The sequence below is a fragment of the Tenacibaculum larymnensis genome, assembly GCF_028829235.1.
Lineage (GTDB): Bacteria > Bacteroidota > Bacteroidia > Flavobacteriales > Flavobacteriaceae > Polaribacter > Polaribacter larymnensis.
The window spans coordinates 115,344-173,014 of the sequence record NZ_JAIWJY010000004.1 but is presented as its reverse complement, the minus strand read 5'-3'; the positions used below and the strand labels follow the sequence as shown (position 1 = coordinate 173,014).

The 57,671-nt window shown below is 31.2% G+C and carries 56 protein-coding genes (1 of these 56 only partly in view); 22 read left to right on the top strand and 34 right to left on the bottom strand.

From position 1 onward, the window contains the following. Positions 1–391, top strand: the 3' portion of a protein-coding gene (locus LCI24_RS07685) for an RsmB/NOP family class I SAM-dependent RNA methyltransferase (RefSeq protein ID WP_274639852.1). It extends 821 nt beyond the left edge of the window; the window shows 391 of its 1,212 coding nt (coding positions 822–1,212); its start codon lies beyond the left edge, outside the window; it ends in the stop codon at positions 389–391. Positions 392–687: 296 nt separating this feature from the next. Next, positions 688–1,119, top strand: a complete 432-nt coding sequence (locus LCI24_RS07680) for a hypothetical protein (protein WP_274639851.1) — start codon at positions 688–690, stop codon at positions 1,117–1,119. 51 nt (positions 1,120–1,170) lie between these two features. Here LCI24_RS07680 and LCI24_RS07675 read toward each other — a convergent pair whose 3' ends face one another. The 4 genes from LCI24_RS07675 to LCI24_RS07660 are packed head-to-tail and all read right to left on the bottom strand — an operon-like array spanning position 1,171 to position 3,800. Next, positions 1,171–1,632, bottom strand: coding sequence for a MaoC family dehydratase (locus tag LCI24_RS07675; RefSeq protein WP_274639850.1), 462 nt, complete (start codon positions 1,630–1,632; stop codon positions 1,171–1,173). A gap of 6 nt (positions 1,633–1,638) precedes the next feature. Continuing rightward, a complete protein-coding gene (locus tag LCI24_RS07670; protein ID WP_274639849.1) occupies positions 1,639–2,259 on the bottom strand; it encodes a trimeric intracellular cation channel family protein in 621 nt (206 codons plus the stop codon). Further along, positions 2,260–3,378 (bottom strand): DEAD/DEAH box helicase, encoded by a 1,119-nt coding sequence (locus LCI24_RS07665; protein WP_274639848.1) that lies wholly within the window; start codon positions 3,376–3,378, stop codon positions 2,260–2,262. 35 nt (positions 3,379–3,413) lie between these two features. Then, a complete protein-coding gene (locus LCI24_RS07660) occupies positions 3,414–3,800 on the bottom strand; it encodes an acyl-CoA thioesterase (protein WP_121146808.1) in 387 nt (128 codons plus the stop codon). A gap of 89 nt (positions 3,801–3,889) precedes the next feature. Between LCI24_RS07660 and LCI24_RS07655 the strand changes: the two genes are divergently transcribed. After that, positions 3,890–5,227 carry an MATE family efflux transporter gene (locus tag LCI24_RS07655; RefSeq protein WP_274639847.1) on the top strand — a complete coding sequence of 446 codons (1,338 nt, stop codon included), beginning with the start codon at positions 3,890–3,892 and terminating at the stop codon, positions 5,225–5,227. Here the strand turns inward: LCI24_RS07655 and LCI24_RS07650 are convergent. Together LCI24_RS07650 and ychF are read right to left on the bottom strand one after the other, a co-directional pair. Beyond that, positions 5,224–5,898: a DUF2461 domain-containing protein gene (locus LCI24_RS07650; RefSeq protein ID WP_274639846.1), complete on the bottom strand. Its 675-nt coding sequence runs from the start codon at positions 5,896–5,898 to the stop codon at positions 5,224–5,226. The genes LCI24_RS07655 and LCI24_RS07650 overlap by 4 nt on opposite strands. A gap of 80 nt (positions 5,899–5,978) precedes the next feature. Continuing rightward, the gene (gene ychF, locus LCI24_RS07645; protein WP_274639845.1) at positions 5,979–7,070 is read right to left on the bottom strand and encodes a redox-regulated ATPase YchF; all 1,092 of its coding nucleotides are present in this window, start codon (positions 7,068–7,070) and stop codon (positions 5,979–5,981) included. Between the two features lie 179 nt (positions 7,071–7,249). Between ychF and LCI24_RS07640 the strand changes: the two genes are divergently transcribed. After that, the gene (locus LCI24_RS07640) at positions 7,250–9,937 is read left to right on the top strand and encodes a TonB-dependent receptor (RefSeq protein WP_274639844.1); all 2,688 of its coding nucleotides are present in this window, start codon (positions 7,250–7,252) and stop codon (positions 9,935–9,937) included. 80 nt (positions 9,938–10,017) lie between these two features. Here the strand turns inward: LCI24_RS07640 and LCI24_RS07635 are convergent, their stop codons facing one another. After that, entirely contained in the window at positions 10,018–10,368 is a 351-nt protein-coding gene (locus tag LCI24_RS07635) for a 4Fe-4S dicluster domain-containing protein (RefSeq protein ID WP_047788857.1), read from the bottom strand. 70 nt (positions 10,369–10,438) lie between these two features. On the opposite strand from LCI24_RS07635, the gene LCI24_RS07630 reads away from it, so the two are divergent. From LCI24_RS07630 to LCI24_RS07580, 11 genes are read left to right on the top strand one after another with little or no spacing between them, the layout of a single operon-like run. Then, positions 10,439–11,500 (top strand): acyl-CoA reductase, encoded by a 1,062-nt coding sequence (locus LCI24_RS07630; RefSeq protein WP_274639843.1) that lies wholly within the window; start codon positions 10,439–10,441, stop codon positions 11,498–11,500. Positions 11,501–11,552: 52 nt separating this feature from the next. Further along, the gene (gene serC, locus LCI24_RS07625; RefSeq protein ID WP_274639842.1) at positions 11,553–12,617 is read left to right on the top strand and encodes a 3-phosphoserine/phosphohydroxythreonine transaminase; all 1,065 of its coding nucleotides are present in this window, start codon (positions 11,553–11,555) and stop codon (positions 12,615–12,617) included. Positions 12,618–12,662: 45 nt separating this feature from the next. Then, positions 12,663–13,616 (top strand): D-2-hydroxyacid dehydrogenase, encoded by a 954-nt coding sequence (locus LCI24_RS07620; protein WP_274639841.1) that lies wholly within the window; start codon positions 12,663–12,665, stop codon positions 13,614–13,616. An 8-nt stretch (positions 13,617–13,624) separates the two neighbouring features. Then, a complete protein-coding gene (locus LCI24_RS07615) occupies positions 13,625–14,863 on the top strand; it encodes a DUF1015 domain-containing protein (RefSeq protein ID WP_274639840.1) in 1,239 nt (412 codons plus the stop codon). 24 nt (positions 14,864–14,887) lie between these two features. Continuing rightward, entirely contained in the window at positions 14,888–15,556 is a 669-nt protein-coding gene (locus LCI24_RS07610; protein ID WP_274639839.1) for a YggS family pyridoxal phosphate-dependent enzyme, read from the top strand. Between the two features lie 33 nt (positions 15,557–15,589). Beyond that, positions 15,590–16,687 carry an exonuclease domain-containing protein gene (locus tag LCI24_RS07605; protein WP_274639838.1) on the top strand — a complete coding sequence of 366 codons (1,098 nt, stop codon included), beginning with the start codon at positions 15,590–15,592 and terminating at the stop codon, positions 16,685–16,687. A gap of 33 nt (positions 16,688–16,720) precedes the next feature. Continuing rightward, entirely contained in the window at positions 16,721–17,536 is an 816-nt protein-coding gene (locus LCI24_RS07600; protein ID WP_274639837.1) for an ion transporter, read from the top strand. Beyond that, positions 17,537–18,445 carry a tRNA (adenosine(37)-N6)-dimethylallyltransferase MiaA gene (miaA, locus tag LCI24_RS07595; protein WP_274639836.1) on the top strand — a complete coding sequence of 303 codons (909 nt, stop codon included), beginning with the start codon at positions 17,537–17,539 and terminating at the stop codon, positions 18,443–18,445. 57 nt (positions 18,446–18,502) lie between these two features. Next, a complete protein-coding gene (locus LCI24_RS07590; protein WP_274639835.1) occupies positions 18,503–19,006 on the top strand; it encodes an OmpH/Skp family outer membrane protein in 504 nt (167 codons plus the stop codon). A gap of 7 nt (positions 19,007–19,013) precedes the next feature. Then, complete coding sequence (locus LCI24_RS07585; protein ID WP_274639834.1) at positions 19,014–19,835, top strand: DUF1853 family protein; 822 nt, start codon at positions 19,014–19,016, stop codon at positions 19,833–19,835. A 41-nt stretch (positions 19,836–19,876) separates the two neighbouring features. Then, positions 19,877–20,275, top strand: a complete 399-nt coding sequence (locus LCI24_RS07580) for a hypothetical protein (RefSeq protein WP_274639833.1) — start codon at positions 19,877–19,879, stop codon at positions 20,273–20,275. A gap of 42 nt (positions 20,276–20,317) precedes the next feature. Here the strand turns inward: LCI24_RS07580 and LCI24_RS07575 are convergent, their stop codons facing one another. The 4 genes from LCI24_RS07575 to LCI24_RS07560 all read right to left on the bottom strand — a co-directional run bounded on the left by LCI24_RS07575 (position 20,318) and on the right by LCI24_RS07560 (position 23,849). Then, entirely contained in the window at positions 20,318–21,241 is a 924-nt protein-coding gene (locus LCI24_RS07575) for an EamA family transporter (protein ID WP_120186699.1), read from the bottom strand. Positions 21,242–21,362: 121 nt separating this feature from the next. After that, the gene (locus tag LCI24_RS07570; RefSeq protein WP_274639832.1) at positions 21,363–22,037 is read right to left on the bottom strand and encodes a type 1 glutamine amidotransferase domain-containing protein; all 675 of its coding nucleotides are present in this window, start codon (positions 22,035–22,037) and stop codon (positions 21,363–21,365) included. 77 nt (positions 22,038–22,114) lie between these two features. Further along, positions 22,115–22,684 (bottom strand): Crp/Fnr family transcriptional regulator, encoded by a 570-nt coding sequence (locus LCI24_RS07565; RefSeq protein WP_274639831.1) that lies wholly within the window; start codon positions 22,682–22,684, stop codon positions 22,115–22,117. A gap of 10 nt (positions 22,685–22,694) precedes the next feature. Next, positions 22,695–23,849, bottom strand: a complete 1,155-nt coding sequence (locus LCI24_RS07560) for a class I SAM-dependent methyltransferase (RefSeq protein ID WP_274639830.1) — start codon at positions 23,847–23,849, stop codon at positions 22,695–22,697. A 94-nt stretch (positions 23,850–23,943) separates the two neighbouring features. Here LCI24_RS07560 and LCI24_RS07555 point away from each other — a divergent pair, with 94 nt between their 5' ends. Then, positions 23,944–25,365, top strand: a complete 1,422-nt coding sequence (locus LCI24_RS07555) for an amidohydrolase family protein (protein WP_274639829.1) — start codon at positions 23,944–23,946, stop codon at positions 25,363–25,365. Positions 25,366–25,452: 87 nt separating this feature from the next. On the opposite strand, the gene hisIE is transcribed toward LCI24_RS07555, so the two are convergent. From hisIE to LCI24_RS07500, 11 genes are all read right to left on the bottom strand, one after another. Next, positions 25,453–26,037, bottom strand: a complete 585-nt coding sequence (hisIE, locus tag LCI24_RS07550) for a bifunctional phosphoribosyl-AMP cyclohydrolase/phosphoribosyl-ATP diphosphatase HisIE (protein ID WP_274639828.1) — start codon at positions 26,035–26,037, stop codon at positions 25,453–25,455. After that, positions 26,034–26,786 (bottom strand): imidazole glycerol phosphate synthase subunit HisF, encoded by a 753-nt coding sequence (hisF, locus tag LCI24_RS07545; RefSeq protein WP_274639827.1) that lies wholly within the window; start codon positions 26,784–26,786, stop codon positions 26,034–26,036. The genes hisIE and hisF overlap by 4 nt, the downstream gene beginning before the upstream one ends. A 3-nt stretch (positions 26,787–26,789) precedes the next feature. Further along, positions 26,790–27,506, bottom strand: coding sequence for a 1-(5-phosphoribosyl)-5-[(5-phosphoribosylamino)methylideneamino]imidazole-4-carboxamide isomerase (hisA, locus tag LCI24_RS07540; protein ID WP_274639826.1), 717 nt, complete (start codon positions 27,504–27,506; stop codon positions 26,790–26,792). A gap of 13 nt (positions 27,507–27,519) precedes the next feature. Then, complete coding sequence (gene hisH, locus LCI24_RS07535) at positions 27,520–28,101, bottom strand: imidazole glycerol phosphate synthase subunit HisH (protein ID WP_274639825.1); 582 nt, start codon at positions 28,099–28,101, stop codon at positions 27,520–27,522. Positions 28,102–28,185: 84 nt separating this feature from the next. Next, positions 28,186–29,319: a bifunctional histidinol-phosphatase/imidazoleglycerol-phosphate dehydratase HisB gene (hisB, locus tag LCI24_RS07530; protein WP_274639824.1), complete on the bottom strand. Its 1,134-nt coding sequence runs from the start codon at positions 29,317–29,319 to the stop codon at positions 28,186–28,188. A 14-nt stretch (positions 29,320–29,333) separates the two neighbouring features. Further along, positions 29,334–30,392, bottom strand: coding sequence for a histidinol-phosphate transaminase (gene hisC, locus LCI24_RS07525; protein ID WP_274639823.1), 1,059 nt, complete (start codon positions 30,390–30,392; stop codon positions 29,334–29,336). Continuing rightward, positions 30,385–31,674 (bottom strand): histidinol dehydrogenase, encoded by a 1,290-nt coding sequence (hisD, locus tag LCI24_RS07520; RefSeq protein ID WP_274639822.1) that lies wholly within the window; start codon positions 31,672–31,674, stop codon positions 30,385–30,387. The genes hisC and hisD overlap by 8 nt, the downstream gene beginning before the upstream one ends. Positions 31,675–31,764: 90 nt before the next feature. Continuing rightward, positions 31,765–32,622, bottom strand: a complete 858-nt coding sequence (gene hisG, locus LCI24_RS07515; protein WP_274639821.1) for an ATP phosphoribosyltransferase — start codon at positions 32,620–32,622, stop codon at positions 31,765–31,767. A gap of 309 nt (positions 32,623–32,931) precedes the next feature. Further along, on the bottom strand, positions 32,932–34,704 hold the full coding sequence (typA, locus tag LCI24_RS07510) for a translational GTPase TypA (protein WP_274639820.1): 1,773 nt from the start codon (positions 34,702–34,704) through the stop codon (positions 32,932–32,934). Between the two features lie 192 nt (positions 34,705–34,896). Further along, complete coding sequence (locus tag LCI24_RS07505) at positions 34,897–35,205, bottom strand: LETM1 domain-containing protein (RefSeq protein ID WP_274639819.1); 309 nt, start codon at positions 35,203–35,205, stop codon at positions 34,897–34,899. Next, positions 35,205–36,368 (bottom strand): proline dehydrogenase family protein, encoded by a 1,164-nt coding sequence (locus tag LCI24_RS07500; protein WP_274639818.1) that lies wholly within the window; start codon positions 36,366–36,368, stop codon positions 35,205–35,207. Before LCI24_RS07500 ends, LCI24_RS07505 begins: the two co-directional genes overlap by 1 nt. 105 nt (positions 36,369–36,473) lie before the next feature. Here LCI24_RS07500 and aroB point away from each other — a divergent pair, with 105 nt between their 5' ends. Continuing rightward, a complete protein-coding gene (aroB, locus tag LCI24_RS07495) occupies positions 36,474–37,532 on the top strand; it encodes a 3-dehydroquinate synthase (RefSeq protein WP_274639817.1) in 1,059 nt (352 codons plus the stop codon). Positions 37,533–37,549: 17 nt separating this feature from the next. Here aroB and LCI24_RS07490 read toward each other — a convergent pair whose 3' ends face one another. The 3 genes from LCI24_RS07490 to LCI24_RS07480 form a co-directional block, all read right to left on the bottom strand. Continuing rightward, positions 37,550–38,344 (bottom strand): patatin-like phospholipase family protein, encoded by a 795-nt coding sequence (locus tag LCI24_RS07490; RefSeq protein ID WP_121146782.1) that lies wholly within the window; start codon positions 38,342–38,344, stop codon positions 37,550–37,552. Between the two features lie 48 nt (positions 38,345–38,392). After that, entirely contained in the window at positions 38,393–39,520 is a 1,128-nt protein-coding gene (bshA, locus tag LCI24_RS07485; protein ID WP_274639816.1) for an N-acetyl-alpha-D-glucosaminyl L-malate synthase BshA, read from the bottom strand. A gap of 141 nt (positions 39,521–39,661) precedes the next feature. Beyond that, complete coding sequence (locus tag LCI24_RS07480; RefSeq protein WP_274639815.1) at positions 39,662–40,507, bottom strand: transketolase; 846 nt, start codon at positions 40,505–40,507, stop codon at positions 39,662–39,664. A 320-nt stretch (positions 40,508–40,827) separates the two neighbouring features. Between LCI24_RS07480 and LCI24_RS07475 the strand changes: the two genes are divergently transcribed. Next, on the top strand, positions 40,828–42,513 hold the full coding sequence (locus LCI24_RS07475) for an AraC family transcriptional regulator (protein WP_274639814.1): 1,686 nt from the start codon (positions 40,828–40,830) through the stop codon (positions 42,511–42,513). Here LCI24_RS07475 and LCI24_RS07470 read toward each other — a convergent pair. Both LCI24_RS07470 and dnaB read right to left on the bottom strand, forming a co-directional pair. Next, complete coding sequence (locus LCI24_RS07470) at positions 42,510–43,694, bottom strand: asparagine synthetase B (protein ID WP_274639813.1); 1,185 nt, start codon at positions 43,692–43,694, stop codon at positions 42,510–42,512. The two genes, LCI24_RS07475 and LCI24_RS07470, sit on opposite strands and share 4 nt — an antisense overlap. Positions 43,695–43,841: 147 nt before the next feature. Then, entirely contained in the window at positions 43,842–45,356 is a 1,515-nt protein-coding gene (gene dnaB, locus LCI24_RS07465) for a replicative DNA helicase (RefSeq protein ID WP_047788883.1), read from the bottom strand. A gap of 127 nt (positions 45,357–45,483) precedes the next feature. Between dnaB and LCI24_RS07460 the strand changes: the two genes are divergently transcribed. The 3 genes from LCI24_RS07460 (at position 45,484) to lysA (ending at position 49,354) form a co-directional block, all read left to right on the top strand. Further along, positions 45,484–46,557, top strand: a complete 1,074-nt coding sequence (locus LCI24_RS07460) for a DUF3810 domain-containing protein (protein WP_274639812.1) — start codon at positions 45,484–45,486, stop codon at positions 46,555–46,557. 70 nt (positions 46,558–46,627) lie between these two features. After that, a complete protein-coding gene (pepT, locus tag LCI24_RS07455; RefSeq protein ID WP_274639811.1) occupies positions 46,628–47,866 on the top strand; it encodes a peptidase T in 1,239 nt (412 codons plus the stop codon). Between the two features lie 282 nt (positions 47,867–48,148). Further along, entirely contained in the window at positions 48,149–49,354 is a 1,206-nt protein-coding gene (gene lysA / locus LCI24_RS07450; protein ID WP_274639810.1) for a diaminopimelate decarboxylase, read from the top strand. Between the two features lie 244 nt (positions 49,355–49,598). On the opposite strand, the gene LCI24_RS07445 is transcribed toward lysA, so the two are convergent. The 4 genes from LCI24_RS07445 to rpsF form a co-directional block, all read right to left on the bottom strand. Continuing rightward, on the bottom strand, positions 49,599–52,796 hold the full coding sequence (locus LCI24_RS07445) for a TonB-dependent receptor (RefSeq protein ID WP_274639809.1): 3,198 nt from the start codon (positions 52,794–52,796) through the stop codon (positions 49,599–49,601). 106 nt (positions 52,797–52,902) lie between these two features. Further along, a complete protein-coding gene (gene rplI, locus LCI24_RS07440) occupies positions 52,903–53,349 on the bottom strand; it encodes a 50S ribosomal protein L9 (protein WP_047788887.1) in 447 nt (148 codons plus the stop codon). A 15-nt stretch (positions 53,350–53,364) separates the two neighbouring features. Continuing rightward, complete coding sequence (gene rpsR, locus LCI24_RS07435) at positions 53,365–53,661, bottom strand: 30S ribosomal protein S18 (RefSeq protein WP_028892048.1); 297 nt, start codon at positions 53,659–53,661, stop codon at positions 53,365–53,367. Positions 53,662–53,664: 3 nt separating this feature from the next. After that, positions 53,665–54,006 (bottom strand): 30S ribosomal protein S6, encoded by a 342-nt coding sequence (rpsF, locus tag LCI24_RS07430; RefSeq protein WP_099214475.1) that lies wholly within the window; start codon positions 54,004–54,006, stop codon positions 53,665–53,667. A gap of 122 nt (positions 54,007–54,128) precedes the next feature. Between rpsF and LCI24_RS07425 the strand changes: the two genes are divergently transcribed. Next, a complete protein-coding gene (locus LCI24_RS07425; protein ID WP_274639808.1) occupies positions 54,129–55,025 on the top strand; it encodes a sterol desaturase family protein in 897 nt (298 codons plus the stop codon). A gap of 67 nt (positions 55,026–55,092) precedes the next feature. On the opposite strand, the gene LCI24_RS07420 is transcribed toward LCI24_RS07425, so the two are convergent. The 3 genes from LCI24_RS07420 to LCI24_RS07410 form a co-directional block, all read right to left on the bottom strand. Next, complete coding sequence (locus LCI24_RS07420) at positions 55,093–56,163, bottom strand: hypothetical protein (RefSeq protein ID WP_274639807.1); 1,071 nt, start codon at positions 56,161–56,163, stop codon at positions 55,093–55,095. 61 nt (positions 56,164–56,224) lie between these two features. Beyond that, positions 56,225–57,007 (bottom strand): hypothetical protein, encoded by a 783-nt coding sequence (locus LCI24_RS07415; RefSeq protein WP_274639806.1) that lies wholly within the window; start codon positions 57,005–57,007, stop codon positions 56,225–56,227. Then, positions 56,994–57,554 (bottom strand): RNA polymerase sigma factor, encoded by a 561-nt coding sequence (locus LCI24_RS07410; RefSeq protein WP_274639805.1) that lies wholly within the window; start codon positions 57,552–57,554, stop codon positions 56,994–56,996. Before LCI24_RS07410 ends, LCI24_RS07415 begins: the two co-directional genes overlap by 14 nt. Positions 57,555–57,671 lie beyond the last annotated feature (117 nt).

Sequence of the window (57,671 nt, the reverse complement as noted above, 5' to 3'; positions counted from 1 at the left end):
TCATAATATTGATACTCGTGTAATTGATTCTACAAAAGTTATTAAGAAGTTACAAGGAAAAGCTGATAGAGTATTAATTGATGCTCCATGCTCTGGTTTAGGAGTAATTAGAAGAAATCCTGATAGTAAATGGAAATTACAACCTGAGTTTTTAGATAAAATTCGTGGTACTCAGCAAGAAGTATTACAACAATATTCTAAAATGGTAAAGCCAGGAGGAAAAATGGTATACGCTACTTGTTCGGTACTACCATCTGAAAATCAACAACAAGTTGAATTCTTTTTAGCTTCTGATGCAGGAAAAGATTTTAAATTTGTAAAAGACGAAAAAGTATTGTCACATAAATCTGGTTTCGATGGATTTTATATGGCTCTTTTAGAAAGAAAATAATATTTTTAAAAATAAAATATATTAAAAAAGGCTCGGGATAATATCTCGAGCCTTTCCTTTCAATCAACTATTAAAAACTAACTAATCACTAAACATTACTGTTAAGTAATTATATGCTTATATGACGATTATTTTCTATTGTCGTTACAATTACCATATGTCTTTAACATTATTTTAAGAAGGCAAATTCACCATTTTTATTTACCCTCTTATCCTACTCGTTGATTTACAGTGGGTTTTGTATTTTGAATTATTTATAACTACATTTATCAGTAACTAACTAAAAAACTATTTTTATGACAGATTCAAACAAACCCACTACACTTTTTTGGATTATTGGTGTTGCAGCCTTAGTTTGGAATGGACTAGGTGTTATGTCTTACATTGGTCAAGCTTATATGACAGATGAAGTTAAAGCTGCTTTGCCTGAAGCAGAAAGAGCTTTATATGAAAATGTTCCTACTTGGGTTACTGCTGCTTTTGCTATTGCTGTTTTTGGCGGATTAATAGGTAGTGCTTTTTTATTAATGAGAAAAAAGTTAGCAAGACCTATGTTTTTAATTTCGCTAATAGCTATTGTTGTTCAAATGTCGTATAACTTATTTATGAGTAGAGCAGCTGAAGTATATGGACCAGGAAGTGTTATAATGCCTATAATGGTAATTGTTATAGGTGTGTTTTTATTAATGTATTCTAAAAAAACAATAGCTAAAGGTTGGTTGTCATAACCGCTTAGAAATATATAAATTAAATGCTGTTCTTTTCAAGACAGCATTTTTTTATTCAAATAGAACAAAAATAAATTCGGCAACACAAGCAGGTTTTTCTTGCCCTTTTATTTCTATTGTGCAATCAAAGGTTAGCTTTTTACCATTCTGAAAATCTTCTATTAGTTTAACAGAACTAATTAAGCGTAATTCACTATTTACAGGTACAGGATTTGGAAAACGAACTTTATTCAATCCGTAGTTTAACCCCATAGTTACACTTTTTACTTCAAATTGTTTAGAAATTAGTTCCGACAACATAGAAACAGACATAAATCCGTGTGCTATTGTTGTTTTTGTTGGAGAATATTTAGCTGCTTTTTCTTCATCAATGTGAATCCACTGTTTATCTAATGTGGCATTCGCAAAGTCATTAATCATTTGTTGAGTTACGGTATACCACTCTCCTACTGGTAATTGTTTTCCTTCAATATCAGAAAGTTCTTTTAAATTTTCAAAAACTATTTTTTTCATATTCTTTTATTTTCCAAAAACATCCTTTTTAATACGAGGAAGCTCTAATTTATACTGTACAGCAATTGTTCTTACAAGAATAATTATTCCTGCAGAAATAACAAAAAGTACATCTTCATTAATGTTTAAAGGATATAAAAGTAAGTATACAATTCCTCCTGCTAAACAGGCTGACGCATATATTTCTCTATGAAAAATTAACGGAATTTCATTTGTTAGTACATCTCTTATCACTCCTCCCATTACTGCAGAAGACATCCCCATAACTAAGGCTACAAACGGATGTAAATTAAAATTTATCCCCTTTTGAACACCTAATAACGTAAACACACTTATACCAATAGTATCGAACAGAAACATTGTTCTTCTTAACGGTGCTATTTTACTTCGAAATAAAAAAGTTACCGCAACAGCTATTAATATTGTCCAGATATAGTTAATATCTCCAATCCAGTTTATAGGGTGTGCGTTAATAAGCACATCTCTTGTCATTCCGCCTCCTACGGCAGTAACAAAAGCTATGATAATGACTCCAAAAACATCAAACTTTTTTCTAATAGCAACTAATGCACCACTAATGGCAAAAGCAAAAGTTCCGGCAATGTCTATGGCGTAAACTACATCCATTTATATTGATATTTCAGAAAATTGTATTTGTAATGTTCTTTCTACTTCTGCTAAACGACTTCTTTCATTTTGAAGAATCAATGCTAAAGAAATTCCTCTTTTCCCCGCTCTTGCCGTTCTACCACTACGGTGTGTGTAGTATTCTAGTTGTTCTGGTAATTGATGATGGATAACAAAAGCTAAGTTTTGAACATCTATTCCCCTTGCAGAAACATCTGTAGACACCAATACTTGAAGATTTCCGTTTTTAAAAGCACGCATTACCTTATCACGCTCTTTTTGTTGCATATCTCCTTCTAAAGCCTCTACCGAAAAGCCTTCCTCTTTTAATTCTTTTGTTAGCTTTTGAGCACCTGCTTTGGTTCTTGAGAAAATGATGCCTCTTTCAGCATATCTTTTTTCTAAAAACTTAACAATAATATCTGTTTTTTCAGGAATCGTAGTTGTTACGAATTGATGTGTTATATTGGCATTCACCAATACATTTTTGTTTACTTCAACTTGTTTTGCTGAAGCATTCATGTATTTTTTTATAATACTTCGTATTTCATCTGGCATTGTTGCCGAAAACAACCATGTTTTACGAGTACCTGAAGTATATTTTAAAATACGATTCAATTCTAATTTAAACCCCATGCTAAGCATCTCATCTGCCTCATCAAGCACCAAGGTTTTAATGTTTTTTAAATCTACATCTCCTCTTTCTATTAAATCAATCAAACGTCCCGGAGTTGCTACAATAACATGTGTAGTTCTCTTTAAATTGTTGATTTGACGTTCAATCTTTTCTCCACCGTAAACAGCTTCTACAAAAATTCTATCATCAACATATTTTGTAAATTTAAATAACTGTTTCTTTATCTGTTGTACCAGTTCTCTTGTAGGCGATAAAATTAATGCTTGTACATTATCTTTTGAAGCATCTATTTTATGCAAAATAGGTAGACCATAAGCAGCTGTTTTACCTGTTCCAGTTTGTGCTAATCCTATAAAATCTGAATTATTTTCAAGTAAATAAGGTATGGTTTCTTTTTGTACTTCAGTAGGAGTTGTTATTCCTAACTCTTTCAATCCCTTAACATATTCTTTTCGTACTCCTAATGCGGTAAATGTTGTCATTCTATAAATTTATAAGTGCAAAGATATTGTTTCTTTTACGGTAACAATAAGTTTGTTACTTCTTTCGTAATTCTTTTAGGCTTTTTTGTGTTAGCATCTAACAAACAAAAAGTAGTTTGAGATTTTACTAATAAAGTTTCTCCTCTATACATTTCAAAGTGACGTACCGATCTTATCCCTTCTGTTTTCCCGACCCATGTTCTAAGTGTAACTTCATCTCCTAATACGGCTTGATTTTTATAATCAACTTCATGACGAATAACAAACCAAACATAGTCGATGTTTTTTACATTTTTAGAAAGTTCTTTCCAATGAGCATCAGAAATATTTTGCATCCATTGTACATACACTACATTATTTACATGGTTATATTCATCTATCTCTTCTGGAGTTACGATATGTTTTTGTTCAAATAAATTCATAAAGCAAACTTACAGGATTGATGTTAATTATTACTTAAATCTAACGCTGTTTTTATTTTTGATGGATAATTCACACTAATTTAGTCAGCATGAATAAAATCGCCAACGACTTAGGTACTAAAAGTATTAGTCAACTTATTTTAAAACAAGCTATTCCTGCTTCTATTGGAATTCTAGTAATGTCGATTAATATGATTGTTGATACCATTTTTGTTGGTAGATGGATTGGCGTACTTGCTATCGCAGCAATTACAGTAGTTTTGCCCATAGCTTTTTTAATATCTTCAATAGGTATGGGAGTTGGAATTGGAGGTAGCTCTATAATTTCTAGAGCACTAGGAGCTAACAAAGATGATAAAGCATTTGAGGTTTTTGGAAATCAAATTTCATTAACTATTGCATTGTCTATTTTATTTGTATTGTTAGGAACGTTTTTCAGCTCTCCTATTTTAAGACTTTTTGGTGCCAATGGAGATATTATAACACCTGCTACTGAGTATTTCGATGTAATTGTTTGGGGAGTTCCGTTTTTGGCTTTTGCTATGATGGGTAATCCTGTTGTTAGAGCAGTTGGGAAACCTAATTATGCTATGCTCACCATGTTATTTCCTGCAATTGCTAATATTTTTTTAGATGTTATTTTCATTAAGTTTATGAACTTGGGAATGTATGGAGCTGGGTTAGCAACCTCTATTTCATATGCTGTAAGTGGATTATTCATTTTATGGTTTTTTATTTCAAAAAGAACTGAATTAAAAATTATTCCAAAGTATTTTAAATTGAATTTTTCTATTGTAAAAGAGATTATTTCTTTAGGAGGTGTAACAGTAGTAAGGCAAGGAACCATAAGTATTTTAACTATTGTCCTAAACTATTCTCTTTTTAAATATGGAGGTGAAATTTCAATTGCTATTTATGGTATTATAAACAGGGTTATGTTATTTGCTTTATTTCCTGTTTTAGGAGTTACACAAGGTTTTTTACCTATTGCGGGGTATAACTATGGAGCTAATAATACAGAAAGAGTGAAAGAAACTATAAAAACATCTATACTTTTTGGTACGGGAATAGCTGTTTTAATTTTTATTCTGATAATGTTATTTCCTAATGAATTAGTTGGTGTCTTTACAGAAGACGAAAAGTTATTAAACCTTACTCCTAATGCATTAATTATAGCTTTTTTAGCAACTCCTGTAATTACTACTCAATTAATTGGATCTGCATACTTTCAAGCGGCAGGCAAAGCTTTACCTGCGCTATTGTTAACACTCTTAAAGCAAGGTTTTTTTTTAATCCCTTTAGTGTATATACTTCCTAAATTCTATGGTGTAAATGGTGTTTGGATGTCTTTTCCTATAGCTGATGTTTTATCTACAGTACTTACCTATGCTTATTTAAAAAGAGAAGTTAGATTACACCTAAATTAATCTAAAATACTTTCTCCATTTAAGTTCGTGGTTAACACATCACTCATGTAATTAAAAAACGGACGTAAAGCTTTAAAAGCATCATCTACCTTTGTTAAAAAATCAGGAGCTAACACTTCTTTATCAGAAAAACGCTGAATAGCTATATAACCTTTTTTACGAATCAAATCGATATCTGGATGCTGTTTATCAAACCCTTTAGGAGCAGTTTTAAGCTCATCTCCTTCAAGTTTACCTCCAAAATGTTGTACATAGTTCTTTTCTTTTAAAATCTCTCTAATTTCAGAAGCATCTACTTCAAATTCTTTACGAATACGTAAAAGATCCTCTTTGTTTGGTTCCCAGAATCCACCAGCTACAAAACTATCTCCTGGAGAAACATGCAAATAATACCCTCCTCTCAATTCTGGCTTTTTTCTATGAAAAGAACCTCCAAAATGTGTCTTATAAGGTGTTTTATCTTTTGAAAAACGGACATCTCTATATATTCTAAACAACTTAAACTTATCAATTTCATCATGCTTATTTAAGTTATCTTGAATGGTTTTATAAACAGCTTTCACATTATTTTGAGCTTCTATAAATCGAGATTTGTGTTCTGTAAACCATTCACGATTGTTATTTTCTTTTAAGTCCTTTAAAAATTGAAATGTTTGTTTTTCTAGTTGCATTATAAGCGAATTTGAACTTCTAAGGTACAAAAAAACTCCACTAAAAATTAGTGGAGTTTATGCTTTATTCTTTGAAAAAGTTACACGTTAAATCTAAAGTGCATAATATCACCATCTTTAACTACATAATCTTTTCCTTCTACTCTCATTTTACCTGCTTCTTTTACTTTAGCTTCACTACCAAACGCAACATAATCATCATAACCAATTGTTTCAGCACGAATAAATCCTTTTTCAAAGTCTGTGTGAATAACTCCTGCTGCTTGTGGTGCAGTTGCTCCTACAGGAATTGTCCAAGCTCTCACTTCTTTTACACCTGCAGTAAAATAAGTTTGTAAGTTCAATAATTTATAAGCCGAACGAACTAAACGAGAAACACCCGCTTCTTCTAATCCTATGTCAGCTAAGAACATTTGACGCTCTTCATAATCATCTAACTCTGTAATATCTGCTTCTGTTCCTACAGCTAATACAATAACTTCAGCATTTTCGTGTGCTACAGCTTCTTTTACTTTATCAACATAGGCATTTCCTGAAACTGCCGAACCTTCATCAACATTACACACGTATAAAACAGGTTTTGCAGTAATAAACTGTAATGGTTTTACGAACTCCTCTTCTTTTTCTGTAAACTCAATAGAACGAACAGATTTCCCTTCTAATAAAGTAGCTTCAACTTTCAATAAAATTTCTAATTCTACTTGTGCTTCTTTATTACCCGTTTTAGCTGTTCTTTTTACACGCTCTAAACGTTTTTGAACAGTTTCTAAATCTTTTAATTGAAGTTCAATATCAATAGTTTCCTTATCTCTTATAGGATCAACAGAACCATCAACGTGTACTATATTGTCATTATCAAAACAACGTAATACATGTAAAATAGCATCTGTTTCGCGAATATTAGCCAAGAATTGGTTACCTAAACCTTCTCCTTTACTAGCTCCTTTTACTAAACCAGCAATATCTACAATTTCTACAGTTGCAGGTAAAACTCTTTCAGGATTCACTAGTTCTTCTAGCTTTTCTAAACGAGTATCAGGTACATTTACTACTCCTAAATTAGGCTCAATGGTACAAAACGGAAAGTTTGCACTTTGCGCTTTTGCATTAGATAAACAGTTAAATAAGGTTGATTTCCCTACATTTGGTAATCCTACAATTCCAGCTTTCATTCTATTGTTTTATTGAAATTTTGCGAGTGCAAATATAGTGCTTTGCTTTCTAAATTTTCTATTTATTTATGATTCATTTAAGTTTGTTTTTAGTTAGCAATTTTATGTTTTTAACATTTTTTTAAGATTTAGATTGATTTTTTACTATTTTTAAGAAATTAACTAAAAAATATATTTAAATGAAAAAACAGACCCTTCTTATTACTTACCTGTTTTTTTGGGGACTTCATATGTTGAGTGCTCAAACATTAATTAAAGGTACAGTAAAAGATACAAGCAACGAGCCTTTACCTGGAGCTAACGTTTTAGAAAAAGGAACCTCTAACGGTACGTCTACAGATTTTAATGGTGAATTTTCCTTTAACGCTAATGCTAATGGAACCTTAATAATTAGTTTTTCAGGATTTGAAACACAAGAAATTCCTATTAATGGAAAAACTAACTTTAATATTATTTTAAAAGAAGGATTAGAGTTAGACGAAGTTGTCATTGTAGGGTCAAGAAATCCTAAAAGGACAGCTATAGATACTCCCGTACCTGTTGATATAATTGATGTGGGAGATTTAGCTACTAAAAATGGTAAAGTAGAAGTAAATGATATACTTCAATACGCAGCACCTTCGTTTAACGCGACTAAACAGTCTGGTTCAGATGGAGCAGACCATATCGTACCTGCTTCTTTAAGAGGTTTAGGACCTGATCAAACATTGGTATTAATTAATGGAAAAAGACGTCATCAATCATCATTGGTTAACATTTTTGGGACACGTGGGCGTGGAAATTCTGGAACGGATTTAAACGCAATTCCTTCTGCTGCTATCAAAAGAATTGAAGTTTTAAGAGATGGAGCTTCAGCTCAATATGGTTCTGATGCTATTGCAGGAGTTATTAATATTGTTTTAAAAGATAATACTGATGGTGTTTCAGGAAGTGTTGGCTATGGTGCCTACAGTACAGCCATCGGTAGTGGATGGGCAGAAGCTACAGGAGAAACTTTATACAATGTGGAAGGAAAGAATAGATTAGATGGAGAAGACAAAAGTTTTGATGGAGGAACTTTTAAATTAGATTTAAACTACGGAGCAAAACTAAATAATAAAGGAGGTTTTGTAAACTTTACTACCGAACTATTATCTAAGGAAAGAACTTTAAGACCAGGATTTTCTTGGCGTAAAGGATATGGTAGTGCTGCTATTGATGGATTTAACTTTATGGTAAATGCAAGTTTACCTATAAACGACAACACTGAAGTATATGCTTTTGGAGGCAGAAACTTTAGAGATACTGATGCGTATGCTTTTTCTAGAGATAGTTTTGATGAAGGTGACAATAGAAGTGTTCCTAGTATACATCCAAATGGTTTTACACCAAGAATCACCTCTAACATTACTGATATTTCAGTTTCCGCAGGAATTAAACATAAATTAGAAAATGGTTGGGAAATTGATTTTAATAATACTTACGGAGAAAATAAATTCCATTATTTCATCAAAGACTCAAACAACGCTTCTTTAAAAGATGCTTCACCTACCGATTTTAATGCAGGAGGACATAGTTTATCACAAAATACTACTGGATTAGATTTTAGTAAGTACTTAGAAGATTTAATGAGTGGAGTTAACCTTGCTTTCGGTTTAGAATATAGAACGGAAAACTTTATCATTTTTGCTGGTGAAGAAGCTTCTTATGGATTGTATGATGATAACGGAGTATTAATGACAAATCCTGCTGTTCAACCAGTAGCTGTTGACAGTAATGGAGAAGAACTACCTGGAGGATCTCAAGGTTTTCCTGGCTATGGACCAGATAATGAAGTAGATCGCTCAAGAAGTAATGTAGGTATCTATTTTGATTCTGAATTTAACTTTACAGAAAAATTCTTAGTAGGAGCAGCAATTCGTTTTGAAGATTACAGCGATTTTGGTAGTACATTCAATTTTAAATTAGCTTCAAGGTTTAAAGCGAGTGATAACTTAACTCTTAGAGGTTCTATTTCTTCTGGTTTTAGAGCACCATCTTTAGCTCAATTATATTATAATTTAAAATTTACCAATATTGTTAATGGGGAATCTTTACCATCATTATTATCTGCAAATAACAGCACCGTAACTAGAGCTTTCGGAATAGAACAGTTAAAAGAAGAAACAGCATTCAATGCTAGTTTAGGATTTACTTATAAAATAGGTGGATTTACCGCTACCATTGATGCATACTCTATAACTGTTGATGATCGTATTATTTTAACAGATAATTTTGATGCTTCTGGATTGAATTTAGGTGTAGATGCAGCACAATTCTTTGCAAATGGTGTTGATACAAAAACTCAAGGATTAGATATTGTTTTAAACTATAAAAAATCTTTTGAAGACCATAGAATTGATGTAGGTTTAGTAGGAAACTTTAACGATACTAAAATTGAAAAAATTAAGAACGGAAATTTAAACAGATTTACTTTCTTTAGCCCTTTTTCTGAAGCTTATTTAAAAGCTGCAGCTCCAGATCACAAATTCGGTTTAAATCTTGGATATGGATATAAAAAACTAGATGTTGCTTTAAACTTTACAAAATTCAGTGAAGTTCAATTACAAGATTTTCAATGGGTAGACTCACCAGCAACTACACAAGCAGAAGCAGATGCTTTATATGCTGTTGCTACAGATGTTTATGATAGTAAAATAACAACTGATTTAAGTTTAAGCTATGCTTTCACTGATAAAATTACGTTTACAATTGGAGGAAATAATATTTTTAACGTGTACCCTACTCCACAATTTGATGGATGGACTGATCAGGGAGGATTAGCTGATTCTGTACAAATGGGATCAGACGGTGCTTATTTCTTTACTAGATTAGGATTTAAACTTTAATACACTTTTTATAAAAGCAAAAATCCTGAGAATACTCTCAGGATTTTTTTTATCTCTTAACTCTAGAAATCTAGAGCTTATTAATCATTATGCATAAAACGTTGTTTCGCTAATAACTCTTCTTCTGTTTCTACATTATCTTCATCAGGAACACAACAATCAACAGGACAAACAGCAGCACACTGAGGTTCTTCATGAAAACCTTTACATTCTGTACATTTATCTACAACGATGTAATAAATTTCATCCGAAATTGGCTCTTGATCTTCATCCGCATTAGCAGATTTACCATTTGGTAAAACTATATTTCCTGTTAAATCAGTTCCGTCAGCATACTTCCAGTCATCTGCACCTTCGTAAATAGCTGTATTTGGACATTCAGGTTCGCAAGCCCCGCAGTTTATACATTCATCAGTTATTATAATTGCCATAATTAATCTCTTTCAGTTTTGTAACTTTGCATTCGCAAAAATAGTTCCAATTTAATTTAGAACCAAATAAATGGATAGTATAAAAAGTAGAATTAACGCTTTTCATAAACTAGGAGAATTTTTAAGCCAGTTTTCTCAAGAGAAAATAGAGAAAAAAGAAGGTATAGAACATAACGAATTGTTTTTTGATGGATTTAAGCATCAACTAAAAATAGCAGGAGAAAATAACACTTGGTTTACTAGAGAAAACCTATTGTTTTCTATTAAAAATTGGGCAAAAGCACTCACTTCTGGTAATTTAACTCAATGGGTAGCTAACGAAGATTTAGGTAAAAATAAAACTAAATTAGTTGCTGTTATTATGGCTGGAAATATTCCTTTAGTTGGCTTTCATGATTTTTTATCAGTTTTAATTTCAGGACACTCCGTATTAGTTAAACAATCTTCTAACGATAAACACTTACTTCCTTTTTTGGCAAAGTATTTAGAGTATGTTGAGCCTGAATTAAAAGGAAAAATTACGTTTACTGAAGAAAAACTAACAGGTTTTGATGCCGTTATTGCCACTGGTAGTAATAATACAGCACGTTATTTTGAATATTATTTTAAAGATAAACCTAGCATTATAAGAAAAAATAGAAACTCTGTGGCTGTTCTAACAGGAAACGAGTCTGAAGAACAACTGCAAAACTTAAGCGAAGATGTTTTTCGTTACTTTGGATTAGGTTGTCGCTCAGTTTCTAAAGTATTCATCCCAAAAGATTATAATTTTGATGCTTTTTTCAATGGAATGTATCAACAACATGAAATCATTAATAATACTAAATATGCTAATAATTACGATTACAACAAAGCAGTGTATTTAATGAGTGAATTTGACATTCTAGAGAATGGTTTTTTAATGATTAAAGAAGATAAAAGCTACGCCTCTCCTATCGCTTCTGTTTTTTATGAGTATTATGACAATGCAGATGATTTAAAAATTAAACTGTGGGAAGACAGAGATCAAATTCAATGTATTGTAGCCAATAATTTTATTGAAAATGAAATAGCGTTTGGACAAACACAACATCCAAAGTTATGGGACTATGCCGATGGTGTAAACACACTAGAATTTTTAGCTAAAATTTAAAAGAGTCTCTATATAAATTTGCACCTTTGTGTAGCAAAACACAACAACACAAATGAAAAAACATAACTTTAGTGCAGGACCTTGTATTTTACCTGAAGAAGTGCTAAAAAAAGCATCTGACGCTGTTATTAATTTTAATAATGACAATTTATCTTTAATCGAAATATCACACAGAAGTCAACCTTTTGTTGATGTAATTGAAAAAGCGAGAAGTTTAGCATTAAAATTATTAGGACTAGAAAACAAAGGTTATAAAGCATTATTTTTACAAGGTGGAGCTAGTATGCAGTTCTTAATGGTTGCTTATAACCTATTAAACAAGAAAGCTGCTTACTTAAATACAGGAACTTGGAGTGACAAAGCAATTAAAGAAGCTAAACTATTTGGCGAATTAGTAGAAGTAGCTTCTTCAAAAGATAAAAACTTCAGTTATATACCTAAAGCATATGAAATTCCTACTGATGTAGATTATTTCCACTGTACTAGTAATAACACTATTTATGGAACACAAATGAAGAGTTTTCCAAAGACTTCTGTTCCAATGATATGTGATATGAGTTCTGATATTTTTTCTCGTCAATTGGATTTTTCAAAGTTTGATTTGATTTATGCAGGGGCTCAAAAAAACATGGGACCAGCTGGTACTACGCTTGTTGTAGTAAAAGAAGACATTTTAGGGAAAGTAGAACGTCAAATTCCTTCAATGTTAAATTATCAGGTAATTATTGATAAAGAAAGTATGTTTAATACACCTCCTGTATTTGCAGTATATACTTCCATGTTAACTTTGGAATGGTTAAAAGATTTAGGAGGTATCGAATTCATTGAAAAGGTGAATGAAAAAAAATCAGCACTGTTATATAGTGAAATAGACAGAAACCCTTTATTTAAAGGAGTAGCTGCTATAGAAGACAGAAGCCATATGAATGCTACTTTTACCTTAGCTGATAAAAACTTGCAAGCTAAGTTTGATAAAATGTGGCAAGAAGCCAATATCAATGGATTAAGTGGTCATAGAAGTGTTGGTGGTTACCGTGCAAGCATGTACAATGCCTTACCTTTATACAGTGTTCAGGCCTTAGTAGATGTAATGCAAGAATTAGAAAGAATAAGTTAGATACAACGTCATTTTTTTATAATGGCATTTTTAATATAAAGAACGATGAAGATATTAGTGACAGATGGAATTTCCGCTAGCGGAATACAAGCTTTAGAAGACAAAGGCTTTGAAGTAATAAACACTAAAGTTGCACAAGAGCAATTAGAAAACTATATAAACGACCATACTATTGATGCTATTACAGTAGGTAATACTACACAAGTACGACAAGAGTTAATTGATGCTTGCCCTAGCATTAAACTTATTGCTTGTTTAGGAACCGAAATGGATAATATTGATGTTGATTATGCTATTAGTAATGGGGTTCACGTTGTGAATAGTGAAGATGCTTCTGCTACTTCAATTGCAGAACTAGTATTTGCACATTTATTCGGAATGGTTCGTTTTTTACATCAATCGAACCGTGAAATGCCTTTAGAAGGAGACATGCGTTTTAATGCTTTAAAAAAGCAATACTCACAAGGAACTGAATTAAGAGGAAAGACACTAGGAATTATTGGATTTGATACCGTAGGACAAGAAGTTGCAAAAACAGCACTGGCTTTAGGTATGGAAGTAATAGCTACCGATGCTGAAGTAGATAATGCAACCATTACAATTCCTTTTTTCGATGGTCAATCGGTAGATTTCTTTATTGAAACAGAAACTATAGATAACCTATTATCAAAATCAGACTTTATAACCTTACACCTTCCTGTACAAGAAGGATATGTTATTGAAACATCTTTATTAAACAAAATGAAAGACGGTGTAGGAATTATAAATACTTCTCATGGAGGTGTTTTAAATGAAGTTGATTTAGTAAAAGCTATAGAAAGCGGAAAAGTTAAATATGCAGGATTAGACGTTTTTGAAAGTCAACCGAGGCCAGAAATTCAACTATTAATGAATCCTGAAATATCAATGACACCTCATATTGGTGCTTCAACTGTTGAAGCGCAAGATAGAGCTGGAATTGAACTTGCTAATAAAATCATCGAATTACTAAGCGAATAAAATAATCTATGGCAATTGTAAAACCATTTAAAGCTGTTAGAGCCACTCGAGATAAAGTCGCTTTAGTATCTTCTAAATCGTACGAAATTTATACCCCTGCGGAAATTGGAGCTAAACTCGATTTTAATCCATACACTTTTTTACATGTAATTAACCCAGGTTATAAATATCATAAACAAGATGTAACAGGAGAGCAACGCTTTAAATTGGTACACAATCGTTATTTAGAGTTTAAAGAAAATGAAGTTTTTAAGCAAGATGAAGCTCCAGGGTATTATGTATATCAAAAAATAACTCCAAATGATAATTTCTGTGGAATAATCGCAGCCACTTCTGTAGAAGATTATCATAATGAAGTTATTAAAAAGCATGAAGACACTTTAAAAGAACGTGAATTACTGTTTGAAAACTATCTAAAAAATACAGGTTTTAATGCAGAACCTGTACTACTCACCTATCCTGATAATACTGTAATTAATTCTATTGTAAAAAAATATCAGAAAAAAAGAGCTGAGTATGAGTTTTCTACATCTGATAAGGATTTACATTTTTTATGGGTGATAAATGATGAGAAAGATGTTGAAGAAATAGCTAAAGCGTTTAAAGATGTTAACACCTTATATATTGCAGATGGACATCATCGTTCAACATCTTCGTGTTTATTAGCACAAAATTTAGCTGAGAACAATCCTAAGCACACAGGAAAAGAAGACTATAACTTTTTCATGAGCTACCTATTACCTGAAAGTCAGGTAAAAATTTATGAATTCAATAGATTTATAAGAGATTTAAACGGATTAACTCCTGAAGAACTTTTAATGGAACTTGACACGCATTTTAGAATTGAAAACCGTGGACAAGAACTTTATAGGCCTAAAGAAAAGCATCATTTTAGTATGTACTTAAATGGTGAGTTTTATGCATTGTATTTACGCAAATCTGCTTATAATTTTACCGATTGTTTAAGCGAATTAGATGCTTATATTTTATACACAACTGTACTAGAACCTATTTTAGGAATTGAGGATATTAGAAACGCTTCTAAAATTGTATACTCACAAGATAAATCTGACGGATTAGAGCTAAAAACAAAAGTAGATAGTGGTGAGTTTAAAGTTTCTTTTGGAATGTTACCCACTAACATTCAAGAACTAAAAACTATTGTTGATGCTGGTTTAATGATGCCACCAAAAACAACCTATATAGAACCTAAGTTAAGAAGTGCTTTAACTATTTACGAGTTTTAGTGTAAAGTCTGATAAACAATTATTATGATTACAGGAATTAAAGAAAATCTTCAAAAAATAAAATCAACACTACCAGAAAATGTAACGTTAGTTGCTGTTTCTAAAACCAAACCTATTGCTGATTTACAAGAAGCTTATGATGCTGGTCAGCGTATATTTGGTGAAAATAAAATACAAGAAATGGTAGCTAAATACGATGAATTACCTAAAGACATAAAATGGCACATGATTGGCCATTTACAACGTAATAAGGTTAAGTATATGGCACATTTTGTTGATTTAATTCATGGTGTAGATAGCTTTAAAACATTAAAAGAAATAGATAAGCAAGCCAAAAAACATAATAGAGTTATCAATTGTTTGTTACAAGCTCGAATTGCTAAAGAAGATACCAAATTTGGCCTACCATTTACTGATATTGAAAATATTTTAGCTTCAGAAGAATTCAAAGAGTTAAAAAATGTAAAAATAGTAGGCTTAATGGGAATGGCCACTTTTACAGACAACCAAGAACAATTACAAGAGGAGTTTTCATCATTAGCTAATTTCTTCAATAAGAATCAGGAAAAATACCCCGATTTATCAATTCTTTCAATGGGTATGAGTGGTGATTATGAGTTAGCCATACAAAATGGCAGTACTATGGTACGAATAGGAAGCTCTATTTTTGGAGTTAGAAATTATATTGCTTAGATTTACATAAATCAGCTTAAAAAAGGGAGAGATTTGTACGCTATTTTAGACATTGAAACTACTGGAGGAAAATACAACGAGGAAGGAATTACTGAAATTGCCATCTATAAATATGACGGACATCAAGTTGTAGATCAATTCATTAGCCTTGTGAATCCAGAAAGAGAAATTCAAGAGTTTGTTGTAAAACTTACAGGAATTAATAATAAAATGCTACGAAATGCACCTAAGTTTTATGAAGTAGCGAAAAGAATTGTTGAAATAACCCAAGACTGTTTCATTGTAGCACACAATGCTAATTTTGATTACCGCATTCTTCGTACTGAATTTGATAGGTTAGGTTATAAATACAAACGCAATACACTTTGTACTGTTACTTTAAGTAAAAAACTTATTCCCGAATCTCCATCACATAGCCTTGGAAAACTATGTAAGTTTTTAGGAATTCCTATGTCAGATCGTCACAGAGCTACAGGTGACGCTTTAGCCACTGTACAATTATTTAAATTATTAATAGATAAAGATGTTGAAAAGAATATTATTCAACAATCTATAAAATATTTTGATAATAGACACGAAAAGTTTCGCATTCAAAGAATATTAGATAGTTTACCTGAAAAAGAAGGTGTTTTTTATGTCCATAATCATGAAGGAGCTATCATTTTTGTTGGTAGAGGTAAAAACATAAAACAAGAAACCAATAAACTCTTTTTAAAAGAAACTAGAAAAGCTTTAAAAGTAATAAAAAGAGTAGCTAGGGTTTCTTACGAAGAAACAGGGAATATGCTTTTTACGCGTTTAAAATATCATTTAGAGCTCGAAAAACTACGACCTAAGTACAATATTATACGAAAAAGAAAGATTACAGATAGAAGCTTTAATCATGATAATATGCTTGTCATAGATAAAGGTAGAACCCCTGAAGAACACGCTGTAATTTTAATTGAAAAAAACGAAGTTGTAGGATATACATATACCAATCTTGCATTTCAAGAAAACCAGTTGTCTATTCTAAAATCAATGCTCACTCCTATTGAGCACAAAGAACTAGCTAAAACAATAATAAAAAACTATTTACTAAAAAATAAAGTGTCTAAAATAGTACGATTACAAGTTGAAAATAATTTGTAATATTGCTATAAAGCATTCAAAAAAACTAATCTTTTGGATAAAAAAGCACTTAATTGGAGAGATAAATTACATGAAGTAATCTACGAAGCAGACACGCCTGCTGGTAGACTATTTGATATCATTTTATTATTTGCAATTTTAGCAAGTATTATATTAGTAATGCTTGAAAGTGTAGAAAGTTTTGATAATAAGCACCATGATTTCTTATATATTTCTGAATGGATTATTACTTTCTTTTTTTCAATTGAATATATCCTTCGAATTATTTCAATAAAAAAACCAACAAAATATATTTTTAGCTTTTATGGTATTATAGATTTACTTTCTACCATTCCTATGTACTTAACGTTCTTTTTTGTGGGTACACATAGTAGCTTAATAGCTTTGAGAGCATTGCGCCTATTAAGAGTTTTTAGAATTTTAAAAGTGTCTAGATACATTGGAGAATCAAATCAATTAATCAAAGCTTTGAACGCGAGTAAAGCTAAGATTGGGGTATTTCTTTATTTTGTATTAATTATCTGTATCATTTTAGGGTCTGTGATGTATTTTATTGAAGGGGCAGAAAACGGTTTTACAAGTATACCTAGAAGTATTTATTGGTCAATAGTAACACTTACAACTGTTGGTTATGGAGACATTGCTCCTCAAACCGCTTTAGGACAGTTTATTGCGAGTATTACTGTAATTATTGGTTATGCTATTATTGCCATTCCTACAGGAATAGTAAGTTCTGAAATGACTAAAAAGAAGGTGCATCTAAATACACAATCTTGCCCAAATTGTTCTTATGAAGGGCATAAAGATGATGCAGAATTTTGTTATCATTGCGGAACAAAACTGAACTAAATGTCACAAAAAAACACGTTAATTACAATTGTTGGAGCTACGGCTATTGGTAAAACAGCACTAAGCATTAAACTAGCTCAACATTTTAATTGTGATATTATTTCGTGTGACTCTCGTCAATTTTATAAGGAAATGACCATAGGAACAGCGGTTCCTGAACCTGAAGAATTAACTGCTGCTCCACACCATTTTATACAAAACAGAAGTATTTTTGAAGATTATTCAGTAGGTCAGTTTGAAAAAGATACTTTAGCTAAGTTAGATGAGTTATTTTCCCAAAAACCTATTCAAATTATGGTAGGCGGAAGTGGTTTGTATATAGATGCTGTTTTAAAAGGATTAGACTATTTTCCTGATGTAGATCCACAAATAAGAATAGATTTAACTATCGAATTAGAAAATAAAGGAATAGAATATCTTCAAAAAAAATTAAAAGAACTTGATATTGAAGCTTACAATACGATTGCTATTGACAACCCACATCGATTAATCCGTGCCTTAGAGATTTGTATAGGAACAGGAAAAACATATAGTTCTTTTAAAAACAAACCAAAAACTCCTCGTAATTTTCAAACTATAAAAATTGGATTGACAGCCGATAGAGAAATTATGTACGACCGTATTAATCGTCGCGTTAATATTATGATTGAAAAAGGTTTGATAGAAGAAGCTAAAAAACTATATCCTCATAAAAGCCTAAACGCATTACAAACAGTAGGATATAGAGAGTTATTTGAATATTTTGAAGGTAACTTTACTAAAGAATTTGCTATTGAGGAAATTAAGAAGAATTCAAGAAGGTTTGCCAAACGACAAGGAACATGGTTTCGTAAAGATTCAAACATTTTATGGTTTGATTTTCAAGAAGATGTTCAAAATATTATAAAAACTATTGAAAATAAACTTTAACGCTTTTTAAGAACACTAAAAAAATCACTTTTTTATATTTGTCAAAAACAGAAATACATGAAACTAAAAATCACTTTTATACTAGCCTTATTTTTTATCGGATTTTCAAATGCTCAAACTAAAGTTGGAACGGTAAATAGCGAATTAATTATTAGTAAAATGCCACAAATGAAAGGAGTTTTACAACGAGTAGAAAATTATGGTAAAAAACTAGATTCTAGTTTTCAAATAAAAGCGTCTGAATATAAAGCTAAAGTAGATTCTTTTAAGGCTGAAGAAAAAATTATGACAGATGCTGATAAAAAAACTCGAATTAAAGAAATACAACAGTTAGAGTTAGACATGGCTAAGTTCCGTAAAAATGGAGGAGCTATGATACAGCTTCAAAAAGATCAAAATTTACGTCCTTTATATAAAAAGTTGAGCGAAGTAATTGCAGAAGTAGCAAAAGCTAACGGGTATACACAAGTTTTAACTACTACTGGAAATGAATTTGGATACATTGATGAGCGTTTTGATATCACACAATTAGTACTAGATAAGTTAGGAATTAAAGAGTAATTCTTTTATGTATCAAAAACAAAAAGACTTACAATTACAATACGAAGGATTTTTAAAAACACCTTTTCTATGGCATGGAAAAGGTGTTTTTAATTTAGAACAATTTCCTATTTCAATAACTCGAACAAGTTCGTTTAACCAAGAGATTACACAAAAATTACGTTTAGGGAAATTGGTAGAACGTTTTGTTTCATTTGAATTAAATCAAGACACTTCTGTATCAATTCTTGCTGAGAATATTCAAATTCAAAAAGAAAAAATTACTGTAGGTGAATTAGATTGTTTATTGTTGAAAAATAAGAAACCAATTCATTTAGAAGTTATATATAAGTTCTACTTGTATGATGCTTCTTTTGGTAATTCTGAAGTTGAACATTGGATTGGACCAAATCGACGAGATTCTCTTATTCAAAAGCTAACAAAGCTTCAAGAAAAACAATTACCACTACTCTACTCCAATCATACTAAAACTTATTTAGATGAATTAAAGTTGAATGTAGATAAAATAATACAACAAGTATATTTTAAAGCACAATTGTTTGTTCCTTTAAAAGACTTCGAAAAAAACATTAAACAACTAAATAATGAGTGCATTTACGGGTTTTATATCTATCCGAAGGAGTTACTACAATTTTCCGATTGTAAATTCTATATTCCAACTAAACATAACTGGTTAGTAAATCCACATTCAAATATTAACTGGTTAACTTTTGAAGCCTTTCAAATTAAACTTCAACAATTTTTAAACAAAGAAAATGCTCCTCTTTGTTGGCTAAAGAAACCAAATGGTGAACTTTTTAAGTTTTTTGTGGTTTGGTGGGATAATTAGTGTATTTCAAATTACTTATTAAATTTGCTTACTAAAAATCTATGAAATATTTCAAACTCTCTTTTTTACTTCTATTTACTTTAATCACATTCACATCTTGTTTTGAAGTCGAAGAAAACATACTTTCTTGTGTTGATGTCGACATAGCTTTTGAAAATGATTATTATAAATTAGAAGCTGAAGTTTATTCTAGTAAGTATATAGAAGTTAACCTAATAAATGAATGTGACTTAGACACAAGAGTTACTGGAATAAAAGTTGAAGGTCAACACCGTGAAGACTTTCAGGTTAAAGGTCTATCAATAGGTACAAATATAACAACAGCTACTTACTTTGATGTTGTTTTTACTCCTACACATATAGGTACTAGAAATGTAATTATTGTAATAAAGCATGAGCTAGGAGAATTGGTAATTAACTTATCAGGTGAAGGAATATAATTTTAAATACTTGATTAATTAATCCCCATTATTAAAACTAAATCAAACTTTTTGTGGTTTTGAAGTTACTTTCAATTTTGATATTCGTTTTCTTGAAGTAATAAAATAAACTCCTGATAATAATACAATAGATGCTATTACCGATTGTGTTGTTAAGGTTTCATCTAAAAAATACCACCCTAAAAATAAGGCTACAACTGGATTTACATACGCTGATGTTGATACCTTTTCTGTTGGAACAATTTTTAATAAATAATTAAAAGATGTAAATGCAACAATACTTCCGAAAACAATTAACAAAAACATAGCTCCTTGCGCTTTAAAAGACCAATCTAAAGGAGAAGACCAAGTTTCTTTTAATAAAACAGAACCTATAAAGAGAAAAAGTCCTGCAAAAAGCATTTGATAACCTGTACTTACAAAGAAGTTTTTAGGAAGCTTAGCTTTGGCTACAAAAACACTACCGTAACTCCAACTTAATACACATGAAAAAATCATAAAGATTCCTATTAGCATGTCTTTTGATGTCGTAATTTCATTTTGACTTACTAACAAATACATTCCTATAATCCCTAAAACAACTCCAATAATAGATTGTCTTTGCATTTTCTTTCCATCAATTAAACGTAATAGTAACAATACAAATAAAGGTTGTGTTGCCGCTAATAAAGCACCAAAACCACTATCTACAAATTTTAATGCCCACACAAACATTCCGTTTCCATACACTAAAAAAAGAAAACCAGCTATCGCAGAATTTAAAAGTTGCTTCTTAGTCACTTTTATTTCTCTTTTTAAAAGTTTAGCTATTAGCATGATTAGCGCTCCCGATATAGAAAAACGAATGGCTGCTAATAACAATGGAGAAACCTCAGTAACAACAATTTTATTTAGCAAATAGGTTGATCCCCAAATAACATAAATAGCTATAAAAGCAGCTATAACGAGCGGTTTAGATTCTTTCATTTTATCTATATTCTAATGCGCTAAAAGTACGATAAAACCTTTTTGCTTGTTCTTGAAAAAGAAAAAAATCGTTTGAAAATATTTTCAAACGATTTTTTCTTAAACACTTACTATTTAATAGTTATAATTTTGCAAATAATTTTTCTGCAACTAATTCTGATGATGCTGGATTTTGTCCGGTGATTAAGTTTCCGTCTTCAATCACATATTCTTGCCAATCTCCTGCTTTACTATAAATACCTCCATTATTTTTTAGTTCATCTTCTACTAAAAACGGTACAATTGAAGTTAATTGCACTGCATCTTCTTCTGTATTAGAAAAACCTGTTACTTTTTTATCTTTAACTAAAGGATCTCCATTTACTTTAGCGTCTTTTAATACAATAGGTGCATGACAAACTGCTCCTACTGGTTTATTGTTTGTATAAAAAGTTTCTATTAAAGCTACAGAATCTCTATTTTCAGCTAAATCCCATAAAGGTCCATGTCCTCCAGGGTAAAAAATTGCATCATAATCACCTTCTTTAACTTCACTCAATTTCATTGTGTTTGCCAATATAGCTTGAAGTTCTTCATCTTTATTAAAACGATGTGTAGCTGGTGTTTGAAAATCTGGTTCGTTACTTTTTGGATCAATTGGTGGTTGTCCTCCTTTTGGAGATGCTAAAGTTACTTCTACTCCTTTATCTTTTAATAAATAATAAGGTGCTGCAAATTCTTCAATCCAAAATCCTGTTTTTTCTCCTGTATTTCCTAATTCTTCATGACTAGTAAGTACAAATACTACTTTTTTCATATTATTTCTATTTTTAAGTTACCTCAAAATTAGTATATGAAAGGTGAAAAAAAATTGATGTATGGTAATAAAGACCTTTATAAAGTTTCTTTTCGTATTCTACTTAAACTTTCTGTTGTTATTCCTAGGTAAGATGCTAAATGATAATTTTTAATTTGCTGCTCTATATTTGGATAGGTTTGCAAAAATAAATGATATCTTTCTTTAGCTGATAATACTAAGTTATTTAAAATCCTTTTCTGAAATCTTACCGTTGAACGTTCTAACTTTTTTCTAAAAAAATGTTCTATTTTGGGTACTTTTTCATAGATATTATCCAAATCCTTCTTAGCCACTTTTAACACAGTAGCATTTGTAATACACTCAATAGAAAGTACAGATTCTGATTCGGAAAAATAACCTATGTAATCACTAATCCACCAGTCGTTAATAGCAAATTGTATCGTATGCTCTTTTCCTTTAGCATCCATAAAAAACGTTCGTAAACAACCTTTTATCACATAATATTGGTAGTATACTTTTTCATTCGTTTGTAATATGGTATCGCCTTTTTTATACGTTACCTCCGAAAAAATACTCTCAACTAATTTTAATTCTTCATTTTCTAGCTGAAGATTTTTAAATACATTACTTACAGATGTACTCATTATAAAAACATTATAGTAATCCCTCTAAATAGTGTTGCTCAATTTGATAAGTTTCTTTTAAATCTGAAATTTTAGCTTCAATACGTTTTTTATCTACTTTTTTAGATGACTTAGCACCAATTAGCATTACATTTTTACGCGTGTGCTCATTGCTTATAAACTCAAAAACCTTGGTAGTATAATTGTTTTTCTCTAAAATTAAAGCACGAATGGTGTCAGTAACCATTTCAAACTGACGTTCCTTAAAAATTCCATATTTTAATAAAGGGCTCTCCTGCTCTTTTCCTTTCACTTGCTGACGGATTTGTTTATGACAGCACGGAGCACAAACAATCAATTCTGCTTTTGAAACCAAACCTTTGTAAATAGCATCATCGGTCGCTGTATCACAAGCATGTAAAGCAATTAAAATATCTATTTTATTGTTATCGTACTCCTGAATTGGTTGTGCTACAAAAAGTAATCCTTTAAAATCACACTTTTTGGCAATATCATTACAATAATCAACTAAACTCTGGCGTAACTCAATACCTGTTACACTGGCAGTATATCCTTTTTGATTTACCAAATAATCGTACAAAGCAAAAGTTAAATAGCCTTTTCCTGAGCCCATATCTACAATATTGATATGCTTAGGTAATTTAACTGATTGTATTTGAGCTTCAATAATCTCTAAATACTTATTAATTTGACGGTATTTATCCGCCATTTTAGGAATTACTTTTCCTTCTTTATCCGTTACACCTAAATGATATAAATATTCGCTGTTTTCAGCTCTTTTTTCTTTGGGCTTATCGTGAGTTTCTGGTAACTTATTCTTAAAACTTGGTTGTGTAGTTTTATAACTTACCTTCTTCTTCTTAGAAATAAACACCAACAAATCATTTTCTAATGTAAATAATGTCGCCGCTCTAAACTTTTCTGAAAGTAAATAAGTTAATTCTTCAATACTTTCTTCAAACGAATAGTTTTTTGTTTGATCGTTTGTTTTATATCGATATAAAAACTGAAAACAAACGTCTCCTTTCAACGTTATCTGGCGAACGTATACATTCGATAATTCATCACTTTTACGAATTGGTTTACTTAAAGTTAATTTTACAAAATTATTTTTTTGTATGCTATTTTGAAACTCAGTAAACAGTTGATGTAAGGCTTCTTTCATATTACAAAAATAGACAATCAATCATTAATATCCCTCATTTCTTGTCATCTGTAACATTTTTTATTCTAAAACGTCTACAAGAAAACTAAACTGCATGAAATATCTAAAAATTAGTAATTTATTATTACTCCTAACAGTATCATTTTTATTACTTAACTGTACAAAAAACAACAAACCAGAAACTAAAAAAGACAGTAATACATACGTTATAAAAAACGTCAATGTAATACCGATGACAGAAGATAATAATGTCATTAAAAATGCCACAGTGGTAATTCATAATAACAAAATAGAGTCTATAAATGATTCTGTCCCTTCTAAAGCAACAATTATTGACGGAAAAGATAAATGGCTTATTCCTGGACTAATTGATATGCACGTACATACGCTGAGCAATGGTAGTTTTTCTCAAGGATATGCAACTAGAGGTTCTACAGTAAACTTTAACACACAGAACTTAATGACTCCATACATAGCAAACGGAGTTACTACAGTATTTGAATTAAGCGGAAGGCTTGGACACTTTTCACAAAGAGATAAAATAATGGAAAAAAGTGTTATTGGACCTCGTATGGCAATAGCTGCTGTAATTGATGGTAAAGGCAATGAAATAAAAGCTACGACCCCTATAGAAGGAAGACAATCGGTTAGAAATGCTAAAGGTTTAGGTTATAGATTCATAAAGGTTTATACTTGGTTAAACGAAGAAACTTTTAAAGCTGTTATTGATGAAGCAGAGAAACAAAATATGAAAGTTGTTGGACACATTCCAACAACTTTTGAAGGAAAACCAGCTGAAGATTTATTTGTACCACATTTTGGACTCATTGCACATGCTGAAGAATTATCTAAACAAACGAATGATTTTAGTTATGAAAAAGCACAAGAGTTTGCTCATTTAGCTAAAGAAAATAATACTTGGTTAATTCCGAATTTATCTAACATGGTTTGGATTTTAAATCAGGCTAAATCACCAGAAAATATTCAAAACCTACCAAGTTTAAAGTATGTACACCCATTAATGCAGAGTAAATGGTTAAACTCGAATCGTTTTTCTGGATCTTCTCCTAAATTAATTGAATTCTTTAATAAACAGAAAGACTTTCATATACAGATTGTGAAAGCTTTTAAAGAAGAAGGTGTACCTATGCTTGCAGGAACAGATGCCGGTATTTCTGGAATTGTTTGGGGATTTTCTCTTCATGATGAATTGGAATTACTAGTAGAGGCTGGATTAACAACTGAAGAAGCCTTAGCTTCTGCAACTAGGTTACCTGCTGAATGGCTAGAAATCGGCGATAAAATTGGTACTATTGAAACAGGAAAGTTTGCTGATTTAATTTTTTTAGATAAAAATCCATTAGAAAATATTAATAACACACGTACAATATCAGGTGTATTTGTCGATGGAAAATGGCTTGATAAAACTAAAATTGATACTATGCTCTTAAAAGTAGCTAATTGGAATGATGCTAATAAAGAAAAATTTCAATGGAAAAATAGAAGGAGTTTATAGCTCTATGATCAACAATATACAATATTACAATCCAAATAGAAAGCTTATAAAACCTTCTATTTGGATTGTTACATAATTAACTACTTGTTAATTTCTATTTTTTAAAACTTCTTCTATATCAGTAATCGTAAAACCTTTGGCTTTTAGTAAAATTAAATAGTGATATAGTAAATCAGCAGCTTCGTTTTTAAATAAATCATCATTGTTATCTTTTGCTTCGATGACCACTTCTACAGCTTCCTCTCCTACTTTTTGAGCTACTTTGTTAATTCCTCTTTTATAAAGTTTATTAGTATAAGACGTTTCAACATTATTATCTATTCTGTCAGAAATAATACTTTCTAATGAATACAAAAAGCCTTTAGACGTTTCCTCTCCAAAGCAAGAAGTTGTTCCTTTATGACAAGTAGGTCCTTCGGGAGTAGCTTTAATCAACAAAGTATCACTATCACAATCTATTAGAATATCTTTTACCCATAAAAAGTTTCCTGATTCCTCACCTTTTGTCCAATGTCTATTTTTACTTCGGCTATAAAAAGTAACTTTTCCTTCTTTTTTCGTTTTAGTAAAGGCTTCTTCATTCATGTACCCTAACATTAGTACTTGTAAGGTGATATTATTTTGTATTACTACTGGAACCAACCCATTTCCTTTTGAAAAATCTATATTCATCGTATAGCTATGTTTTGTTTTTTTAATTCGTTTTTTAGTTCGGGTACCGGTATTTCACCAAAGTGAAAGATACTAGCAGCCAATCCTGCACTGGCTTCTGTTTTTGTAAAAACTTCTATAAAGTGCTCTACCTTTCCTGCACCACCAGAGGCAATCACAGGAATATTAACAGTTTTGCTTACCGCGTTAGTTACTTCAATATCAAATCCGTTTTTGGTACCATCACTATTCATAGAGGTTAATAATATTTCACCAGCACCTAATTTTTCTACCTCTTTTGCCCAACTCACTGTTTCTAATTCGGTTTCAAAAGTGCCTCCTTTAGTGAAGACTTTCCATTGTCCGTTTACATTTTTAGTATCAATGGCTACAACCACAAACTGACTTCCGAATCTATTTTTTAAATCAGTAATTAATTGCGGATTTTTTACTGCGGAAGAATTGATACTTACTTTATCGGCTCCTGCTTGTATTAAGGCCACTGCATCTTCAACAGTACTAATACCACCACCAACAGTAAATGGAATATTAATCTCTTGTGCAATTGTTTTTACCAACTCAACTAATGTTTTTCTGTTTTCTAAGGTGGCTGTAATATCTAAAAACACCAATTCATCTGCTCCTTGTTTTACATATTGTTTTGCTAATTCTACTGGATCTCCTGCATCCTTAATATCAATAAAATTAACTCCCTTTACAGTTCGTCCGTTTTTTATATCCAAACATGGGATAATTCTTTTCTTTAACATCTCTTAGCTTATAAATTCTTGTAATTCTTTTAAACTTATGTTTCCTTCATAAATGGCTTTACCTACAATGGCTCCTTCACAACCAATTTCTTTTAATCGATGTAAATCATTGATATTAGCTACTCCTCCACTCGCTATTAAGTTTACTGAGGTTTTACTCAAAATTTCTAAATATAAATCTAAAGAAGCGCCTTGTAACATTCCATCTTTAGCTACATCTGTACAAATAGTATTTGCAATACCTATTTCTTGATATTCACTTATAAATTCAACAACATCAACTTCTGAGGTTTGCAACCAACCATTGGTCGCAATTTTTCTGTCTTTACAATCTGCTCCCAAGATTATTTTATCCATACCATATTTAGTTAACCATCCAATAAAAACATCTGGATCCTTTACCGCTATACTTCCTCCTGTTATTTGATTTGCTCCACTTTCAAATGCTATTCGAGCATCTTCATCTGATTTTAGACCTCCTCCAAAATCAATTTTTAAATTGGTTTTCGTTGCTATTTGTTCTAATACTTTGTGGTTTATAATTCGACTAGATTTTGCGCCATCTAAATCAACAACATGTAAGTATTCTATTCCGTTTGTCTCAAACTCTTTCGCTACTTCTAACGGGTTCTCGTTATATATTTTTTTGGTATTGTAGTCGCCTTTTGTCAAGCGGACACATTTTCCATCTATAATATCTATTGCGGGTATAATTCTCATTTTTAATCTCTTTTTATAACTCTAAAAAATTCTTCAATAAATGCTCTCCAACATCGGCTGATTTTTCAGGATGAAATTGCATCGCGTAAAAATTATCTTGCTGCATAACGGTACTAAACGGAAGAATATAATCGCAGATTGCCAATGTGTTTTTAGACACTTCTGCATAATACCCATGAACGTAGTATACATCATCTTCTAGAGCTATGTTTGTAAACAGTTTAGATGATTTTAATTCAGAAAAATTATTCCACCCCATATGTGGGACTTTTTCTTTTGGAGGAAATTGTTTTGTACGCGCATCAAAAATGCCCAAACATCTAGTGTCTCCTTCTTCTGAATATGTACACATTAGTTGTAGTCCCAGACAAATTCCTAGTACAGGTTGCTTTAGAGAAACAATTAATTCATCAAGATTTCTTTCTTTTAAGTATTGCATTGCTGAACTAGCTTCTCCAACCCCTGGAAATATTACTTTACCTGCCGATTGTATTTCTTCTGGATTATCGGTAATAATACTTTCGTACCCCAAGCGAGTTAACGCATTTTGTACCGATCGTATATTACCTGCATTATATTTTATAATAGCTATCATATTTTAATTATGAATGATGAATTTTTAATTACAAATTATTTTCTCATACTATTGAGTAATTCATAATTTTTAATTCGTAATTGATTACAGAACTCCTTTTGTTGATGGTAAAACCATCTTCTCTACATCTCTTTTTACAGCTACTTTTATCGCTTTTGCAAAAGCTTTGAAAATAGCTTCTATTTTGTGATGTTCGTTAGTACCTTCTGCTTTGATATTTAAATTACATTTAGCACCATCTGTAAACGACTTAAAGAAGTGATAAAACATTTCCGTAGGCATTTTACCTATCATTTCTCGTTTAAAATCAGCTTCCCAAACCATCCAGTTTCTTCCACCAAAATCAATGGCTACTTGCGCTAAACAATCATCCATTGGTAAACAGAATCCGTAACGTTCAATCCCTAGTTTATTTCCCAATGCTTTATAAAACACTTCTCCTAATGCTATCGCTGTGTCTTCAATAGTATGGTGTTCATCTACTTCTAAGTCACCTGTTACTTGAATGTTCAAATCAACTTGACCATGACGCGCTATTTGATCTAACATATGATCGAAAAAAGCAATACCTGTATCAATCGTACTTTTCCCTGTTCCATCTAAATTTACTTCTATTTTTATTTGAGTTTCATTGGTGTTTCTTTCAATAGAGGCAGAACGTTCCTCCAATTTTAAAAACTCATAAATCGTATTCCAATCGTTACTCTCTAAAGCTATAAAATCGTCTAGTTCCTCTCTTTTTACAGTAATTTCATCAGTTCCTAAATTCGTTTCATCATTGATGTAAATTCCTTGAGCACCCAAATTTTTAGCGAGTTCTACATCGGTTAAACGGTCACCAATCACGAAAGAGTTTTTCAAATCATACTCTTTAGAAAAGTATTTTGTTAATAAGCCTGTGTTTGGTTTTCTTGTAGGTTGATTGTCTTTAGCAAAGGTTCTGTCAATGATTTCCTCTGCGAACTCAATACCTTCTTCTTTTAAGGTATTCATCACAAAGTTGTGTACTGGCCAAAACGTGTTTTCTGGATATGCTTCCGTTCCTAATCCATCTTGATTAGTGACTAACACTAATTCAAAATCGAGTTCTTTGGCTATTTTACTCAATCCTTGAAAAACTTTCGGATAGAATTGTAATTTCTCAAATGAATCTGTTTGTTCATCTGCTGGTTCTTTGATTAAGGTACCATCTCTATCTATAAATAATATTTTTTTCATCGTCTTTTTAAAATTTAAAGTGAATTTTCAACTTTATCAGATGTAACACTCAATTCTTTTAATGCTGTCATTAATTTTTTGTTTTCTTTCTCACTTCCTATTGTAATTCGTATGCAATTATTTACCAAGCTATTCCTGTTTCTCGTTATAATTTTTTGAGCTACTAATTGAGTATATAACTCATTCGCATTTCTAACCTCTATTAGTAGAAAATTAGCTTCTGAAGGATATACTTTTTTAACCAGTTCAACTTCCTCTAGCTGCTTTTCTAATTTTTCCTTTTCATTTAGAATTATATTTTTCTCAATTTCAAACTGAGCTAAATTATCTAGCTTATTAAGTACAGCTTCTTGATTTAAAGCACTAATATTATAAGGAGGTTTTACCTTATTATAGAGGTTTATAATATCAGAATTAGCATACGCTACTCCAACTCTAACACCTGCTAACCCCCATGCTTTACTAAAGGTTTGGCTAATAATTAGATTTTGATAGTTTTTTAATTGATTTATAAAAGATTCTTTAGTGCTAAAATCAATATAGGCTTCATCAATAATTACAATTCCTTTGAATTTACTAAGAATAAACTCAATTGTTTCATCTTCAAAGCAATTTCCTGTTGGGTTATTTGGTGAGCAGATGAATATTAATTTTAAATTTTCATCTTCTAAATAACGTTCTAAAACATCTGTATTTATCTGAAAATCTTGATTTAAAGCTAATTCAATTAATTCAATATCATTTATGGCTGCGGAAACATTATACATTCCATATGAGGGTTTAAAAGTTAGTGCTTTGTCTTTCCCTGGATTACAAAATATTCTAAATGCTAAATCGATTACTTCATCACTTCCATTTCCTATAAAGATTTGATTCTCATTTACACCTTTAATTTCAGACAATCGTTTTTTAATTGCCATTTGTTGTGGATCTGGATAACGATTCAAGTTACCAAATGGGTTCTCATTGGCGTCTAAATATACTTCAGCAATTCCTTTGAATTCATCTCTAGCAGAAGAATAGGCTTTTAGCTGTTGAATATTAGGTCGTACTATTTTTTCTAAATTAAACATTATTAAGCTCTTTTAATCTAACTGTTATTGCATTTTTGTGTGCTTGTAAACCTTCAGCTTCTGCCATCAATTCTATAGCTTCACCTAGGTTGTCTATACCTTCTTTAGTTACTTCTTGAAAGGTTATTTTCTTCACAAAACTATCTAACGAAACACCACTGTAGTTTTTTGCATAACCGTTTGTAGGCAATGTGTGATTGGTTCCACTAGCATAATCTCCAGCACTTTCACAACTATAATTTCCTAAAAATACTGAACCTGCATTCATAACTCCATCAATATATTCAGAAGCTTTTTCTGATGCTATAATTAAGTGTTCTGGTGCATACTCGTTACTAAAGTTTATACATTCTTCTTTAGAGTTAAAAACCACTGTAAAACTATTTTCTATTGCTTTTTTTGCTAGTTCTTTCCTAGGTAAACCTACTAGCTGTTTCTTTAACTCTACTTCCACATTTTTAGCAACTTCTTCGTTAGTAGTTACCAATACTGATTGACTGTCTGCTCCGTGTTCTGCTTGCGACAACAAATCAGCTGCTACAAATACAGGATTGCTAGTTTCATCAGCAATAACAAGTACTTCACTAGGACCTGCTGGTATATCAATAGCTACTCCTTGCTGTTGTACCAACTCTTTTGCCTTAGTTACAAATTGATTTCCTGGTCCTAAAATTTTATATACTTGAGGAATTGTTTCTGTTCCGTATGCCATAGCTCCAATTGCCTGTGCACCACCTACTTTAAAAATTTTAGTTACTCCTACTAAAGATGCAGTATATAAAATAGCTGCATTCACTTTACCTTCTTTATTGGTTGGTGTGCATAATATTATTTCTTTACAACCTGCTATTTTAGCAGGAACTCCCAGCATTAAAATTGAAGAAAATAAAGGGGCTGACCCTCCTGGAATGTATAAACCTACTTTTTCGATAGCAACATTCTTCCTCCAACATGTAACTCCTTTTGTTGTTATTACTTTTTTAGTTTCTTCTTTTTGAGAAGTGTGAAATTTTTCAATATTAGATTTTGCTAATTGTATAGCAGATTTTAACTCGTCTGAAACTAGTTTTTCTGCTTCTTCCAGCTCTTTTTCAGATACTTTTAAAGAGTTTAGAGAGACTCCATCAAATAATTGAGTATACTTTTTTAAGGCTTTATCTTTATTTAGTTTTACATCATTAAGTATGGTTTTCACAGTTTCTTGTAAGCTGTTTTCATTTATCGTAGCCCTTTTACAAAGTGAACTCCATGTTTGTGCTATTGGATTTTTTATAATTTTCATCTGTTTATTTTTATTGTTTTTAACTGTCATACCTCGACTGTAGTCCGTATAAGTACGAGGAAATAAATCCTTGGCTATTTTCCCCTGTGATTAAACAACCATTTTTTCTATTGGACACACCAAAATTCCTTCTGCTCCATTGTTTTTTAACTCATCTATAATTTCCCAAAACTGATTTTTATTTAATACAGAATGTACAGAGCTCCAACCTTCTTCTGCTAAAGGAAGTACTGTTGGGCTACGCATTCCTGGTAAGATATCAATGATTTTGTCTAGTTTTTCATTCGGAGCATTTAGCAACACATATCTTGATTGTCTTGCTTTTAATACTGATTGAAGCCTAAATTGTAACTTGTTAAGTATTGCTTGTTGTTTTTCTTGAATATTAGGTGAAACTGCCAATACAGCTTCCGATTTTAATAGAACTTCTACTTCTTTTAAGTTGTTTTTAAATAAAGTTGAACCACTAGATACAATATCACAAATTCCGTCTGCTAAACCTATATTTGGAGCTATTTCTACAGAACCGTTAATGATATGTAATTGTGACTTTATATTCTTCTCTTTTAGAAATTTTAAAACTGTGTTTGGATAAGAGGTTGCTATTTTTTTATTCTGAAAGTAATTTATTCCTGTATATTCTTCATTTTTAGGAATTGCCAAGGATACTTTACATTTCGAAAAACCTAGTTTTTCTATAAATTGAATTCCTTCTCCTTTTTCTATTAACAAGTTTTCTCCGATAATAGCTATATCAACAACTCCATCTTTTAAATACTGTGGAATATCTCCATTTCTTAAATAAAATATCTCTAACGAGAAATTACTTGCTGAAGCTTTTAATTGATCTTTACCGTTATCAATAGAAACTCCACAATCTTTTAAAATTTGTAAGGAGTCTTGATTAAGTCTTCCTGATTTTTGTATGGCTATTTTTAATTTACTCATTTCTAGTTTTGAATGGGGTTGAGTAAATCGTTTTTGAGAAGCTTGTTTCCTGGCGCCTTGGAAATAAAAAACCCGTTTGATTTACTCAAACGGGTTTAAAATATATCTTGATTTTATTCAATACATTTTCAGCTCGCTTGAGTGCAAGTATGAAAATGATGATGATGTAATTGAATAAAATTCATTTCTTTGTTTTTGTTGGTACAAATATCTGTAATAAAAATTGAATTATGCAAATTATTTTTAATAAAAAATAAAAACCACCTGAATTACAGATGGTTTCTATATTTATACCTAAAATAGGTTGTATTATTTTACGAAATTAATTTTACGCATACGTAAACTCTCTGGAGTAACTTCTAAGTACTCATCTGGTCTAATATACTCCATACATTCCTCTAGAGAAAAATCAATTTTTGGAGCAATTTTCACACCGTCATCAGAACCTGAAGCACGTACATTTGTTAACTTTTTCCCTTTAATTAAGTTAACTGCCATATCATCTGCTTTAGCATTTTCACCAACAACCTGACCTTTGTAAATCTCTTGGTTAGGGTCAATAAAGAAACGTCCTCTATCTTGTAAACGGTCAATTGCATAAGCAGTAGCTTTTCCTGTTTCAGAAGAAACAATAGCTCCTTTTAATTCTTCTGTAAAATCTCCTTTATAAGGTCCATATTCACTGAATCTATGGTTTATAATTGCTTGACCAGCTGTAGCTGTTAATATTTTATTACGTAAACCAATTAATCCTCTTGAAGGAATAGTAAATTCTAAGTGTTGTAAATCTCCTTTTGGCTCCATTACTAATAAATCTCCCTTACGTAAAGAAACTAGGTTAATTGCTTTAGAAGCTACATCTTCTGGAACATCAATTGATAGTGTTTCGTATGGTTCACTCTTAACTCCGTCAATATCTTTTAAAATTACTTGAGGACGACCTACTTGTAATTCATAGCCTTCACGACGCATAGTTTCAATTAATACTGATAAGTGTAATACACCACGTCCAAAAACGTTGAATTTATCTTCAGTATCAGTTTCATCAACACGTAAAGCTAAGTTTTTCTCCATCTCTTTAAATAAGCGATCACGTAAGTGACGAGAAGTTACAAACTTACCTTCTTTACCAAAGAATGGAGAATTATTAATAGTAAATAACATACTCATAGTAGGTTGATCTACTTCAATTCTTGGTAAAGCTTCTGGATTATCTACATCGGCAATAGTATCACCAATTTCAAAGTCATCTAAACCTGTTACTGCACAAATATCTCCACTACGAACTTTGTCTGCTTCAGCTTTACCCATTCCTTCAAAAACGTGTAATTCTTTAATACGGACTTTTTTAGTAGTTCCGTCTGCTTTACAAAGCATGTAGTCTTTGTTTTTTTCTAAATCTCCACGATATACACGCCCAATAGCTATTCTTCCTTTAAATGAAGAATAATCTAATGATGTAATTTGCATTTGTGGTGATCCTTCACGATAAGGTGCTTCTGGAATTGTTTCTAAAACAGCATCTAATAAAGGAATAATGTCTTCAGTTGGTTTTTGCCAATCTGTACTCATCCAACCATTTTTAGCTGAACCGTAAATAGTTGTAAAGTCTAACTGATCTTCATTTGCTTCTAAAGCAAACATTAAATCAAATACTTTTTCATGTACTAAATCTGGCGTACAGTTTTCTTTATCAACCTTATTCACTACTACGATAGGGGTCAACCCTAATTCAATAGCTTTTCCTAATACAAAACGTGTTTGAGGCATTGGTCCTTCAAAAGCATCAACCAATAATAAAACTCCATCTGCCATCTTTAATACACGCTCTACTTCTCCACCAAAGTCGGCGTGACCAGGAGTGTCAATTACATTAATTTTTACTCCTTTATAGTTTACTGATACATTTTTAGATAAAATGGTAATACCGCGTTCACGCTCTAAGTCGTTGTTATCTAATAATAAATCAGTACGCTCTTTACGTTCATCTAAAATTTTAGCTTGATCTATAATTTTGTCTACCAAGGTTGTCTTTCCGTGGTCAACGTGTGCTATAATAGCAATGTTTCTTATTGATTGCATTCGTGCTTATTTTGAAGCTGCAAAAGTAGTGTTTTATTGTTTACGATTTACGAAATTTTATTTATGAATTCGTAATGTTTTATTTAATGTGCTATAAAAACATCATTTTATATGCTTTTCTCTTATTTTTAAAGAGTATTGAGATTTTTTTATTTTTTATCTTATTCAAATAAAAAATAATTTATAGCGAAGTTATTCTAGTTTCGGATCTTCTAATTCCTCATCATCTTCTTTAAAGGCGCTTGGCAGAATATCTGGAATTAATTTTATAAGTAAAGGCAAAAGTAATGCTCCACCTGGCAGCATAAACACTGTAAATGCAGGAATCGCTTTACAAATATCAAGTGTTTGTTCTTTTACTTTTGCCTTTTCTTCATCTGTTAATGAAGTTGTTAGTGATTTTCTAACAAGAAAGATAAGCTCCTTACTTTCTTGGAGCTCTTTAGCTAATCTTTTTTTGTTTTTATTGATAGCTACTTTTATTTCATCAACTGTATTCATTAAAGCTTTCTACGTGCTTTTTCTGTTTTAAGTAAATTCAATTCTCTTGAAGTTTGTCCAGCTACAGAAGTATTTTCCTCTGCCCTACGTATTAAATACGGCATAACGTCACGAACAGGCCCAAAAGGAACATACTTCGCCACATTGTATCCTTCTTTAGCTAAATTAAAACTAATATGGTCGCTCATTCCATATAATTGACCAAACCACATACGTTTATCATTAGCCGAAATATTATGCTCTTTTGCTAAATCCATCAATAAATATGAACTATCTTCATTATGGGTTCCTGCAAAAATTGCCATATTCTTATGATCCATCATATAACGAACTGCTTCGTTATAATTATCATCAGTTGCTTGTTTATCAACACAAATAGGAGATTCATAACCATTTTCTTTGGCTCTTTCACGTTCTTTCTCCATATAAGCTCCACGAACCACTTTCATTCCGATATGATATCCTTTTTGGTGAGCTCTTTGATGTAAGTTTCGTAAGTACTCCATACGATCGTGACGATACATTTGTAACGTGTTGAAAACAATAGCTTTTTCTTTATTGTAAATTTCCATTAACTCTTCAATTAAATCATCAGCAGCATCTTGCATCCAACTTTCTTCAGCATCTATCAATAACGGAACATCTTTAGCTTTTGCTGCTTTACATACAGTATGAAAACGCTCTACAACTCTATCCCACTCTACTTTTTCTTCTGAAGTTAACTCTTTACCTTCAGTTAATTTTTGATATAAAGCGAAACGCCCAAAACCTGTTGGTTTAAAAACTGCATAAGGTATAGATTGTTTTTCTTCAGCAAAATCAATTGTTTTCAAAGTCATTTTTAAAGCATCATCAAACTGAGCTTCATCTTCCTTTCCTTCTACTGAATAATCTAAAATACTATGTACATTACCTTGTTCGTACATTTTTTCGATATTCGGTAAGCAATCATCTTCACTTACTCCTCCACAAAAATGATCGAAAACTGTTGAACGGATTAACCCTTCAACTGGTAAATGTGCTTTTAAAGCAAAGTTTGTTACCGCAGTACCTATTCTAACCATTGGCTGGCTCTGAATCATTTTAAACAAAAAATATGCACGTTCTAACTCTGAGTCAGATTTTAATTTAAAAGCAGTTTCTGTATTGTCAAAAAGTCTCATTATCGAGGTAATATTATATCTTAATTTATAGAGACAAATATAATTGAGTAGACTGATATATTTTAATTTTTTCTATTTAATTTCGCCTTATATTTTTTTGTTATTATGACTACAATTAACGCGGCAACATACCCTATTCATTTTGAAGAAAAAGGCTATAATGAATTAACTTCTTTAGTTTCTGAAAGAGATTATTCTTCAGTTTTTATTTTGGTGGATGACAACACTTTAGATTGTTGTTACCCTCGATTTATGCAATTATTTGCTACAGATAAGCCGATTGAAGTTATTCAAATTGATGCTGGTGAGGTTCACAAGAATATAGAAACTTGTATGGGCGTTTGGAATGTAATGACTGAATTAGGTGCTGACAGAAAAAGCTTGCTAATAACTTTAGGTGGTGGTGTTATTACTGATTTAGGTGGTTTTGTTGCTTCTACTTTTAAGCGTGGAATTGATTTTGTAAACATTCCTACTACCTTGTTAAGCATGGTAGACGCTTCTGTTGGTGGTAAAACAGGTGTTGATTTAGGTGTATTAAAAAATCAAATTGGTGTATTTGCTAATCCTGAGTTAATTATTATTGACCCCGAATACTTGCATACAGTAACTCCTAGAGAAATTCGTTCTGGCACTGCAGAAATCATTAAGTATGGAATGACTCATGATATTCGTTTGTTCAATGAAATTAAAGATAACGATAAACTAAATATTGTTGATTTGATTCATCGTTCGATAGAAATTAAGAATGAAGTTGTTTTGGAAGACCCTAAAGAACAAGGAGTTCGTAAAGTTTTAAATTGGGGACATACTATTGGACATGGTGTAGAGTCTTATTTTTTAGAGAACCCGAAAAAAGAAGCCTTAACACATGGTGAAGCTATTGCTATTGGAATGGTTTGCGAAGCTTATTTATCATCAAAAATTTTAGGTTTTTCTGAAGATAAAGTCTCTGAAATAAAAGATGCTATTATTAAAATATATGGTAAAGTAGCGTTATCAGAAGAAGATTTTCAACCTATTCTTGAGTTAATGAAACACGATAAAAAGAATGTAGGAGGAGAAATTAACTTTGTACTCCTTAACGATTATGAAGATTTTAAAATAAATAGTAAAGCTTCTGATGAATTAATCAAAGAAAGTTTACAGTTTTATAATTCATAAAGAGTTTTTATATCTCTTTATTTTAGTTTTCCATTTATATACTCCTTGGCTGTTTTATAAATAGCATCTACTTCTTTAGTACTGAATCCACTAAATTCACCTAAAGGAAAACAAATAGTGGCATATGTTTTAAAAAACTTATGTTCTTCTGAAGATAACATCAAAAGCTTAGATGTGTGTGCTAAAACTTTTAAAGTTGTATTTAATTCTTCGCTTGTTTTTTCAGAAGGATATACTACATAACTTCCTACAATAGGATATTCAGAATCTTTGAATGGTGTAGTTGGAAAGTTATCTATTATTCCTCCATCAGAATAAAGCATATCGTTTATTTTCACAGGATTGAATAAGCCTGGTAATGCGCATGAAGCCAAAACTGGTTTTAATAACTCACCTTCATGAAAATACTCAGTTGTACCTCTATTTAAATTGGTTGTTGAAACCGTTAAAGGTATCTCTAACTCTTCAAATGTTGGTTTAATTTTATCTTTAATTAATCTTGCATAATTCGAGGAATTAAAAATTCCAGGTTTAGCAATCGTTATCCATGTAAACTGGAAAATTTCTGTAGTTTTAAAGAAGTTTAATATTTCTTTTGGCCTCATTCCTGAAGCATACATAGATCCTACTAGAGAGCCTGAACTACAAGCCGAAATAGCGTTAATTTTAATGTTCAACTCTTCAAGTTTTTCTAATAAAGCAATATGAGCCACTCCTTTTTCTGCTCCTCCACTCAACACTAAATTAATTGGTACATTAGTGTCAAGGTTTTTTATTTTTTCAAGAGAACATTGATATTTTTCTTTAATCATCTTTTTCTATTTATTAGCTTTCTTAAATATAACACAATAATTCTGTTATTAACTCACATAACATTTTTTATAGAGTTTTTCATAAGCTGGCAGAATATTATCTAATGAAAATAACTTAATATGTTCTTTAGCATTTTCTTTAAACTCATTTAAAACCGTATCATCTTTTAGGATATTAATTGCATTATTGGCCATACCTTCAATATCACCTAACTCACTTAAAAAACCTGTTATTCCATTAATATTTACTTCTGGTAAACCTCCTGTATTTGTAGAAATAACCGGTGTACTTGCAGCCATAGCTTCTAAAGCTGCTAACCCAAAACTTTCTGTTTCAGACGGTAATAAAAACACATCTGTATAACATAATATTTTTGCAACCTCTGTACTATTTCCCATAAAAAGAACCTTGTCTTCAATTCCTAACTCTTTAGCTAAATTTTCTGCTTTTAAACGTTCTGGTCCATCACCAACCATCAATAATTTCGAAGGAACTTCTTTTTGAACTTTATTAAAAATTCGAATTACATCGTCAGTACGTTTTACAGGTCTAAAATTACTTATATGTGTTAATATTCTCTCTTCTGGTTTAGCCAATGCTTCTCTTTTACACTCTCCTTCATGTGCCTTATCATACTTCTCTCCATCAATAAAGTTATATACTACTTTAATATCTTTTTCAATATTAAATAATCGAAGTGTATCTTCTTTTAAACTGTTGGATACGGCAGTAACTTCATCCGATTTGTTTATACTAAATTCTACTGCTGTTTTGTATGTTGGGTGGCTTCCTACCAAGGTTATATCTGTACCATGTAGTGTTGTTACAACCTTTACATCAATCCCTTTATCTTCAAGCATCTTTTTTGCCATATAGGCAGCATATGCATGTGGAATCGCGTAATGTACATGTAATACTTCAAGGTCATATTTTTGTACTACTTCCACCATCTTACTAGATAAAGCTAACTCGTAAGGTTGATATTGAAATAGTGGATATTCTTCTAAAACAACTTCATGAAAATGTAAACGGTGAGAAAAGAAATCTAATCGAACAGGTTGATTGTAAGTTATAAAATGTACTTCGTGTCCCTTATCTGCTAATGCCATTCCTAATTCGGTTGCTACTACTCCACTTCCTCCAAAGGTAGGATAACATACAATTCCTATTTTCATGTGTATCTGTTGATTATTTTTTGAATATGATTACTGACGTAAATTTACGGTATTACTTACTTTTTTTTGTAAAGATTTTCATAAAATAAAACGCCATTACGTAGTGTAATGGCGTTTTTAATATTAATTATAAAGTTTATCTTAATAATCTCCTAAAGTTTCAGGGTTTTGAGCTAAAGCAATCTCTAATTGTTCATCATTAGGTGCTTTACCATGCCATGCATGTGTATGCATCATAAAATCAACTCCATTCCCCATTTCTGTACGTAATAATACACAAACTGGCTTTCCGTTACCTGTACGTGATTTTGCTTCTGCCATTCCTGCTAAAACAGCCTCAACGTTATTGCCTTCTGCAATCTCTACAACATCCCAACCAAAAGCTTCAAATTTAGCTTTTAGGCTTCCCATAGCTAAAACTTCATCAGTAGATCCGTCTATTTGTTTTTCATTTACATCTACCGTAGAAATTAAATTGTCAACTTTTTTAGCCGCTGCATACATAACAGCCTCCCAAATTTGACCTTCTTGTAACTCTCCATCACCATGTAATGAATATACAGTTTTGTTATCACCATCTAACTTTTTTGCCTGAGCAGCACCAATAGCAACACTCATACCTTGACCTAACGACCCAGAAGCAATACGGATCCCTGGTAAATGCTCGTGTGTAGTTGGGTGTCCTTGTAAACGAGAGTCTAATTTTCTAAATGTATCTAACTCGGCTACAGGAAAAAAACCGCTACGAGCTAAAACACTATAATAAACTGGCGAAATATGTCCGTTTGATAAAAAGAATAAATCTTCGTTTTTACCATCCATAGAAAAATCAGTAGAATAATCCATGATTTCTTGGTATAAACACGTAAAAAATTCTGCACATCCTAAAGATCCTCCTGGATGTCCTGAATTTACAGCATGTACCATGCGTACTATGTCTCTACGAACTTGTTGTGTAAACTCTTGTAATTGTTGTGTTGTTGGCATTATTGTTTTGTTTTATGCCCACAAATGTAATTGATTATGGAAAAATGAGCAATTACTTTTTTATTTAAGTAAAAGAAAAAGGGTTCATCTAAATTAAGTTTTCTTTTTCGTTTAATTTTCCCGTTCTAATGAATCGCTATTGAACCCTTTATTTACATGATTCAAATAACTTATTTGTTTATTTTATTTACAAATAGTTATACACGGATTTTATAAAAAACGAGTTACAATAAAACATAACAAACTCATTTTTAAAATCTTACACACAAAATGAAGTCAAGTTTTTTTGGTACTTTTGAATTCAAGTTGATTATATTGTTATGAAAAAAACATTTTTTTTATTTCTTATTATGGGATTTAGTTTAGACATTTTCTCTAAAGTCCAAATAAAGAAAGATACTTTATCTCAAAAAAAATTTCAAGAACTAGTTGATTCATTTTATGAAAACAAGCATAATACCTCAAAAGCGGCTATATATGCTAAAGCTATTTATAATAAAGCTATTATTGAAAATGACACCATGAACATGTTGCATGGAAAGTTTTTTTTAGCTGATATTTTAAATGATAAAAACATTTATATACGTTTTTGTGATTCTTTGATAAATATTACTAAAAAGCATCCTTCAAAAAATTTCCCTTCTGCAATATATTATCATAAATCAGTATTTTATTTTAACGAAGGAATAAATAGTAAAGCTTTAGAAGAGTTAACACTAAGCAAGCAAACTTTAAGAAAAAATGATAGTCTAAAACATTTACTATTTATCCAGCTCGCTATGATTAAAAGCTCAGTTGGAGAAGTTGAAAACGCAATAGATCTTTATAAAAAAGCTTACTTATTCGCTAAACAAAAAAAGTACTTAAGTCATCAAGATTTCTCTACTCTCTCTTTAAATATAGCTTCCGCTTACAAAAAACTTAATAAAATAGATTCTGCATTTTTTTATAATAATGAAGCAGTAAGCTTGTATGAAAAAATAAATGATAGTTTGAGTTTAGGGTATTCTTTTTATGTATTAGGTAGTATAGAAAATAGAAGGAAAAATTATAATGAATCAATTATTTCATATAAAAAATCTATACCTTATATCATTAGTGACGAGAATTACAGAATTTTAATCAGGGCCTATGTTAAAATTGGGGTTCAATATAACTACTTAAAAAATAAAAAGAATGCCTTAAAATATCATCTAAAAGCAGACTCTTTGTTTAATGTAAGAGAGATTCCTAGTAAATATTTAGAAGACACTTATAAATATTTAATCAACCATAGTAAAAATAATAAAAACTTAAGGAAACAATTATTATACATAAATAAGTTATTGAAAATAAAGGATTTTAAGTTAAATGAAGAAAATAAAATAAAGGAAACGCTCACTGAGGAATACGACATCCCTAACTTATTATCAGAAAAAAAGCAAGTAATAAAAGAGCTAGAAAAGGAAATTAATGAATCTAAGAGAAATAAAGTAGTGTATATTTCTTTATTAACATTATCATTTGTTTTAGTAGGGTACCAAGTCAGAAGAAAAAAAACTTTAAAAAAACGTTTTATAGCATTAGCAAATCAAAACAAAACTGTAGATAAAAAAGAATCAGAGACTATACCACAACAAACCATTAATAAACATGAACTTTCTAACGAAACTATTGATCTTATTATTAATGGACTTGAAGCTTTTGAAAAAAATGCAGATTTTTTAAACTCTAAAATCAACTTACAACTATTAGCTGACAGGTTAGATACCAATACAAGCTACTTATCGAAAGTAATCAATCAACACAAAAAAAACTCTTTTTCTAGTTATATAAATCAACTTAGAATTGAATACGCTATTGAAAAACTTAAAAGTGATACTCTCTGGAGAAAGTACACGATAAAAGCTATTGCGAAAGAAGTTGGTTTTAAAAATGCTGAATCTTTTTCGAGAGTTTTCTATAAATTTACAGGTATTAAACCTTCTTATTTTATTAAAGAATTAGAAAAATCTGAAAAAAATTAAGTCTTCTGCTTTTTCTTTTTAGCTGCAGGAAACAGTACATTATTCAATATTAAACGATATCCTGGTGAGGTTGGATGTAAATCTAATTCTGTTTTAGGATCTCCTACCCTATGCTGGTAATCTTCAGGATCGTGTCCCCCATAAAAAGTAAACATTCCTTTTCCTTTAGTTCCGTGAATGTAACGCCCTTCTCTATTTGTTTTATTTTCTCCTAAAACAATAATAGTAGATTTTATAGTATTGGGGTCAAAAGATGTTGTTTGCCCCATAAAACCTTTTACCAGCATAGTGTGGTTCTGGGTAAGCATTGTTGGAACTTGATCCCATTTTGCAGAAAATTCTTTTAATACAAAGTAGTCTACTTCTTTTCTTATTCTTCGTTTACGAGTCATATCTATTGAAGAGAACTCATACGTAGTAGGATTCCGAATCAATTCAAAATCTTTAAACGCAAATGTTTTATTAAAATTTATTTTCGATTGGTAATTAGGTTCTGAAGCATCACCATCAAACATTCCTTCACAAATATCTACACCATCTGCAGCCAGCGCAATATCAAAACTATCGGTTGCAGAGCACATCGCAAACATAAACCCACCACCTACTACATAATCACGTATCTTTTTAGCCACGGCACCTTTTTCTTCTGATACTTTACTATACCCTAATTTTGTAGCCAAAGCTTCAGCGTCTTTTTTCTGCTGAATGTACCAAGGAGCTGTTCTAAAAGCTCCATAAAAGCGTCCGTACTGTCCAGTAAAGTCTTCATGATGTAAGTGTAGCCATTCATATAGCAATAGTTTATCATTAAGTACTTCTTCATCATATACTACATCAAATGGAATTTCAGCATATGTCAGTACCATAGTTACTGCATCATCCCAAGGCATTTTATCTTTAGGTGAATATACCGCTATTTTAGGTGCCTTTTCTAGGGTTACCGCTTCTTGATTTTTTGATGGCGATGAAATTTCTTCTAAAATTAATGCTGATTTAGCATCTGAAATGATTTGATAGGATACACCTCGTATTTTACATTCTTTTTCTACTGCTTCATTATTTTCAATTAAGAAAGCACCTCCATCATAATTCAATAACCATTTTGCCTTCAACCCATTTTCTAAAGCATAGTAAACAATTCCGTATGCTTTTAAATGATTTTTTTGATTTTCGTTACTCATAGGTACATAAATAAAGGATGCCCATAGCGAGTTAGAAAAAAGAAAAAATGTTAGTATGTAGAGAAATTGTTTCATATCAAAAACTAAAATACACAATTACTTTTAAGCAATTGTGTATTCTATAATATTTTAAGTTTTATTTAAAGATTAAAACGGAACATCATCATCGCTAGGTCCAAAAGCATCTTCTGGTGAAGCAAAGTTGCTTGATGCCACTTCATCATTAAATCCTGAGTTCATACTCGATTGGAATTCACTACTAAATCCTTCTTCCAAATCTGAGAATTTTGCCAAGTGTCCTGTAAACTTCAAACGGATATTATCCAATCCACCATTACGGTGTTTTGCTACAATAAACTCTCCTTGTCCTTCACATGGTGAGTGATCATCATCATCCCATTCTGTCATACCATAATATTCAGGACGATAAATAAACGATACAATATCGGCATCCTGCTCAATCGCTCCAGATTCACGAAGATCGGATAGTAACGGACGTTTACTTCCTCCACGAGTTTCAACCGCACGTGATAACTGAGAAAGTGCAATTACAGGTACATTTAATTCTTTACCTAGTGCTTTTAAGTTACGCGAAATCGTCGAAATTTCTTGTTCACGGTTACCTCCTGCCCCTCCGGCTGTCATTAACTGTAAGTAATCAATAATTAATATTTTAACTCCGTGTTGCGACACTAAACGACGTGCTTTTGCACGTAAATCAAAGATTGATAGTGCAGGTGTATCATCAATAAAAATAGGTGCATCAGAAAGTTTTTTCACCTTCACGTTTAACTGCTCCCATTCGTGTGGTTCCAAGTTTCCTTTACGTAATTTTTCAGAAGTTAATCCTGTTTCCGAAGAAATCATACGGGTAATTAACTGTACCGATGACATCTCTAGTGAGAATAATGCTACTGGGTGTCCGAAATCAATCGCCATATTTTTAGCCATCGATATTACGAAAGCGGTTTTACCCATACCGGGACGTGCTGCAATAATGATTAAATCGGTAGGTTGCCAACCTGAGGTTAATGCATCTAGTTTGGTAAATCCTGTTGCCAAACCACTCATCCCCTCTTTGGTTGATATTTCTTGAATTTTATTAATCGATTGTTGTACTAACGAATCGGCTCTTTCGGCTCCTTTTTTAAGGTTTCCTTGTGTTACTTCAAATAATTTTCCTTCGGCATCATCTAACAAATCAAAAACATCAACAGTTTCATCATATGCATTTTCAATAATTTCTGAAGAAATGGTAATTAGTTTACGTTGAATAAACTTTTCTAGGATAATTCTAGAGTGAAATTCAATATGAGCAGATGAGGCTACTTTTTGAGTTAACCCAATTAAGTAAAAATCTCCTCCTGCTAAATCTAGTTTTCCATTTTTCTTTAATTGATTTGATACAGAAAGTAAATCAATTGGCTCTGAGTTTTGGAAAAGCTCATAAATAGCTGCATAAATCTCTTGATGTCTTTTATCATAAAAAGCATCTGGGTGTAAGATATCAATTACTTCATCAATCCCTTTTTTATCAATCATCATAGCACCCAAAACAGCCTCTTCTAACTCTAAAGCCTGCGGTGGTAACTTTCCTTTTTCTAAGCTTATAATTCTAGCTTTATCTATTTTTGTTCCTTTGAGAGATTGGGTTCTTTCCATAACAGCAAAAGTAAATTTTTAAGATGATATTTGTAGAGACTATGCTCAATTTTCTTTATGCACATTTTTTGTAAATAAACTGTTATTAACTTGTTGATAACGTTACAACTTTCTTATTTTTGGAGGCATGCATAACCTAAAAAAATATTTTTTTGTTGCTTTATTTTTACCTGTTCAAGTAATTTTTGTGCTTTTTATTAGCCAAAAACCACAGTGGATTGAGTTTTATTATAGTAATGGAATTTACCCATATATTTCACAATTCTTTCGAACTATTTTAGGATGGATTCCTTTTTCTGTTGGGGATATAATTGGTTTTGGTTTGCTTTATCTTTTATTAAAATCTATCTATTATTTAATTAAAAAAAGGTTTAAAAACTTCCTTCCTAAGTTAGTAAAATTTATTGCAATTCTATCTATTATTTATTTTTGTTTTTATGCTTTTTGGGGATTGAATTATTTTAGACAACCTTTAGCTGAAAATCTTGGACTAAAACAATCTACCTATACAACTGATGAGTTAATTTCAACTACTAAACATATTGTAACAGAACTAAACAAAATCCATTTACAAATAACAAAAAATGATTCAGTTTCTGTAATAGTTCCATATTCTCAAAAAGAGATTTATAACTTAGCTCCAAACGGATTCCAAGAACTCTCAAAAATACACCCACAACTGGCTTATCAAACTTCCTCGGTTAAAAGTTCATTAGTTAGTTTGTTTCAGTCTTATAATGGAACTTCAGGATATTTAAACCCAATAACAGGAGAAGCGCAAGTAAACAACATGATTCCTAAAACTGGTTATCCAGCAACGACCTGCCATGAAATGGCACATCAAATTGGTTGGGCAGCTGAGAATGATGCTAATTTTGTGAGTTTTTTAGCTTCAATAGCCAATAAAGACTTATATTTTAAGTATTCTGGCTACCGTATGGCTTATAACTATTGTATAGGTCAAGTTTATAAAAGAGATAAAGAATTGGGTAAAAAAATAGCTAAAACGGTAAACAAAGGTATTTATAAAGATTATAAGGCTACCTACTTACACTGGAAACAGTTTAAAAACCCTATAGAACCTTATTTAAAGAAAGGGTATAACTCTTATCTCAAAGCCAATAATCAATCTAAAGGGATTCAATCGTATAGTTATGTTGTTGATTTGTTAATTGCTTATTTTAAAAAGAAAGTTTCCTAAAAATTTCATCTTGTTTCAATTGACAAAATACATTTGAAATGGCTATTTTTGATGCTTTAAAAATACTACGATGAACAAACAACATATAATTGACCGATTTGTAAAGTATGTAACTATTGATACTGAAAGTGATCCTAATAACCCAGCATTTCCTAGTACTGAAAAACAATGGAATTTAGCGAAGATTCTTGAAAAAGAACTTAAGGAAATAGGAATGAAAGATGTTGAATTAGATGAGAATTGCTATTTAATGGCAACGTTACCTAGTAATTTAGATTATGAAGTACCAACTATTGGTTTTGTTGCTCATATTGATACTAGTCCAGACTTTACTGGAGCTAATGTAAAGCCTCAAATTCATGAGAATTACGACGGAAAAGACATCTTATTAAACAAAGAAGAGAACATCGTTTTATCTCCTGATTATTTTGAAGATTTATTACAATATAAAGGTCAAACTATCATTACTACAGACGGTACTACTTTATTAGGTGCTGATGATAAAGCTGGTGTTACTGAGATTGTTTCTGCAATGGAATATTTAATCCAAAACCCAGAAATTAAGCATGGTAAAATCCGTATTTGCTTTACTCCTGATGAAGAAGTTGGTAAAGGAGCTCACATGTTTGATGTAGAAAAGTTTGGAGCTGAGTGGGCTTATACTATGGACGGAAGTCAAATTGGTGAGTTAGAATACGAAAACTTTAATGCTGCTGGTGCTACAGTTACTATTCAAGGTAAAATTGTACACCCTGGGTATGCTAAAGGTAAAATGATTAATTCAATGCTTATTGCTAGTGAGTTTATCAATGCTTTACCTGAAGATGAAGTTCCTGAAAGAACAACTGGTTATGAAGGTTTCTTCCACTTACACCATATGGAAGGTAAAGTTGAGCAAACTACGTTGAGTTATATTATTAGAGATCATGATATGGATCAATTCAACAATCGTAAAAAAGCTATGTTAGATTTAGCTGAAGTTTTGAATGCTAAACGTGGACAAAAACTAGTTTCTGTTGAAATTAAAGATCAATATTTTAACATGAAAGAAAAAGTTACTCCTGTTATGCACATTGTTGATATTGCTGAAGAGGTAATGAAAGATATGGGAATTACTCCGTTAATTAAACCTATTCGTGGTGGTACTGATGGTTCTCAGCTATCTTATAAAGGATTACCTTGTCCTAATATTTTTGCAGGTGGTCATAATTTTCATGGTCGTTACGAATATGTTCCTGCTGAAAGTATTGTTAAAGCTAGTGAAGTAATTGTTGGAATTGCTCAAAAAGTAGCTGTAAAGTTTAATTAATTTTACACACAACATATATAAAATCAAAAACTCTAGCGGAAGCTAGAGTTTTTTATGATATTTTTACCCCTTAAAAAAATATCATTCTGTTTGAAATAAATCCCCTTAATTTTATTTCATGGCAAATATGATTCTTTTTAAAGGATTATGTTATAGGAAAATTCCCTTTTGCCTAGACGTAAAACCCCTAATTTTACAAAAAAACACAAATTTGTAAATTTCTTTCATTTTATTTTTTGTAATCAGTCACCTCTATACTTTTGCCGATAAATATTAAAGTAAATGAATAGACAAGACCTTTTAAAGCTAGCTGATAAGTATCAGTCACCTTTGTATGTTTACGACACTGAAAAAATTATTTCTCAGTATAAAAAGATAACATCTGCTTTTTCAAAAGTTAAAAATGTAAAGATTAATTATGCAGTTAAGGCATTATCAAACATTAATATCTTAAAGGTTTTCAATAAGCTTAACAGTGGTTTGGATACAGTTTCTATTCAAGAAGTTAAACTTGGTTTATTAGCAGGTTTTGAACCTCATGAAATTATATATACACCTAATGGAGTTTCACTACAAGAAATAGAAGAAGTAGCTAAATTAGGGGTTCAAATTAATATTGATAACTTATCTATTTTAGAGTTATTCGGACAAAAACACCCAAAAATTCCTGTTTGTATTCGTATCAACCCGCATGTAATGGCTGGTGGAAACAGTAAAATATCTGTAGGTCATATCGATTCTAAGTTTGGAATTTCAATTCATCAAGTACCTCATATAAAAAGAGTTGTTGAAAATACAGGAATGCATATTAATGGAATACATATGCATACTGGTTCTGATATTTTAGATATTGATACTTTTTTAAGAGCTACAGAAATTTTATTTGATACAGCAAGACAATTCAAAGATATTGACTTTATTGATTTTGGTAGTGGGTTTAAAGTTCCTTACAAAAAAGATGATATTTCAACTGATATAAATGAATTAGGTAAAAAATTATCTACACGATTTAATGAATTTTGCAAAAACTACGGCAAGGAAGTTACGCTAATGTTTGAGCCTGGAAAATTTTTAGTGAGTGAGGCTGGATATTTTTTAGCTAAAGTGAATGTTATTAAACAAACAACTTCTACAGTTTTTGCTGGTATTGATAGTGGCTTGAATCACTTAATCCGCCCTATGTTTTACAATTCTTATCATTACATAGAAAACCTATCTAACCCAAAAGGAAGAGAACGTTTTTATAGTATCGTTGGATATATTTGTGAAAATGACACCTTTGGTTCTAATAGAAGAATCAACGAAATATCTGAAGACGATATATTATGTTTCCATAATGCAGGTGCTTATTGTTTTTCTATGGCTTCAAATTATAATTCAAGGTTTAGACCCGCTGAAGTTATGATTTACAAAGGAAAAGATTATTTGATTAGGAAAAGGGAAACTATGGAAGATATTCTTAAGAATCAAGAAAGCGTTACACTATAATAAAACACTTAAAAACTCTGACCTTAGTAAGGCCAGAGTTTTTTTAAAATATAATCAACCCCTCAAAGACTATATTTTAAAACGTTGTAATTAAAGTCCCCTATCTTTATTTACATCTACAAATATCACTTATTTATTTCAAAATTTTCACAGGAAAAGCACCCTTTATTATAAAATTTTTAACTAAAAAACAAAAAAACCACTCAGAAAATGAGTGGTTTTATAAATTTTAATTCGTCTTTTTTTAAAATATATAACGCAGACCTATTTGCATTTGCCAACGAGAAAGTAAACTAGAATCGAAACCAAATGTCTGTTCTTGATTGGTACTAAATGTATAAGTAGGTGCTTCAGAATAATCTGGCACATAATTAGCAGGATCTGTGTTCATAGGATCTACATCAGGGAATCTTACACCTAAAGGTTGTACATTATTAGGTTGTTGTACTACTCCCCAATCTGAGTTAATTAAATTACCTACATTTAAAATATCAAGACTTAACTGTATTGTATTTTGCTTTTCAGCAGATACGTTAAAATTAAAATCTTGTAATATTTTTAAATCCCATTTACCTCTCCATGGTGCCAAAGCTCCATAACGTTCAACGTACTGCCCTCTTCTTTCACTTAGATAATCATCTTGTTGTATATAGCTTTCAAAAGCAGCTGCATGAGCAGGATTACTAAATTGCATTTGATTAAGTTCAGAACTTGTTGGAACATATAATAAATCATTTACAGCAGAACCATCATTATTGATATCGCCTCCATAAGTGTAATTAAACCTTCCTCCTTGAGCATATTCAAAAAATGTAGAAATAGTTGTAGCAAACTTATCTCCTCCATAAGTGAACTTCTTAGACGCTACACCAATAATTCTATGAGTGTCACCATATTTAGAATATGATAAAACATCATTATTAGCATTTCCTACTACTGGATTAAAAGCAAAAGCATCTCCTGTAATTTCTGCTTCAATAGAGTTTACATCTTTAGCATTTAAGTAATTATAGGCAACGCTTGTATACAACCCATTATCAAAAGTTTTTTGAAGTTTTAGAGAAGCATTCCAAACACGACCTTTATCTGAATTTGTAAATACATAAGCATTATTTCCTTTATCGCTTCCATCATATATTTCTCTACTATCAAATGGTGTATTTAAAGTTGCACTAGGTTCTCTTAATCCCCAGTTTTGTACATGAGCACCATTAATGTCTTTTGTATAAGAAATGTCTGTAGTTGCTATAATTCCGTTTTCAAATTTCCAATCTAAACCTAAGTTTGTTCTCCATACTTGAGGAAACTTAAAATCTGGATCAACTAATTGGAAGAAACCATCGTCTGCTCCACTTACTTGGTTTCCAATCCACACGAAAGGTAAGCGTCCTGTAAACACACCTGAACCTCCACGAAGTTGCATTGTATTATTTCCTTTTACATCCCAGTTAAAACCTACTCTTGGTGAAATCAACCATTGGTTTGTAGGCATCTTGGTTGAAAGCAACTGTTGCTCTTCTCCTGTATTTGGGTTGTAATATAGTACAGAGTTATCTCTAGTCGCTCCATTATCGGTATCAATAAATTTCTGAATTAAACTAGAAGTATTAAAATACAATGGTTTATCAAAACGAACTCCGTAAGTTAACTTAAACTTATCATTCATTTCCCATTCATCTTGTACATAAAATGCTAATTGACCTACATTTAGTTCAGATAATTTCCAACCGCCATCATTTCCGTCTCCATTTGCATTAAATGAATCGTAAGCATTTTGAGTAGCTGCTAAATATTGCTCTACTACCCCTCCTGGTTGTGCAGCTGATAAAAAAGTTGCTACATCAGGGTAAGGACTAAACAACCCGTAGTATGGGAAAATTCCAAAATTAAAGGACTCGTAATTTGTTAAATTGAATGAGTTTTCAAATTCAAATTGTTCAAATGAAAAACCAACAGTGTACGTATGATCTCCCTTATAAAAGTTCATGTTGTTTGTCAACTGAAAAACTCGCTGATCTAACTTGTTATTGATAGAAAATGGTTCATGACCAGCTATAATATAATTACTACCATTACCATCTTGTATAGTAATTACTGGTGCTGGTGCAGATAACGGATTTCTAAAATCATCAAAATGTGTATAACCTATTTGCAGTTTATTAGTTGTTGTTTCTGATAAGTTAGAGTTTAATTCTAATTGGAAAGAATTTAAGTTGTTATTAATTTCATATCCTGAATTTTCAAACTGTAATGTAGAAAAACTTGGACCTCTAATTCCCAAAGCTGTTGGGTGTGCAGGAGTTTCTTTTGAAGCTCTTAAGAAATTATAAATTAATGCTAATCTATTTTTATCATTGATATTCCAATCTAATTTAAAAATTCCTTTAGTAGATTCAGAACCATAAGTAAAACCTTCATAAGCTCCCGTATCATATCCTAAAGCAGACAAGGCATCACGAACAGCTATCATATCTGATTCTAATACTCTAGATTCATTAACTGCTCCACTACCTGTATTTGGTATCCAACCTGCTGTACCTAAATCTTCTCTATCATCTTTTTCAAAATTTGCAAAAAAGAACAATTTATCCTTAATAATTGGTCCTCCTAAGCTTGCTCCATATTGGCTTTGACTTAATTTTGGTTTTACAACTTCTTGACCTTTAATTTTACCTCCTGTCATATCTTGGTTTCTGTAAAAACCATAAACAGTACCTTTAAATTCGTTAGTACCACTTTTTGTTACTGCATCTACCGAAGCCCCAGTAAACCCAGATAAAGTAACATCGTATGGTGCAGTAGAAACCGAAATTTGTTCAATTGCGTCTAACGATATTGGTTGTGATCCTGTTTGTCCTCCTGGTGTTGGTGAATCTAAACCAAAAGGGTTATTAAAAATAGATCCGTCTAATGAAAAGTTATTAAACTGATCGTTTCTTCCTCCAAAAGAATTTCCACTCGCAGTTGGTTCTAAACGTGTAAAATCTGCAGCAGAACGTGATATAGTTGGTAAGGTTTTTAACTGAACAGCACTTACACTAGTTTGTGCCCCTGTTCTATCATTATTAAAAACTTTACTTCTTGTTGTTGATATAACAACTTCTTCTAATTGCTCTCCATCCTCAGACAAAACACCATCAATATTAGTTGTTTTACCTAAAGTTAAATATACATTGGTTACTTCTTGTGATTCAAACCCAATATAGCTAAACGTTACTTTATAAGGGCCTCCAACTCTTAAGTTAGGTATGGTGTATCTTCCATTATCTTGAGCTACGGCTCCAGATATGGTACCTGTTGGCTCATGCAAAACAACAATGTTAGCACCAAACAAAGGTTCTCCCTGATTGTCTGTTACAGTTCCTTTTATTTTTGATGTGGTTACCTGGGAATAAATGGATAAACTCAAAAAAACAAAAGAAAAAATTATTAATTTCTTCATAATAGTTCTGATTTTGTTTATGTTATACTTCAAATTTAAGCATAAAAAAAATCCGCTCGACCGAGCGGATTTATACTTTATTAACATGTATTTAACAATTTAGTTACTATTCAGCAACTACTTCAAATACGATGTCAGCAACAACAGTTCTGTGTAAACGTACAGCAGCGTTGTATTTTCCTAATCTTTTTACGTTACCTCCAGTAACTTTGATAAATTTCTTATCTACTTCAGTACCTGCCTTAGCTAAAGCTGCAGCAACATCAATGTTATTTACTGAACCAAATAATTTATCTCCTGAACCTACTTTAGAAGCTATCTTGATTTCATAACCTTTAATAGTTTCAGCTACTTTGTTAGCGTCTTCTATTAATTTAGCTTCTTTAAAAGCACGTTGCTTTAAGTTTTCTGCTAATACTTTTTTAGCTGAAGAAGTAGCTAAAATTGCATATCCTTGAGGTATTAGGTAATTACGTCCGTAACCATTCTTAACAGTTACAACATCGTCTTTAAAACCTAAGTTTTCTACGTCTTGTTTTAATATCAATTCCATGTTTCTACTTCTTTATTATTTTAACATATCTCCAACGTAAGGCATTAAAGCTAAGTGACGAGCTCTTTTAATAGCTTGAGCCACTTTACGTTGATATTTTAATGATGTTCCTGTTAAACGTCTTGGTAAAATTTTACCTTGTTCGTTTACTAAATACATTAAGAAGTCTGCATCTTTGTAATCGATGTATTTAATACCGTTTTTCTTGAAACGACAGTATTTAGCTTCCTTTTTAGTTTCGATATCAAGCGGAGTTAAGTAACGTACTTCTCCTTGCTTGTTTCCTTTTGCTTGTTGTTCTATAGATGCCATTTCTTACTTTTTTGCAGATTTAACACGGTTTCTTCTCTTTTCAGCCCAAGCTGCAGCATGCTTATCTAACTTTACAGTTAAATAACGCATAACGCTATCGTCACGTCTAAACTCTAATTCAAACGGAGCAATTGCATCACCTGCTACTTTGTACTCAAATAAGTGGTAAAATCCACTTTTTTTCTTTTCGATTGGATAAGCTAATTTTTTTAAGCCCCAATCTTCTTTAGAAATCATTTCTGCACCTTTAGAAAGTAAATAGTCCTCAAACTTTTTTACTGCTTCCTTTATCTGAGTTTCAGATAAAACGGGATTCAAAATGAAAACAGTTTCGTAATGATTCATAATTAAATTATTTAAAATTTATTTTTAAGCCTGCAAATATACTGCTTTTTAATCCATAAACAAACTCTACGACTTAAATAATTTAATGATTTTGTGTAAGTTTGTGACTAAACACTCTTTTTATGCAAATCCCTGAAATTCCTAATTTAGTTCATTATGCTATTCCTTTTTTTATTTTAACTGTTATTATTGAAGTAATATTAACCGTTAAAGTAAAATTAGAAGATTATGAGTTTAAAGATGCTGCTACATCCATAACTATGGGGTTAGGGAATGTTTTTATAGGGTTATTTACCAAAGGATTAATATTTGGAGTGTTTTTATTTCTTTATCAATATCGCCTATTTACTATTCCGTTTACTTGGTGGTCTTGGTTTATTTTATTGTTTGCTGAAGACTTTGCGTACTACTGGAACCATAGAATTGCACATGAAAGTAGACTCTTTTGGGCTAGCCACGTGGTTCATCATTCTTCAACAAAATACAATTTAAGTACTGCTTTGCGTCAAACTTGGTCAGGAAGTTTTTACACGTTCATATTTTGGGCACCATTGGCCATCATAGGATTTCATCCATTAATGATTGTAACTCAAATGAGTATTAGTTTGTTATATCAATACTGGATTCATACCGAGCTTATTGACAAAATGCCTAAATGGTTTGAAGCTATTTTTAATACTCCAAGTCATCATAGAGTGCATCATGCAACCAATCCTCAATATTTAGATAGAAATCATGCAGGAATCTTTATTATTTGGGATAAACTTTTTGGAACTTTTGAACCTGAAATAGAAAAACCAGTGTACGGTTTAGTTAAAAATATAAATACGTATAACCCAATTAAAGTGGCTTTTATTGAATGGTATAATATGTTCAATGATGTTTTTACTAGTAAAACCACATTAGGAAAAAGGTTACTGTACTTTTTTAAACCTCCTGGATGGAAACATGATGGTACCGGAAAACTTTCAATGCATTTGCGTAAAGAGTGGGAGAAAAATAAAAAAGGAGAAGTTTAAACTTCTCCTTTTTTATTGGCATCGCCAAAAGGAAATAATCCTCAAAAGCTAGCCTCAATGTAGTTTACTAATTAATATCAAATCGAAGACCTAATGAAATATTTCTTGTATCTGTATTTTTAAACAATGGATTTAAATCATATTTAGCATATAATCCAATACCTTGGTAAGCAACATAAGCACTTAATCCGTAGTTATATTTGTTCATATTAAAATTATTCTTCTGAACTTCTTCAACTGTAACTCCTTGAGCATTTTTATATTCTAAGTACTGACGAGTTCCTAACTTGAATCCGAAGAAACCACCTACTCCAACTTGAAAGCTTTGATGTGTTCTATCTACAATTTCTCCATCAGAATATTTTTTGTTTTTTGAAAAATCAAACTCTAAATGCATTGGAAAGGTCATTTGTACATGTCGTAATCTACTTTCAGAAAGTTGTTCTGAGTGAATACTTAAATTTGTTTCATTTCCATTTATAGTATGATATTGATTGTTTTTAGCTCTTAAATTATTCCACAGAAAAGAAAAACCGTATTTAAAATATGCTTTTGATGGTTCTTTTGCTAACCGTGTTTTCCATGTAAAACCTAACTCATAAAAGTGCGATTGCCAAAATTTGTAGTCTGAATCGTCTAAAGAACTTAGTTTATTATCTGTTAATGTATTATTTGCTCCTAAAGCAAAAACAAATTGTGTTGTAGTTCTCTTTCTTCTTCTTTTCTTTTCTCTTTCAACTTCATCTTCTTCATCGTCAGAAAAGTTTAGTCTGAACTTAAATTTCGCTATTTCAAAAGTTTGCTCTCGTGATTCTTCTTCATTGCTAAATATTTTACCATCAATTTTGTCTTGTACAAGTTGTTGTAGTTTTTGTTCCTGAAAACTAACTTTTTTCTCTATTTGAGCTGCATGGTAGGCTGCTGCTTCTTTTTTCAGTATCGCAGCTTCATCAAATGTTATTTTATTCTTTTCTAATTTTGTATTAATCTCTTTTACTCTAATCTTTAAAGAGTCTTTTTGCTGCTTAGTAATACTATCAATACTCATTGATATTTTCTTTACTTCTTTTTCAAATACTTTTTCTTGAGATTGGGCAATAGTTGTTATAAACAACACTAATAATAGTATTCTTTTCATTTTAATAATTTTAAATTGATAATAATTTGGAATGGTTAATTATCGATAATTAATAAGCGCTTTATTTGTTTCTATAAACAATTGCTACCGCAATGTCTGATATTTTTGATTTTAATTTTTGCATAAAGTCTCCTTTAAACTCTTCATCATCAATCGTTCTTTCAACTTCAGCTAAAATGATATTTGGATCTATTTTTAAGTTTGACTTTTTCAGCTCATCTTCAATAGTTTTTAACACATCTTCTCGCTTTACTTTATTTCTCGCATAGTATTCTTTAACCTCTTCAGGACTATGTGTTACTGCAAATAGTAAGTCATCACTATTCACTCTAACTCTTGAATTAAACTCTTTCTTTTTTGTTACTATTGGCTTATCTAACTTTGCTACTACCTCCTCTTCTTTTGGTTGTTCTTCATCTTGAATATTTTTAAAGACTATATCTTTTTCTTTTAAGGTAGAATTCTTAGTTGTAGTAATCTTTTTCTTCTTTTTAAGCGATTTCTTTTCTTGTTGATTTTCCTCTATCTTTACTACAGCTTCGTCTGTATTTCTAAGGAACTTCTCTATGCCTTTATTATTAATTTTTAGTGTATCAATTGGAATATCAACTATAACTTCTTCTATCGTTTCTTTTGAATCTGAACCTGTAAAATAGAAAGCTACAAAGGTTATTAACAAAGCTAAACTAGCTGCATAACCTACATATAAAAACCAGTTTCTTTTCTTTGTTTCTTCCTGATTATCTAAACGAGTCTCTAATCTTTCCCATGCTGAATTAGACGGTTTTAGTTCTCTGTTTTTTAGCTTTTCTGCTATATGTTTGTCTATATTATTGCTTGACATTTCTTACTTGATTAATTTTCTCGTAGCTTGCTTGTAAACATTTACGAGCTTTAAATAATTGTGACTTAGAGGTACTTTCAGAAATTTGTAATTTTTCTGCAATTTCTGAATGTTTATATCCTTCAATAGCATATAAATTAAAAACTAACTTATATCCTTCAGGTAACTCATCTATTAACTTTTGTATATCTTCTACCGATGTGTTTTCAAGGCTTTCTGTTGCAGCATCATTAAAAACAAAGTCTTCATCTGATACTTGAACAGGATTCTTTTTTCGTAAATAACTTATACAGGTATTTACCATAATTCTACGAATCCAACCTTCAAAACTTCCTTCTCCTTTAAATTTTTCAATATTGGTAAAAACTTTAAAAAAACCTTGTAACATTAAATCTTCTGCATGATGTAAATCTTTAACATACTGCCTACAAACTCCTAACATTTTTGGAGAGTGTTGCTCAAATATTAATTGTTGAGCTTCTCTACTCTGTTTCTTTGCTTGTTTTATAAGCGAAGCTTCATTATTATGTAGTGAAATAATTTTCAAATCAATAGGTACGTTTTTATAGCCTTACAAATATAAAGACTACAAGATTTGAAAAAAGGTTGCCTGAGGAATAAAAAAACCTCCGAACTTGTTAAAAGACCGGAGGTTCAAATACCA

Coding starts and splice junctions, on each gene's coding strand:
- LCI24_RS07680 (WP_274639851.1), top strand. CDS start 688: ATGACAGATTCAAACAAACCCACTACACTTTTTTGGATTATTGGTGTT.
- LCI24_RS07675 (WP_274639850.1), bottom strand. CDS start 1,632: ATGAAAAAAATAGTTTTTGAAAATTTAAAAGAACTTTCTGATATTGAA.
- LCI24_RS07670 (WP_274639849.1), bottom strand. CDS start 2,259: ATGGATGTAGTTTACGCCATAGACATTGCCGGAACTTTTGCTTTTGCC.
- LCI24_RS07665 (WP_274639848.1), bottom strand. CDS start 3,378: ATGACAACATTTACCGCATTAGGAGTACGAAAAGAATATGTTAAGGGA.
- LCI24_RS07660 (WP_121146808.1), bottom strand. CDS start 3,800: ATGAATTTATTTGAACAAAAACATATCGTAACTCCAGAAGAGATAGAT.
- LCI24_RS07655 (WP_274639847.1), top strand. CDS start 3,890: ATGAATAAAATCGCCAACGACTTAGGTACTAAAAGTATTAGTCAACTT.
- LCI24_RS07650 (WP_274639846.1), bottom strand. CDS start 5,898: ATGCAACTAGAAAAACAAACATTTCAATTTTTAAAGGACTTAAAAGAA.
- ychF (WP_274639845.1), bottom strand. CDS start 7,070: ATGAAAGCTGGAATTGTAGGATTACCAAATGTAGGGAAATCAACCTTA.
- LCI24_RS07640 (WP_274639844.1), top strand. CDS start 7,250: ATGAAAAAACAGACCCTTCTTATTACTTACCTGTTTTTTTGGGGACTT.
- LCI24_RS07635 (WP_047788857.1), bottom strand. CDS start 10,368: ATGGCAATTATAATAACTGATGAATGTATAAACTGCGGGGCTTGCGAA.
- LCI24_RS07630 (WP_274639843.1), top strand. CDS start 10,439: ATGGATAGTATAAAAAGTAGAATTAACGCTTTTCATAAACTAGGAGAA.
- serC (WP_274639842.1), top strand. CDS start 11,553: ATGAAAAAACATAACTTTAGTGCAGGACCTTGTATTTTACCTGAAGAA.
- LCI24_RS07620 (WP_274639841.1), top strand. CDS start 12,663: ATGAAGATATTAGTGACAGATGGAATTTCCGCTAGCGGAATACAAGCT.
- LCI24_RS07615 (WP_274639840.1), top strand. CDS start 13,625: ATGGCAATTGTAAAACCATTTAAAGCTGTTAGAGCCACTCGAGATAAA.
- LCI24_RS07610 (WP_274639839.1), top strand. CDS start 14,888: ATGATTACAGGAATTAAAGAAAATCTTCAAAAAATAAAATCAACACTA.
- miaA (WP_274639836.1), top strand. CDS start 17,537: ATGTCACAAAAAAACACGTTAATTACAATTGTTGGAGCTACGGCTATT.
- LCI24_RS07590 (WP_274639835.1), top strand. CDS start 18,503: ATGAAACTAAAAATCACTTTTATACTAGCCTTATTTTTTATCGGATTT.
- LCI24_RS07585 (WP_274639834.1), top strand. CDS start 19,014: ATGTATCAAAAACAAAAAGACTTACAATTACAATACGAAGGATTTTTA.
- LCI24_RS07580 (WP_274639833.1), top strand. CDS start 19,877: ATGAAATATTTCAAACTCTCTTTTTTACTTCTATTTACTTTAATCACA.
- LCI24_RS07575 (WP_120186699.1), bottom strand. CDS start 21,241: ATGAAAGAATCTAAACCGCTCGTTATAGCTGCTTTTATAGCTATTTAT.
- LCI24_RS07570 (WP_274639832.1), bottom strand. CDS start 22,037: ATGAAAAAAGTAGTATTTGTACTTACTAGTCATGAAGAATTAGGAAAT.
- LCI24_RS07565 (WP_274639831.1), bottom strand. CDS start 22,684: ATGAGTACATCTGTAAGTAATGTATTTAAAAATCTTCAGCTAGAAAAT.
- LCI24_RS07560 (WP_274639830.1), bottom strand. CDS start 23,849: ATGAAAGAAGCCTTACATCAACTGTTTACTGAGTTTCAAAATAGCATA.
- LCI24_RS07555 (WP_274639829.1), top strand. CDS start 23,944: ATGAAATATCTAAAAATTAGTAATTTATTATTACTCCTAACAGTATCA.
- hisIE (WP_274639828.1), bottom strand. CDS start 26,037: ATGAATATAGATTTTTCAAAAGGAAATGGGTTGGTTCCAGTAGTAATA.
- hisF (WP_274639827.1), bottom strand. CDS start 26,786: ATGTTAAAGAAAAGAATTATCCCATGTTTGGATATAAAAAACGGACGA.
- hisA (WP_274639826.1), bottom strand. CDS start 27,506: ATGAGAATTATACCCGCAATAGATATTATAGATGGAAAATGTGTCCGC.
- hisH (WP_274639825.1), bottom strand. CDS start 28,101: ATGATAGCTATTATAAAATATAATGCAGGTAATATACGATCGGTACAA.
- hisB (WP_274639824.1), bottom strand. CDS start 29,319: ATGAAAAAAATATTATTTATAGATAGAGATGGTACCTTAATCAAAGAA.
- hisC (WP_274639823.1), bottom strand. CDS start 30,392: ATGTTTAATTTAGAAAAAATAGTACGACCTAATATTCAACAGCTAAAA.
- hisD (WP_274639822.1), bottom strand. CDS start 31,674: ATGAAAATTATAAAAAATCCAATAGCACAAACATGGAGTTCACTTTGT.
- hisG (WP_274639821.1), bottom strand. CDS start 32,622: ATGAGTAAATTAAAAATAGCCATACAAAAATCAGGAAGACTTAATCAA.
- typA (WP_274639820.1), bottom strand. CDS start 34,704: ATGCAATCAATAAGAAACATTGCTATTATAGCACACGTTGACCACGGA.
- LCI24_RS07505 (WP_274639819.1), bottom strand. CDS start 35,205: ATGAATACAGTTGATGAAATAAAAGTAGCTATCAATAAAAACAAAAAA.
- LCI24_RS07500 (WP_274639818.1), bottom strand. CDS start 36,368: ATGAGACTTTTTGACAATACAGAAACTGCTTTTAAATTAAAATCTGAC.
- aroB (WP_274639817.1), top strand. CDS start 36,474: ATGACTACAATTAACGCGGCAACATACCCTATTCATTTTGAAGAAAAA.
- LCI24_RS07490 (WP_121146782.1), bottom strand. CDS start 38,344: ATGATTAAAGAAAAATATCAATGTTCTCTTGAAAAAATAAAAAACCTT.
- bshA (WP_274639816.1), bottom strand. CDS start 39,520: ATGAAAATAGGAATTGTATGTTATCCTACCTTTGGAGGAAGTGGAGTA.
- LCI24_RS07480 (WP_274639815.1), bottom strand. CDS start 40,507: ATGCCAACAACACAACAATTACAAGAGTTTACACAACAAGTTCGTAGA.
- LCI24_RS07475 (WP_274639814.1), top strand. CDS start 40,828: ATGAAAAAAACATTTTTTTTATTTCTTATTATGGGATTTAGTTTAGAC.
- LCI24_RS07470 (WP_274639813.1), bottom strand. CDS start 43,694: ATGAGTAACGAAAATCAAAAAAATCATTTAAAAGCATACGGAATTGTT.
- dnaB (WP_047788883.1), bottom strand. CDS start 45,356: ATGGAAAGAACCCAATCTCTCAAAGGAACAAAAATAGATAAAGCTAGA.
- LCI24_RS07460 (WP_274639812.1), top strand. CDS start 45,484: ATGCATAACCTAAAAAAATATTTTTTTGTTGCTTTATTTTTACCTGTT.
- pepT (WP_274639811.1), top strand. CDS start 46,628: ATGAACAAACAACATATAATTGACCGATTTGTAAAGTATGTAACTATT.
- lysA (WP_274639810.1), top strand. CDS start 48,149: ATGAATAGACAAGACCTTTTAAAGCTAGCTGATAAGTATCAGTCACCT.
- LCI24_RS07445 (WP_274639809.1), bottom strand. CDS start 52,796: ATGAAGAAATTAATAATTTTTTCTTTTGTTTTTTTGAGTTTATCCATT.
- rplI (WP_047788887.1), bottom strand. CDS start 53,349: ATGGAATTGATATTAAAACAAGACGTAGAAAACTTAGGTTTTAAAGAC.
- rpsR (WP_028892048.1), bottom strand. CDS start 53,661: ATGGCATCTATAGAACAACAAGCAAAAGGAAACAAGCAAGGAGAAGTA.
- rpsF (WP_099214475.1), bottom strand. CDS start 54,006: ATGAATCATTACGAAACTGTTTTCATTTTGAATCCCGTTTTATCTGAA.
- LCI24_RS07425 (WP_274639808.1), top strand. CDS start 54,129: ATGCAAATCCCTGAAATTCCTAATTTAGTTCATTATGCTATTCCTTTT.
- LCI24_RS07420 (WP_274639807.1), bottom strand. CDS start 56,163: ATGAAAAGAATACTATTATTAGTGTTGTTTATAACAACTATTGCCCAA.
- LCI24_RS07415 (WP_274639806.1), bottom strand. CDS start 57,007: ATGTCAAGCAATAATATAGACAAACATATAGCAGAAAAGCTAAAAAAC.